This is a genomic window from Methylobacterium haplocladii (assembly GCF_007992175.1).
Lineage (GTDB): Bacteria > Pseudomonadota > Alphaproteobacteria > Rhizobiales > Beijerinckiaceae > Methylobacterium > Methylobacterium haplocladii.
In genome coordinates this window covers 56,822-106,891 of the sequence record NZ_BJZT01000001.1, presented here as the reverse complement: position 1 = coordinate 106,891, position 50,070 = coordinate 56,822, and the positions used below count along the sequence as shown (strand labels likewise).

Annotated in this window: 44 protein-coding genes, 1 tRNA gene, 1 other RNA gene and 1 pseudogene (1 of these 47 running past the window's edge); 30 read left to right on the top strand and 17 right to left on the bottom strand. The window is 66.9% G+C overall.

Annotated features, from left to right (window positions below; genetic code table 11):
• Positions 1-39: 39 nt before the first annotated feature.
• Positions 40-270, bottom strand: a complete 231-nt coding sequence (locus MHA02_RS00490; RefSeq protein WP_147076003.1) for a hypothetical protein — start codon at positions 268-270, stop codon at positions 40-42.
• Between the two features lie 640 nt (positions 271-910).
• On the opposite strand from MHA02_RS00490, the gene MHA02_RS00485 reads away from it, so the two are divergent.
• Together MHA02_RS00485 and MHA02_RS00480 are read left to right on the top strand one after the other, a co-directional pair.
• Entirely contained in the window at positions 911-2,215 is a 1,305-nt protein-coding gene (locus MHA02_RS00485; RefSeq protein WP_147076002.1) for a beta-barrel domain-containing protein, read from the top strand.
• Positions 2,212-4,383 (top strand): peptidase domain-containing ABC transporter, encoded by a 2,172-nt coding sequence (locus MHA02_RS00480; protein ID WP_238180338.1) that lies wholly within the window; start codon positions 2,212-2,214, stop codon positions 4,381-4,383. Before MHA02_RS00485 ends, MHA02_RS00480 begins: the two co-directional genes overlap by 4 nt.
• A 9-nt stretch (positions 4,384-4,392) precedes the next feature.
• Here MHA02_RS00480 and MHA02_RS00475 read toward each other — a convergent pair whose 3' ends face one another.
• From MHA02_RS00475 to ffs, 4 genes and pseudogenes are all read right to left on the bottom strand, one after another.
• On the bottom strand, positions 4,393-4,716 hold the full coding sequence (locus MHA02_RS00475) for a YbaB/EbfC family nucleoid-associated protein (RefSeq protein WP_147076000.1): 324 nt from the start codon (positions 4,714-4,716) through the stop codon (positions 4,393-4,395).
• Positions 4,717-5,181: 465 nt separating this feature from the next.
• Positions 5,182-5,390 (bottom strand): annotated as a pseudogene (locus MHA02_RS21935) (hypothetical protein).
• Positions 5,391-5,430: 40 nt separating this feature from the next.
• On the bottom strand, positions 5,431-7,287 hold the full coding sequence (locus MHA02_RS00465) for a DNA polymerase III subunit gamma/tau (RefSeq protein WP_147075999.1): 1,857 nt from the start codon (positions 7,285-7,287) through the stop codon (positions 5,431-5,433).
• Between the two features lie 59 nt (positions 7,288-7,346).
• An RNA gene (ffs, locus tag MHA02_RS00460) (signal recognition particle sRNA small type) lies at positions 7,347-7,443 on the bottom strand.
• 125 nt (positions 7,444-7,568) lie between these two features.
• On the opposite strand from ffs, the gene MHA02_RS00455 reads away from it, so the two are divergent.
• Complete coding sequence (locus MHA02_RS00455) at positions 7,569-8,045, top strand: DUF5991 domain-containing protein (RefSeq protein WP_147075998.1); 477 nt, start codon at positions 7,569-7,571, stop codon at positions 8,043-8,045.
• A 118-nt stretch (positions 8,046-8,163) separates the two neighbouring features.
• Here MHA02_RS00455 and MHA02_RS00450 read toward each other — a convergent pair whose 3' ends face one another.
• Positions 8,164-8,427: a PepSY domain-containing protein gene (locus tag MHA02_RS00450; RefSeq protein ID WP_147075997.1), complete on the bottom strand. Its 264-nt coding sequence runs from the start codon at positions 8,425-8,427 to the stop codon at positions 8,164-8,166.
• A gap of 151 nt (positions 8,428-8,578) precedes the next feature.
• Here MHA02_RS00450 and MHA02_RS00445 point away from each other — a divergent pair, with 151 nt between their 5' ends.
• Complete coding sequence (locus MHA02_RS00445; RefSeq protein ID WP_147075996.1) at positions 8,579-10,114, top strand: YifB family Mg chelatase-like AAA ATPase; 1,536 nt, start codon at positions 8,579-8,581, stop codon at positions 10,112-10,114.
• Positions 10,115-10,155: 41 nt separating this feature from the next.
• On the opposite strand, the gene MHA02_RS00440 is transcribed toward MHA02_RS00445, so the two are convergent.
• The 4 genes from MHA02_RS00440 to pedF form a co-directional block, all read right to left on the bottom strand.
• Positions 10,156-10,869, bottom strand: a complete 714-nt coding sequence (locus tag MHA02_RS00440) for a response regulator (RefSeq protein ID WP_238180339.1) — start codon at positions 10,867-10,869, stop codon at positions 10,156-10,158.
• A 199-nt stretch (positions 10,870-11,068) separates the two neighbouring features.
• Positions 11,069-12,874 (bottom strand): PQQ-dependent methanol/ethanol family dehydrogenase, encoded by a 1,806-nt coding sequence (locus tag MHA02_RS00435; RefSeq protein ID WP_147075995.1) that lies wholly within the window; start codon positions 12,872-12,874, stop codon positions 11,069-11,071.
• Between the two features lie 245 nt (positions 12,875-13,119).
• Positions 13,120-13,968, bottom strand: a complete 849-nt coding sequence (locus tag MHA02_RS00430; RefSeq protein WP_147076015.1) for a substrate-binding periplasmic protein — start codon at positions 13,966-13,968, stop codon at positions 13,120-13,122.
• 35 nt (positions 13,969-14,003) lie between these two features.
• A complete protein-coding gene (gene pedF, locus MHA02_RS00425; RefSeq protein WP_147075994.1) occupies positions 14,004-14,429 on the bottom strand; it encodes a cytochrome c-550 PedF in 426 nt (141 codons plus the stop codon).
• Positions 14,430-14,721: 292 nt separating this feature from the next.
• Here pedF and pedA1 point away from each other — a divergent pair, with 292 nt between their 5' ends.
• Both pedA1 and MHA02_RS00415 read left to right on the top strand, forming a co-directional pair.
• The gene (gene pedA1 / locus MHA02_RS00420) at positions 14,722-15,984 is read left to right on the top strand and encodes a lanthanide ABC transporter ABC transporter substrate-binding protein PedA1 (RefSeq protein ID WP_238180341.1); all 1,263 of its coding nucleotides are present in this window, start codon (positions 14,722-14,724) and stop codon (positions 15,982-15,984) included.
• Between the two features lies 1 nt (position 15,985).
• Positions 15,986-17,002 carry a YVTN family beta-propeller repeat protein gene (locus MHA02_RS00415; RefSeq protein WP_174804631.1) on the top strand — a complete coding sequence of 339 codons (1,017 nt, stop codon included), beginning with the start codon at positions 15,986-15,988 and terminating at the stop codon, positions 17,000-17,002.
• Positions 17,003-17,082: 80 nt separating this feature from the next.
• Here the strand turns inward: MHA02_RS00415 and MHA02_RS00410 are convergent, their stop codons facing one another.
• Positions 17,083-18,597 (bottom strand): putative bifunctional diguanylate cyclase/phosphodiesterase, encoded by a 1,515-nt coding sequence (locus MHA02_RS00410; protein WP_238180348.1) that lies wholly within the window; start codon positions 18,595-18,597, stop codon positions 17,083-17,085.
• 367 nt (positions 18,598-18,964) lie between these two features.
• Between MHA02_RS00410 and MHA02_RS00405 the strand changes: the two genes are divergently transcribed.
• The 7 genes from MHA02_RS00405 (at position 18,965) to MHA02_RS00375 (ending at position 24,776) form a co-directional block, all read left to right on the top strand.
• On the top strand, positions 18,965-20,134 hold the full coding sequence (locus MHA02_RS00405) for an FIST N-terminal domain-containing protein (protein WP_147075992.1): 1,170 nt from the start codon (positions 18,965-18,967) through the stop codon (positions 20,132-20,134).
• Complete coding sequence (locus MHA02_RS00400; RefSeq protein WP_147075991.1) at positions 20,134-21,501, top strand: ATP-binding response regulator; 1,368 nt, start codon at positions 20,134-20,136, stop codon at positions 21,499-21,501. Before MHA02_RS00405 ends, MHA02_RS00400 begins: the two co-directional genes overlap by 1 nt.
• Positions 21,502-21,604: 103 nt before the next feature.
• Positions 21,605-21,689 (top strand) — tRNA-Leu (locus MHA02_RS00395).
• A 192-nt stretch (positions 21,690-21,881) separates the two neighbouring features.
• The gene (locus tag MHA02_RS00390) at positions 21,882-23,153 is read left to right on the top strand and encodes a Coenzyme F420 hydrogenase/dehydrogenase, beta subunit C-terminal domain (RefSeq protein WP_147075990.1); all 1,272 of its coding nucleotides are present in this window, start codon (positions 21,882-21,884) and stop codon (positions 23,151-23,153) included.
• A gap of 19 nt (positions 23,154-23,172) precedes the next feature.
• Positions 23,173-24,066, top strand: a complete 894-nt coding sequence (gene chlG, locus MHA02_RS00385; RefSeq protein ID WP_238180342.1) for a chlorophyll synthase ChlG — start codon at positions 23,173-23,175, stop codon at positions 24,064-24,066.
• A gap of 79 nt (positions 24,067-24,145) precedes the next feature.
• Positions 24,146-24,457, top strand: coding sequence for an EthD family reductase (locus MHA02_RS00380; RefSeq protein WP_147075988.1), 312 nt, complete (start codon positions 24,146-24,148; stop codon positions 24,455-24,457).
• A 16-nt stretch (positions 24,458-24,473) separates the two neighbouring features.
• Positions 24,474-24,776, top strand: a complete 303-nt coding sequence (locus MHA02_RS00375; protein WP_147075987.1) for a hypothetical protein — start codon at positions 24,474-24,476, stop codon at positions 24,774-24,776.
• 3 nt (positions 24,777-24,779) lie between these two features.
• Here the strand turns inward: MHA02_RS00375 and MHA02_RS00370 are convergent, their stop codons facing one another.
• Both MHA02_RS00370 and MHA02_RS00365 read right to left on the bottom strand, forming a co-directional pair.
• Positions 24,780-28,133 (bottom strand): PAS domain-containing protein, encoded by a 3,354-nt coding sequence (locus tag MHA02_RS00370; RefSeq protein WP_147075986.1) that lies wholly within the window; start codon positions 28,131-28,133, stop codon positions 24,780-24,782.
• 85 nt (positions 28,134-28,218) lie between these two features.
• Positions 28,219-29,511, bottom strand: coding sequence for an O-antigen ligase family protein (locus MHA02_RS00365; RefSeq protein WP_147075985.1), 1,293 nt, complete (start codon positions 29,509-29,511; stop codon positions 28,219-28,221).
• Between the two features lie 210 nt (positions 29,512-29,721).
• On the opposite strand from MHA02_RS00365, the gene MHA02_RS00360 reads away from it, so the two are divergent.
• On the top strand, positions 29,722-29,910 hold the full coding sequence (locus MHA02_RS00360; RefSeq protein ID WP_147075984.1) for a hypothetical protein: 189 nt from the start codon (positions 29,722-29,724) through the stop codon (positions 29,908-29,910).
• 57 nt (positions 29,911-29,967) lie between these two features.
• Here MHA02_RS00360 and MHA02_RS00355 read toward each other — a convergent pair whose 3' ends face one another.
• A complete protein-coding gene (locus MHA02_RS00355; RefSeq protein WP_147075983.1) occupies positions 29,968-30,714 on the bottom strand; it encodes a CDP-diacylglycerol diphosphatase in 747 nt (248 codons plus the stop codon).
• A gap of 138 nt (positions 30,715-30,852) precedes the next feature.
• Here MHA02_RS00355 and MHA02_RS00350 point away from each other — a divergent pair, with 138 nt between their 5' ends.
• Positions 30,853-31,068, top strand: coding sequence for a hypothetical protein (locus MHA02_RS00350; RefSeq protein WP_170248941.1), 216 nt, complete (start codon positions 30,853-30,855; stop codon positions 31,066-31,068).
• 71 nt (positions 31,069-31,139) lie between these two features.
• Here MHA02_RS00350 and MHA02_RS00345 read toward each other — a convergent pair whose 3' ends face one another.
• Complete coding sequence (locus MHA02_RS00345) at positions 31,140-32,123, bottom strand: CobW family GTP-binding protein (protein ID WP_147075981.1); 984 nt, start codon at positions 32,121-32,123, stop codon at positions 31,140-31,142.
• Positions 32,124-32,454: 331 nt separating this feature from the next.
• Between MHA02_RS00345 and MHA02_RS00340 the strand changes: the two genes are divergently transcribed.
• From MHA02_RS00340 to MHA02_RS00330, 3 genes are all read left to right on the top strand, one after another.
• Positions 32,455-33,816 carry an efflux RND transporter periplasmic adaptor subunit gene (locus MHA02_RS00340; protein ID WP_238180343.1) on the top strand — a complete coding sequence of 454 codons (1,362 nt, stop codon included), beginning with the start codon at positions 32,455-32,457 and terminating at the stop codon, positions 33,814-33,816.
• A gap of 21 nt (positions 33,817-33,837) precedes the next feature.
• Positions 33,838-36,990: an efflux RND transporter permease subunit gene (locus tag MHA02_RS00335; RefSeq protein ID WP_147075980.1), complete on the top strand. Its 3,153-nt coding sequence runs from the start codon at positions 33,838-33,840 to the stop codon at positions 36,988-36,990.
• A 133-nt stretch (positions 36,991-37,123) separates the two neighbouring features.
• Entirely contained in the window at positions 37,124-38,665 is a 1,542-nt protein-coding gene (locus MHA02_RS00330) for an efflux transporter outer membrane subunit (RefSeq protein ID WP_147075979.1), read from the top strand.
• Here MHA02_RS00330 and MHA02_RS00325 read toward each other — a convergent pair.
• Positions 38,660-39,232: a TetR/AcrR family transcriptional regulator gene (locus tag MHA02_RS00325; protein WP_147075978.1), complete on the bottom strand. Its 573-nt coding sequence runs from the start codon at positions 39,230-39,232 to the stop codon at positions 38,660-38,662. The two genes, MHA02_RS00330 and MHA02_RS00325, sit on opposite strands and share 6 nt — an antisense overlap.
• 187 nt (positions 39,233-39,419) lie before the next feature.
• Here MHA02_RS00325 and MHA02_RS00320 point away from each other — a divergent pair, with 187 nt between their 5' ends.
• From MHA02_RS00320 to MHA02_RS00265, 12 genes are all read left to right on the top strand, one after another.
• Positions 39,420-40,352 (top strand): quinoprotein relay system zinc metallohydrolase 2, encoded by a 933-nt coding sequence (locus MHA02_RS00320; protein WP_147075977.1) that lies wholly within the window; start codon positions 39,420-39,422, stop codon positions 40,350-40,352.
• A 72-nt stretch (positions 40,353-40,424) separates the two neighbouring features.
• Positions 40,425-41,240, top strand: a complete 816-nt coding sequence (locus MHA02_RS00315) for a quinoprotein dehydrogenase-associated SoxYZ-like carrier (protein WP_147075976.1) — start codon at positions 40,425-40,427, stop codon at positions 41,238-41,240.
• Entirely contained in the window at positions 41,240-41,860 is a 621-nt protein-coding gene (locus tag MHA02_RS00310) for a rhodanese-like domain-containing protein (protein ID WP_147075975.1), read from the top strand. Before MHA02_RS00315 ends, MHA02_RS00310 begins: the two co-directional genes overlap by 1 nt.
• Positions 41,861-41,924: 64 nt before the next feature.
• Positions 41,925-42,266, top strand: coding sequence for a thioredoxin family protein (locus MHA02_RS00305; protein WP_373318372.1), 342 nt, complete (start codon positions 41,925-41,927; stop codon positions 42,264-42,266).
• 361 nt (positions 42,267-42,627) lie between these two features.
• Entirely contained in the window at positions 42,628-43,455 is an 828-nt protein-coding gene (panB, locus tag MHA02_RS00300; RefSeq protein WP_147075973.1) for a 3-methyl-2-oxobutanoate hydroxymethyltransferase, read from the top strand.
• A 132-nt stretch (positions 43,456-43,587) separates the two neighbouring features.
• Positions 43,588-43,755, top strand: coding sequence for a 50S ribosomal protein L33 (rpmG, locus tag MHA02_RS00295; protein WP_147075972.1), 168 nt, complete (start codon positions 43,588-43,590; stop codon positions 43,753-43,755).
• A gap of 412 nt (positions 43,756-44,167) precedes the next feature.
• Positions 44,168-44,779, top strand: a complete 612-nt coding sequence (locus tag MHA02_RS00290; protein ID WP_147075971.1) for a CvpA family protein — start codon at positions 44,168-44,170, stop codon at positions 44,777-44,779.
• A 102-nt stretch (positions 44,780-44,881) separates the two neighbouring features.
• On the top strand, positions 44,882-46,372 hold the full coding sequence (purF, locus tag MHA02_RS00285; RefSeq protein WP_238180344.1) for an amidophosphoribosyltransferase: 1,491 nt from the start codon (positions 44,882-44,884) through the stop codon (positions 46,370-46,372).
• A 157-nt stretch (positions 46,373-46,529) separates the two neighbouring features.
• Positions 46,530-47,282, top strand: coding sequence for an SDR family NAD(P)-dependent oxidoreductase (locus MHA02_RS00280; protein ID WP_147075970.1), 753 nt, complete (start codon positions 46,530-46,532; stop codon positions 47,280-47,282).
• A 206-nt stretch (positions 47,283-47,488) separates the two neighbouring features.
• Positions 47,489-47,896 (top strand): dihydrofolate reductase, encoded by a 408-nt coding sequence (locus MHA02_RS00275; RefSeq protein WP_147075969.1) that lies wholly within the window; start codon positions 47,489-47,491, stop codon positions 47,894-47,896.
• Positions 47,897-47,962: 66 nt separating this feature from the next.
• Positions 47,963-49,087, top strand: a complete 1,125-nt coding sequence (locus MHA02_RS00270) for a carboxylate-amine ligase (protein WP_147075968.1) — start codon at positions 47,963-47,965, stop codon at positions 49,085-49,087.
• Positions 49,088-49,254: 167 nt separating this feature from the next.
• Positions 49,255-49,683 carry a DUF805 domain-containing protein gene (locus MHA02_RS00265; protein ID WP_147075967.1) on the top strand — a complete coding sequence of 143 codons (429 nt, stop codon included), beginning with the start codon at positions 49,255-49,257 and terminating at the stop codon, positions 49,681-49,683.
• Between the two features lie 37 nt (positions 49,684-49,720).
• Here MHA02_RS00265 and der read toward each other — a convergent pair whose 3' ends face one another.
• A protein-coding gene (gene der / locus MHA02_RS00260) for a ribosome biogenesis GTPase Der (RefSeq protein WP_147075966.1) crosses the window boundary here: on the bottom strand, positions 49,721-50,070 show its final stretch. The gene runs 994 nt beyond the window's last position; the window shows 350 of its 1,344 coding nt (coding positions 995-1,344); its start codon lies beyond the right edge, outside the window; the stop codon is at positions 49,721-49,723.

The following is a 50,070-nucleotide window of genomic DNA, read 5'->3' as shown; positions in this document are numbered from 1 at the left end:
GGGCCGACAGCCGGATAATCGGCTGCCGCGGGACTCAGCCTACTTCCCCGTCACGCCGCCGAGCAGGCCGCCGACTGCGCCGAGCAGGCCACCCGCAAGGTTCTCGACCAGCCCGCGCACGTTCGCGACGCCGCCGGCCGGAATCGCGTGAACGGTGTCGATCAACTCGTTCAGGCCGCCAACGCTCACCGAGAGCTCGGACTGGCCTCCGCCGACTTGATCGAGCTCGGTCAGGCTGAGTTCACGAATGGTGTCGAAGTTCTGCGACATAAACATTCTCCAGTTCAATCCGAGTACAGCGAGATAATCTCACGCTTGTGGAAGAAGCGTCGGCTCGTCTTCTTCTCAAAACATTCGAACATGACCTGACGTCCCCTGCAAGCTCGATGATTTCCAGCCATCAGGCACAGATCAATGCTCACGAAACCGTGAGTTTTGGAGAAAAGCTGTCTCTTCGAGCGATGTTTACCGTGTTCAGGGCGCCGGCATACCTGGTCATACGGACCGCGGGGAATGACGATCGCTGCGCCGATACCGTTCGGGGCGCCGACAAGGACGGCGCCAGCCAAAGCACTCGGATCAAACGCTTTTTCCGATAGAATGCGGCAGGGCGCCGCACCGCTTGATCGGACGTGTGGAGCGAAACGTGGCGAGCCGGGAGAATGCTTTTCCAGAAATTGCGGTTACGGCGGCACGTGCGCAAGCAACGTTCTGCCAAGACTTCGGCGCATGGAAGACCGATCTGCATCCAGGCCTTCGGCGCATATCAACATCTCGCCCGGCATGCCTCAATTCACGGGGCCATCGGGACTCGACGCTGGCGCCGCTCCGCTCGGATTGCGCGGTAGGGGCACCTGTGACAAGCGGGCGTCGGGCGCTGGCCCTGTCCGGCGCGTCTTCACAGGTGTCCATGTCCACGCCGTTGTTCCGCAAGGAAGTCGTCGAGGCGCGCCGCAACGCCTGGCTCGGCGAGGCGCAGATCGTGCAGCCGCTTCCGATCCGTCTCGTCGCCTATGTCTGCATCGCCCTGGTCGTCGCGACCCTCTGCTATGCCGTGCTCGGCAGCTATACCCGACGCGTCCATGCCCAGGGCCTGCTGGCGCCGGATGTCGGCCTCATCACCGTGGCGAGCCCGGTCGCCGGCCGGGTCAGCGCCTCAGGCGTCAAGGAAGGTGACCGGGTAGAGCAGGGGCGCCTTCTCTACACGGTGGATGTCGACGCGGTCTCCGCCAGCGGGCCGACGCAGGAGCGCGTGATCGCGCAGCTCGGCCGCCAGAAGGAGAGCATGGAGCAGCAGCGGACGCTCCGCGCCTCAATGGCCGGCACCGAGAAGCGCGCGCTTCAGGAGCAGATCGCCAACCTCGAATCCCAGCGCGAGCAGATCAGGCAGCAGGTCTCGCTTCAGGAGCAGCTGGTGCCACCGCTCAAGGCACGGGCCGACGAGCTCGCCGGCGCCGTCTCGCGCGGCTTCGCCCGCGCCGCCGACTTCCAGAACCAGAACTACCTCTACATGCAGTCGACCTCGCAGCTCGCCCAGTTTCGGCAGGGTGCCCTTCAGATCGAGGGCAAGCTCAGCGACCTGAAGGCGCAATTCGCGTCCTTCGACGAGAAGCTCGCCAAAGACCTCGCCGAGATGGACCGTGCCGCCGCGCAGCTTGAACAGCAGAAAGCCGAGAGCGAGGCCAAGCGCGCCATCGAGATCCGCGCGCCGGAGAGCGGGATCCTCACTTCGATCCGTGCCCAAGCCGGACAGTCCGTGGCGGCCGGCGGCACATTGCTGACGCTGCTGCCGAGCGATGGCCGGCTGCAGGCGAACCTGTTCGTCGATTCCTCGGCGATCGGCTTCATCGAGACCGGCGCCAGCGTGATGCTGCGCTACGCCGCCTTCCCGTTCCAGCGCTTCGGTCTCTACCGCGGGGTCGTCACCGAGGTGACGCGCGCACCGCTGGAGGGCGAGGACGCGCCCGAGGAGATGAAACGAAAGAGCGCCGGCGGCGGGGTCTACCGCATCGTGGTCAAGCCCGACGACGACGGCGTGTTAGCTTATGGCGAAAAGCGCCGCCTGGAAGCCGGCATGCGCGTTGAGGCCGACATCGCCCTCGAACAGCGCGCCCTCTACCGATGGCTGCTCGATCCGCTCTACCACGTGAAGCGCAGCGTCGACCTCGTCACGGATGGTGCTCCGATCCCCGACACGCGCGGATTGGCGAAGTGAGGATCCTCGATAGCCTCACCCATGGCGGGCTGCAGTTCGGCTTCGGCCGGCGCCTGCCGGTCATTCTGCAGGCGGAGGCCGCCGAATGCGGCATGGCCTGCCTCGCCATGGTGCTGGGCCATCACGGCCGCGAGGTCGATCTCGGCTCGATGCGCCGACGTCACGCCCTCTCGCTGAAGGGCATGACGCTACGCAATCTCATCGACCTGTCGGGCACGATGGGCCTTTCGACCCGCGCGCTCCGCATCGAGCTGAAGGATCTCGCCCGGCTGAAGCTGCCCTGCATCTTGCACTGGGGCCTCAACCACTTCGTCGTGCTGGCCGCGATCGAGCGCAAAGGCATCGTCATCCACGACCCGGCCCGCGGCCGGCGCAGGCTGACGCTGGAGGAGGCGTCTCGCGACTTCACCGGCGTGGCGCTGGAGGTGACGCCGAACCAGGGCTTTGTGCGCGAAAAGACCGTGCAGGGCCTCAGCCTCGGCGATCTGTTTCGCAACCTGCGCGGCATCCGCCCGGCGATGCTATCGATCCTCGCGCTCTCGGTCGGCATCGAGCTCGTCAACATCCTGATGCCGATCGCCTCGCAGATCGTCATCGACGAGGTCATCGTCAACGCCGATCTCGACCTGCTGCTCGTCGTCGCCATCGGGCTGGCGCTGCTGCTCCTGATCCAGCTCGCCCTCGGCGTCGCCCGGACCTGGGCGATCATGCTGACGGGGACCAAGCTGAACTACCAGTGGTCGGGCAGCCTGTTCGACCACCTCTCGCGCCTGCCGCTCGACTATTTCGAAAAGCGGCATGTCGGTGACGTGATCTCGCGCTTCGGTTCGCTCGGCACGATTCAGAAGGGACTGACCACCGATCTCGTCCAGGCCGTGCTCGACGGCGTGATGTCGATCGGCATGCTGATCATGCTGTTTCTCTATGGCGGCTGGCTCGCCCTGGTGGCGCTGCTCTCCACCGCCATCGCCGCCTCCCTGCGCATCGCCGCCTACAACGCTTATAAGGAGGGCACCGAGGAGGCGATCGTCGCCGAGGCGCGCCAGCAGACGCACTTCATCGAGACCGTCCGCGGCATGGCCAGCGTTAAGCTGCTGGGCCTGCGCGAGCGCCGCCGCGGCACCTGGATGAACCAGTTCGTCACGTCGCTGAACGCCCGGCTGCGGCTGCAGCGGCTCGATCTCGTCTTCGGCCGCGCCAACGATCTGCTGTTCGGGGCGGACCGGCTGATCCTGCTAGTGCTCGGCGCCCGCGCGGTGATCGACCAGTCGATGTCGCTGGGGATGCTGGTCGCCTTCCTGACCTACCGCGATCAGTTCTCGACCCGGATCGGCAACCTGATCAATTCCGGCTTCCAGCTGCGCATGCTCAACGTGCAGACCGACCGACTCTCAGACATCGTCATGACCGAACCGGAGGAACCGGCCGACGCCAAACCCGTCGCCGCCCCGGCAGTGATCGCTGGCGGCGCATCCCGGGGTTCGATCGTCGCGAACGGCCTGTCGTTGCGCTATGGCGCCGACGAGCACTGGGTGTTTCGCAACCTGAGCTTCACGGTCGCGCCCGGCACCTGCTTCGCCATTATCGGCCCTTCGGGCTGCGGCAAGAGCTCTGTGATGAAGATCCTGATGGGGCTGCTCTCGGCGAGCGAGGGCAACGTCCTGATCGACGGGCGCGACATCAAGACGGTGGGTGCCGCCGCCTATCGCAAGCGCATCGCCGGCGTGATGCAGAGCGACGGCCTCTTCGCCGGTTCGATCGCGGAAAACATCGCCTGCTTCGACGAGCGCCCCGACCCGGCCTGGATCGAGGAATGCGCAGCCCGCGCCGCGATTCTGGAAGACATCCGCAAGACCCCAATGGGCTTCGAGACGCTGGTCGGCGACATGGGCTCGACCTTGTCGGGCGGCCAGAAGCAGCGCGTGATCCTCGCCCGCGCTCTCTACCAGCGCCCCGAGATACTATTTCTCGACGAAGCGACGAGCGCGCTGGACGAACCGACGGAGGCCGCGATCGCGCAGGCGCTCCGCGAATTCAGGATGACCCGCGTCATCGTCGCTCACCGCCCGGCGACGATCGCGCATGCGGATCATGTGCTGGAATTCGAGCGGCTGCTGCAGGGGCCCGGCGCCGAGCCGCGGGCCAGAACGGTCGAACCGGTCGCCTGACCGCCGCCGTTAGAACGGCAGCTTCATGCCGGGCGGCAGGGGAAGACCCTTGGTCAGCTCGGCCATCTTTTCCTGTGCTGTCGCCTCGGCTTTCGACCGCGCATCGTTCACCGCGGCGACGATGAGGTCTTCCAGGATCTCGCGCTCGTCCGGGACGAGGAGCGAGGGGTCGAGCGTGACGCCCTTCAGCTGGCCCTTCGCCGTCATCACCACGCTCACCGCACCGCCACCTGACGCGCCGGTGACTTCGACGTGGTCGAGTTCGCCCTGCAGGGAACTCATTTTCTCCTGCATGGCCTGAGCCTGCTTCATGATGCCCATGAGGTCGCGCATGAGAGATGGTTCCTTCGGATAGATTGAGACGCCACCGACTACCGCGAGCGACAGCTGGCCTATGCCGTCTATGTCGTGGGCGCGGCGCGGAGTCCAAGAGGCGGACTGCGCGATCCCGATGGGGGGCGGCCGATGATGAGCGCCGATGCCGTCTCCTACGAACAGAGGCGTTCACGGAAGCGGTCGTCGCACCGTGTGCCGGATGCCAAGAATGACGCTTTCTTCCACGGCGACGCTGTAAGTCAGCGCATAGAGATAGGGCGACGCCAAAATGCGCCGGACCCCGCGACGAGCGGCAGCACGGCCTGCGAAGGGCTGTAGCGGGAGCAGACCCATCACCCCCCCGAAGGCGCTCCTGCACATGGCGAGCGCCTTGAGGATTATGTTGCTCGATGTCAGCGAGCACGCGATCGAGCTGGCGCGTAGCCGATTGCGTCAGACGCAGCCTCACAGGCCATACTTGGCCTAGATGGCGCGCACCTCGTCATCCGTCGCGAACTCACCACGTGCTGCAGCCGCTTCGGACTCGTCCAACTCCGCTTCTTCCTCGGGCGTGAACCGATACACGGAGGCCTCGTCGCCGACGAAGGCCAGGACCATCCGCGCGACCTCGTCCTGCATCTCTGGGGCAGGCCCCGCGCCGTCGTCATCGCCTTTTCGAGCAGGTCGGTCATCAGGCCGTTCTGCATGGAGAACCGAGTCGGCGGAAGAGGCTCACCCCTCCGCGTCGTCCTCATCCCCAACGCCCGCCGCATCGGGAGGCGTCAGATTCTCGACGGTCGCGGCATCGGCCCCGACCTCCACCGTCTTGTCCCGCACGTCGACGATCTGCGCCCCGGGAAACCGCGCCAGCACCTCGCGCACCAGTGGATGGCTGGCGGCGTCGCGGTGGCGGTTCTCCTTGGTCTCGACGGCGGCGGCAGCGAGTGTCGGGGCGCCGGGCTCCCTAGAGAGGGCGACGAGCCAGCGGCGACCGGTCCAGGCTTCAAGCGCGCGGGACAGGTCCGTGGCGAGGCTGGTGCGGCCGCCCTCGGCAAGGCGAAACTCGATGCGGCCCTCTTCGAACCGCACGAGATGCACGTCGCGCTCGAGTGCCATCTTGAGCGTGATGTCGCGGCGCTCGTCAGCCAGCGCGACGACATCCTCGAGGCGGCCGAGACGGGGGCCGGCGGGCTGCGGCGGGGCCGCGATGACGGGTGGAGGAGGGGTGGGCTGCGGCGATCCTCCCCCAGAGACCGCCGCCAACAGTGGTCGTGGCGGAAGTGGCGGCGGGGATTCGGGCGCGGCGAGGGACGGACGCGGCACGAGCGGGGGCCGCGCGCCGCCCTCCGAGCCGGCGGAGGCCGCCTCGTTCTTGAGCCCGCGCAGGGCTTCGTCCGGCGTCGGCAGGTCGGCGGCGTAGGCCAAGCGCACCAATGCCATCTCCGCCGCAGCAAGCGGACGCGGCGCGGCCTGAACCTCGGGGATGGCTTTCAAGAGGATCTGCCAGGCGCGCGACAGCGCCCGGATCGACAGCCTGCCGGCGAACTCGGCACCGCGCGATCGCTCGACATCGCTGAGCGACGGATCGGCGGCGGCGGCCTCCGGCACCAGCTTGAGGCGCGTCACCAGATGCGTGAAGCCGGCGAGATCCGAGAGAACCACACCGGGATCGGCGCCGGACTCGTATTGCGCCCGCAACTCCGCGAATGTCGCCGGGATGTCGCCGCGCATAGCGGCCTGGAACAGGTCGACGATGCGGCCGCGGTCGGCCAGCCCGAGCATGTCGCGGACCGACGCCCCGCTCACGATGCCGGCGCCATGTGCGATGGCCTGATCGAGCAGCGATAGCGCATCGCGCACCGAGCCTTCGGCGGCCCGCACGATCGCGGCGATGGCTTCGGGCTCGGCCTCGACGGTCTCGGCGGCACAGATCTTTTCGAGATGGGTCGACAGCACGTCGGCCTCGACACGCCGCAGGTCGAACCGCTGGCATCGCGAGAGGATCGTCACCGGCACTTTTCGTATTTCGGTGGTGGCGAAGACGAATTTCGCGTGCGGCGGCGGCTCTTCGAGGGTCTTCAGGAATGCGTTGAAGGCCTTCTCCGACAGCATGTGGACTTCGTCCACGATGTAGACTTTGTAGGGTGCCGAGACCGGCCCGTAACGGATGCCGTCGATGATGCCGCGCACGTCGTCGATGCCGGTATGCGAAGCGGCGTCCATCTCCAGCACGTCGAGATGGCGCGATTCCATGATCGCCTGGCAGTGCAGGCCGAGTTCCGGCATCGTGACGGTCGGGCCGGTATCGGGCTGGCCGGGCCGGACATAGTTCAGGCCGCGGGCCAGGATGCGGGCGGTGGTCGTCTTGCCGACGCCGCGCACGCCGGTGAGCATCCAGGCCTGCGGAATCCGGTTCGCCTCGAAGGCGTTGGCCAGCGTGCGCACCATGGCGCCCTGGCCGATCAGGTCGTCGAAGGTCTGGGGGCGGTACTTGCGGGCGAGCACGCGGTAGGGCGTCGCTGCCGGCGCGGGCGCCGGCATGCCGGGCAGACCCGGCTCGTCGATCAGCGTGCCGAGGGTGTCGTCCATGCCGCTTCGGATGTCGGTGGGTGGGCCCTCGGAGGGCGCCGCTCTCGCCGGGAGGCGAGGGTGGGAGGCTGGACAAAGACCCGCTCGGTCTCGTTAGGGCTGCTTCCTTCCGGACCTGACCCGGTTGGCGAGTGAAACGTCCCTCGCCAACCTCCCGCGCCGTATATGGCCGGGGCGCGCGGGCGATGCAAGCCGATCCAAGCGGCTTCCCGGCCGAGGTTGCCTCACGATGACAGCCCGTCCATCGTTATCGCCGATGCCGGCGGACAGAGCGGTGCGGAATGCGATCCAACAGAGTCGGATCAGTCGTCATCGCCCTTGCTGCGCTCGTCGGTTTTGCGCCGCAGGCCGGTGCACAAAACGGCGCCCCGCCGAGCTGGAAGGGAGGCTATCGCTATGCCTTCGATGGCGGCAAGACGGCCGGCGGCTCGGCCATCGCCGTCACCTGCGATCTCGTGATCGTGCCGGGTGCCGCCCGCGGCGGGTGTCTGCTGTCGGTGAGCGGCTTTCAGAGCGACAAGCGCATCGTCTGCCACGCGACCGGCGACGCCAGGTCTGTCGACGTCGCCTTCCACGGCTACGAAGACGGCAAAATCGTCAACAGGTACGGCGTCGCCGTCTACAAGCCAGGGCAGACGTTGCTTACGCTGAAGCGCGACGAGAATGGCGAGTTGCAGACGAAGTGGGACGGTTTTCGCCCGGATCTACCTGCCGACGCGGCCAACCCGGGCCGCTACTTCCGATTGGTCGAAAAGTAGTCGGCCGGTCTGTGCCGGTCCACGCGGGCAAGAGCTGTAGTGAAGGGGAGAGGGCTACCGCCGGAGCTTGGCCCACTCCCCTCGATACCTCGCCGCGAGGACGAGGAAAGCGCGAGTGCTACTCAGCCTTGCGCTTCACGATTTCAAGCGTCTTGGGATCGAGCTTCAAGTCGGACTTCTTGCCGTCGGCGCCGATGGCGTCGTCGACTTCGATGAAGCCGTCGTCGAGCTCGATCTCCTTCCACTTGGTGAAACCCTCCTTCTTGAGGATGTCCTCGACTTTGGCCTGCTGATCGGCCGGCAGCTTCTCGTCGGCCAAAGCGGGGGCCGCGAAGGCGAGCGAGAGGGCGAGGGCGGACAGGCCGAGCGTGCGAACCAGCATGGGAGGTCTCCGAAAGGAAATGGGAACGGCGTTCGAACGGTCCGGCGCCCCGAGGGTTCCAGCGTCCGGCTCGGTATGCCGACAGCCTTCATTGTCATGGCGGGACGCCACGCCTAAGCTTACGGCCCGGGGCAGGGGGTAGCATTTCGCCATGGTCACGCGCGTCGCCACCGTGGCCTTCGAGGGGATCGAGGCGCGGGCCGTCGACGTTCAGGTGCAGATCGCGGCCGGGATCGTCGCCTTCAACGTCGTCGGGCTGGCGGATAAGGCGGTGGCCGAATCACGCGAGCGGGTGCGCTCGGCGCTGATCGCCTCGGGTCTGGCGCTGCCGGCCAAGCGCATCACCGTAAACCTCGCCCCGGCCGACTTGCCAAAGGAAGGCTCGCATTACGATCTGCCGATCGCGCTCGCCGTGATGGGTGCCATCGGCGCCCTGCCAGCGGACGCGCTTGCCGGGTATTGCGTCCTCGGCGAATTGGCGCTCGACGGCACCATCACGCCGGTCGCCGGAGTTTTGCCGGCGGCGATGGCCGCGAACGAACGCGGGCTCGGATTGATCTGCCCCGCTGCCTGCGGGCCGGAGGCGGCCTGGGCCGCGGGCGACATGGACGTCCTGGCGCCACGCTCGCTCATCCAACTCGCAAACCACTTCAAGGGCAGCCAAGTGATGGCACGTCCGCAACCGGCCATCGCCGCCGCCGGCGGCCCGCTTCCGGACCTGCGCGATATCAAGGGCCAGGAAGGTGCCAAGCGCGCTCTGGAGATCGCGGCGGCAGGAGGTCACAACCTGCTCATGAACGGTCCGCCCGGGGCCGGAAAATCGATGCTCGCCGCACGACTTCCGTCGATCCTGCCGGCTCTCAGCCCGCGCGAGCTCCTCGAAGTCTCGATGATCCAGTCGGTGGCCGGGCAGATCAAGGGCGGCGCGCTCTCGAACCGCCGGCCGTTCCGCCAGCCGCACCACTCGGCCTCCATGGCCGCGCTCGTCGGCGGCGGGCTTAACGCGCGGCCGGGCGAGATCTCGCTCGCCCATGGCGGCGTATTGTTTCTCGACGAGCTCCCCGAATTCGTGCCGCAGGTGCTCGATTCGCTTCGCCAGCCGATGGAGACCGGCGAGGTCATGATCGCCCGCGCCAACCATCGCGTGACGTATCCGGCCCGCTTCCAGCTCGTCGCCGCGATGAACCCCTGCCGCTGCGGGCAGGCGCTGGAGCCGGGCTATGCCTGCCGGCGCGGGCCGAACGAGCGCTGCATGGCACAATACGGGGCCCGCATCTCCGGCCCACTGCTCGACCGGATCGACCTGCGCATCGAGGTCGGAGCGGTCACCGCCGCCGACCTGATCCTGCCGCCACCCGCGGAAGGCTCACGAGAAGCCGCCACCCGCGTCGCCGCCGCTCGCGAGCGCCAGACCGCCCGCTACGCCGAGCGCGACCTCGGTTCCGCCATGACCAACGCCACCTGCCCGGCGACGGTGATCGAGGAGGTCGCCGCGCCTGATGCCGAGGGTACCACCCTGATCCGCAACGCGGCCGAGACGATGCGCCTGTCGGCACGTGGCTTCCACCGCACGTTGCGGGTGGCGCGCACTTTGGCCGATCTCGACGGCGAAGCGACGGTGCGGCGCCTGCATCTGGCGGAGGCACTGTCCTATCGGGCGCGGGCGAGCAAGCCGGCCGCCACGTAGCGGCTCCGTTGCTTCGCAGCGTGCGCCACAGCGGCGGAGGCTCACCCCGCTACGAACGACCCGTTGCTCTGGTCGAAATCCAGATACGCCGTCTCGATCACGATTTGCGTCCGGCTGATCACCTCCAGCTTGCGCAGGATCTCGGAGACGTGGGCCTTCACGGTCGAGTCGCCGACCTGGAGTTCGTGGGCGATCTGCTTGTTGAGCTTTCCCTGACGGATCATCATCAGGACGCGCATCTGCTGCGGCGTAAGCAGGGCGATCCGATCGGCGAGGGGCGTCTTCCTGGCGCGTGCCGGGGTCGTCTCCGGGATGCCGGCGAGGTTCGGTGGCATGAACAGGGCGCCGTTCATCACTTCGGAAATTGCACGGGTCAGCGTCGCCTTGTCGACTGCCTTCGGCACGAAGCCGGCGGCGCCGTGGTGCAGCGCCTCGCGCATGATGCGCGGCTCCTCGAGCCCCGAGACGATCAGGATCGGGATGCGCGGAAATCGGGTGCGGATGGTAACGAGGCCGTCGAAGCCGGTGACGCCCTGCATCGAGAGGTCGAGCAGCGTCAGGTCGATCGCAGGCGTCCTGGCCAGCACGTCGCAGGCCGCGCGGATGCCGTCGGCTTCGAGCAGGTTGGCGTGCGGGAAGGCGAGATGGATCGCGCTCGCGAGCGCTTCCCGGAACAGCGGGTGATCGTCGACAATGAGAAGCTGCAAGGCGACGCCCTCCGGCCGGGCGTCGATACCCTCGCCCGTGGGCAGCATATCCCCGTGTGACGCAGACATCATCTCGTTCGCGCGGGCGGTCTGCATGATCGACGGCACGCCCACCTGGAGATTCGTCGGAAAGCCGGTTCGGAAAAGACCTCGGCCGTACGGCGGGCGGCTACCTTGCCGAGGTCGTCGTGCGTAGTCGGAGCGTGACGAGGCCCAGGGCCTCGTCACGCAGTTTCGAAGGAGCGCGTTAGCGCGTGGCGACCTTCTTGGGCAGCTTGAAGGCCCAGAAGCTGCCGCCCTGGTTGATGCCGGCGGTGGACTTGGCCACCTCGCCACCCCAGAGCGGCACCGCGCCGCCCCAGCCGGCGGTGACGCCGACCCACTGCTCGCCGTCCTGCTCCCAGGTGATCGGGGAGGAGACGACGCCGGTGCCGGTCTGGAACTTCCAGACTTCCTCGCCGGTCTTGGCGTCGAAGGCCTTGAGGAAGCCCTCGGGCGTACCGGTGAAGACGAGGTTGCCGCCCGTGGTCAGGACGCCGCCCCAGAGCGGAGCCTTGTTCTTGTAGTTCCACACCACCTTGCCGGTGGTCGGGTCGATCGCCTTCAGCGAACCGATATGGTCGTCGAAGACCGGCTTGATGGTGAAGCCGGCACCCAGATAGGCCGCGCCCTTCTTGTACGAGACGGCCTCGTTCCAGATGTCCATGCCCCACTCGTTGGAGGGTACGTAGAACAGCTTGGTCTCGGGGCTGTAGCCGATCGGCATCCAGTTCTTGCCGCCGAGGAAGCTCGGCACCGCGAACACGGACTTGCCCTTCTTCTCGTCGCCCTCGGCCTTGGCCGGGTCGCCGGGACGGAAGGCCGGATCGTAGTCCGGACGGCCGTCGTCGTTGATCTTCTTCGCCCAGGTGATCTTTTCGACGAACGGGCTCGCCGAGATGAACTTCCCGTTGGTGCGGTCGAGGACGTAGAAGAAGCCGTTGCGGTCGGCGGTGGCGCCGGCCTTGATGGTCTTGCCGCCCTTGTTGAGGTCGAACGGCACGAACTCGTTCACGCCGTCGAAGTCCCAGCCGTCATGCGGGGTGGTCTGGAAGCCCCAGACGATCTCGCCGTTCTCGGGGTTGAGCGCGATGCGCGAGGCGGTCCACTTGTTGTCGCCCGGACGCAGCCAGGAGTTCCACGGACCCGGGTTGCCGGTGCCGAAATAGATCAGGTTGGTCTCGGGATCGTAGGTGCCGCCGAGCCACGTCGCGCCGCCGCCGTACTTCCACATGTCGCCCGGCCAGGTCTCGTTGACCTTGCCGGTCATCGTGGATTCCTTGCCGTTCAGCGTGCCCATGTGGCCTTCGATGACCGGGCGCTGCCAGACGAGTTCGCCGGTCTCGGCGTTGCGGGCCTCGACGCGGCCGACGATGCCGAACTCACCGCCGGACACGCCGGTGATGACCATGCCCTTCACGATGAGCGGCGCGGCGGTGTAGCTGTAGCCACCCTTGAAATCGTCGATGTCCTTCTTCCAGACGACCTTGCCGGTCTTCTGGTCGAGGGCGACGAGCTTGGCGTCGAGCGTGCCGAAGATGACCATGTTCTTGTAGAGCGCGGCGCCGCGGTTCACGACGTCGCAGCAGGGCAGGATACCCTCGGGCAGACGGGCTTCGTACTGCCAGAGCTTCTCGCCGGTGCGCGAGTCGATGGCGTAGAGGCGCGAGTAGGAGCCGGTCACGTAGAGGACGCCGTCCTTCACGAGGGCCTGGCTCTCCTGGCCGCGCTGCTTTTCGCCGCCGAACGAGAACGAATAGGCCGGCACGAGACCCTTGATGGTCTCCTTGTTGATGGCCTTGAGCGGGCTGTAGCGCTGGGCCTGCGGGCCGAGGCCGTAGGAGACGACGTCGTCAACGGTCTTGGCGTCGTTCAGGATGTCCTGATCGCTGACGCCGCCGGACGCTGCGGCCGCCTTCTCGGGCTCCTTGGCTTGCGGGGCGGACAAGGCCGCCGCGCCGACGAGCAGGGCGAAGGCCCCGGCCGCCGTCAGAAACTGGTCACGCAATCTCATGACATCTCCTCCTCTGGATCATCTGGCTGCCGGGGAGCTGAAACTCCTCGTTGGTCGAACGGCATGCCTCGCGCTGGACGTTAGTCAGAGTCGGCAATACAGGTTATTGGCCATAAGTATAAGATGAGAGTTATTAAGCTCGTACCCGAGCAATAAACGCAAAAAAAACGAAGTCTTCTCGCAGCCGACGCCGGCAGCGAAAGTCTTCGTCCGTTTTTTTTGCTTGGTCCTGCGAGGTGGGTTGTTCAGTATCCCTTCGGCGCCGAGAACTCGACGCCATGTTTGTCGAAGATCGCCTTCAGAGTGCCGTTCTCGGTCATCGCGGTGATTGCGTCGCCGACGGCATAGGCGAGGTCGCGCGAATCGCTTTTCACGGCGCCGCCAAGGTCCCAGGTCAGCTTCACGGGGCCGCCGAGCCGGAGTTCGCGGATGCCGATCTCGTCTTTCGAGGACTTGGCTGCGAACAAGGCGGACTCGATGCCGGCACGCGATCCGGCAAGGATCGGGGCGTCACCGGCGAGGAACGCCTTCGCAGCCTCGTCGAAGCTCTTGAAGTGCTTGAGGTTCGGCCGGAGCTGTCCGCCCTGGGCGGTGAGCAGCATCGCGTCCGAGGCGCTGTTGCCCTCCACGTCGATCGCGGCGGTGCCGATGTCGCCGACCGTCTCGAAGTTCTCGACGGCGCTCTTGCGCACGGCGAAGGCGAGCCTCTGGTCATAGTAGGGCCGCGTCATGAAGATCTGCTCGTTGCGGATCGCGAGCAGCTTGTCGACCGGCACGTGCAGCATCAGGTCGCCGAGCTGCGATCCGGCGAGATCGCCCTTCCAGAGGTTCAACCGAAAGTCACCGTCGACGTTCTCGCCCGCATCGACGAGGCGGATCTCGGCCTTGACCTTCAGGGCCGCGGCCAGCGCCTCGGCCAGGTCGACCTCGATTCCGTAGGGCTTGCCGTCCTTCAGATCGGAGAAGGGAGCATTCTGTTCGTAGAGCACCACCCGCAGCGTGCCATCGCTAGCGACCTCGTCGAGAGGGCGCGCCGCGACGGGCGCCGTCGCAAGGGCGACGGCTGCGACAGAGAACAGGAACCCGCGGACCATGGACCGTGTGCTGTGAGCCATCACCCTCGAGCCGCTCACTGTTCCTCGTGCTTCGATTCGAGGTAGCTGCGGATCGCCCAGAGGCCCTCCTGCGACAGCACCCCGGCGAAGACCGGCATCTTGGTGACGCCGTTGATGATCGCGCCGTGGGTCACGCGCTCCTTGAACCACTCGTCGCCCTCCTTGCCCTTCTCCAGATAGCGCAGGTCGGGGGCGAGGCCGCCGGAAATGACTTCGAGGCCGTGGCAGCGGGCGCAGTTCTGGTTGTAGCCCGAGGCACCGATCTTGATGGCCTGCGCGTTGCCGCGATACGGGTTCTCGTTCTTCCACTCGTCGCCGAGCTTCTCCAGGCCGTCCGTCTTGATCTCCTGGGGCTGGACGTCGCCGTGACTGAAGACGGCGCCACTCGACACGATGAGCGTGGCCAGCACGCCTCCGACGAGCGCAAGCTTCTTGGTCATCTGCGATGTCTCTCCCTTGACGGCATCTCGGACGGCTCTGAGTCCGTTCACGCCGTGAACATGGTGCGTCCTTCACCCTCGCGGGCCGTCGCACTTTCGATTGCTTCCACGGTAGCAAGCACAGCGGGGCGAACCCATTGTGCTTTGGTACTAGCCAGCAGGCTCATCTGCCGTTCGATCCTGGGACAACTGCCGATCGGTCCCCGCACCTTGGTCCAATGTCGCATCGTCGACCCGCGCCGTATCGTCGTCGCCAAATGATGAAGACGGGGCGGGAACGAGATCTGCCGAGATGCAGGCGGGCGTTATGCTGATGGCCGGCCGACGGACCCGCGCCAGCGCGCCCGGGCGCCGCATCGTGCCCGGCGCCCTTTGGATCTTTGCCCTCGTCGCCATTCTCGGTGTCCTGGCCGCGCCGGACGCGCAGGCGCTTTCGCCGACGGGCGAGCCCCTGGCGATCCAATACATCGAACGCCGCATCGAGCGGCCGTCGCCGCTCAACAACGAGGACCCGGTCCCCGACGACGAGGGCCTCAAGGGGGCCGAACTCGGAATCAGGGATTCGAATGCCACAGGGCGTTTCGTCGGGCTCGGCTTCGCGCTGAAGACCACCGTGGTCGAGCCGGGCGCCGACATCCGCGCCGCCTTCGCCGAGATCGCCAAAGCCGGCCCGCCGCGCTTCGTCGTGGTCAACGCCCCGGCCGACGATGTGTTGGCTCTGACGGATTCCGAGGAGGGGCGGGACACCGTATTCCTCAACATCGGTGCCACCGACACCCGCCTGCGCGACGGCGATTGCCGGGCACGGCTTCTCCACGTCATCCCGTCGCGCGACATGCTCGCCGACGCGCTGGTGCAGCTTCTCGTGTTCAAGCGCTGGACGCGGATGCTGCTCGTCTCCGGCCCGAATCCCGGCGACGGCCTGTACGCCGAGGCCCTGCGGCGAAGCGCCAGAAAATTCGGCGCGAAAGTCGTGGCCGAGTCGCGCTTCGACGCCCACGGCGCGGACATCCGCGACAGCGCGTTGCGCGAATTCGCCCTGGTGACGCGCGGCCCGGAGCACGATGTCGTCGCGGTAGCCGACGAACTCGGCGAATTCGGCACGAACCTCGTGTTCAACACCGCCTCTCCGCGTCCGGTGGTCGGCACGCAGGGCCTGACGCCGGCGGCCTGGGGCCGCGCCGTCGAGGCTTGGGCCGCGGTGCAGTTGCGGGAGCGCTTCAAGAAGCTCGCCGGCCGCAGCATGCTCCCCGTCGACTGGGCCGGCTGGATGGCCGTGCATGCGGTGGGCGAGGCGGCCGTTCAGCTGAAATCCGGCGATCCGGCCGCGATCAAGGCATTGATGCTCGGCCCGAAATTCGAGGTCGGCGGCTTCAAGGGCCGGTCGCTCAGCTTCCGGTCCTGGAACGGCCAACTGCGCCAGCCGCTCTACCTGCTCTGGCCCGGCGCCGTCGTCGCGGCCGCCCCGGTCGAGGGTTTTCTGCACCGGCGCACCGAACTCGACACCCTCGGCCTCGACCAGCCCGAGAGCGCCTGCAAGGCCATGGGAGGATAGGATGATCCGCCGCACAGTTGCGGGCCTGCTGGCAGTCGGCATCCTCGCGCCGCCGGCCCTCGCCCACGAGATCTACGTCACCAACGAGCGCGACAACTCCGTCTCGGTGATCGATACGACCACCTACGAGGTGACCCGCACTTTCCCCGTGGGCCGTCGCCCTCGCGGTATCGTCTTTTCGAAGGATGGCAGTCGGCTCTTCGTGTGCGCCAGCGATTCCGACGCCGTGCAGGTGCTCGATCCGGCGACCGGCAAGCTGCTGCACAACCTGCCCTCCGGCGAGGACCCGGAGCAGTTTTCCCTGGCGCCGGACGGCAGGACTCTCTTCATCGCGAACGAGAACAACGCCACCACCACCGTCGTCGACGCCGATTCGCGCAAGGTGCTGGCGCAGATCGACGTGGGCATCGAGCCCGAAGGCATGGCTGTCAGCCCCGATGGCACGATCGCCGTGACGACCTCCGAGACCACGAACATGGTTCATTGGATCGACGCCAAGACCTTGCAGGCGGTCGACGCGACGCAGGTCGAGCAGCGCCCGCGCCACGCCGAGTTCAGCAAGGACGGCACGCGGCTCTGGGTGTCGTCCGAGATCGGCGGCACCGTCGCCGTGATCGACGTCGCTACCCGCAAGGTGATCGAAACGATCCGCTTCGAGGTGAAGGGCGTTTCGGCCGACCGTATCCAGCCCGTCGGGATCAGCCTCACCGAGGACGGCCGCTACGCGTTCGTGGCCCTCGGCCCATCCGACCGCATCGCGGTCATCGACGCCAAGACCTACAAGGTCGTGAACTACATCCTCGTCGGCCGCCGCGTCTGGCACACCGTGCTGACGCCCGAACAGGACCGGCTGCTTACCACCAACGGCGTCTCCGGCGACGTTACCGTGATCGACGTGGGAGCCCTGAAGGCGATCAAGAGCATCAAGGTCGGCCGATTCCCGTGGGGGGCGGCGGTGCGGCCTGCTGCAGGTGAACCGGCGGCCGGGGACAAGAAGTCGGCCGGCGCGGCGGAGTAGCAAGGCGTCCGGAGCGACGCGCGCGTCGATGAACTCGACGCGACCCGATCGATCTGGTCCGATTCAGCTTAACCGTCAGGTCACGCCGCGATCTGCTGCCGCGCCGCCGTCTCGGCGGGGCCGTTCTCGACATACCGGTCGGTCTCTGCCTTCGACATCGGCTTGCCGAACAGGTAGCCCTGGCCGAAGTCGCAGCCCTGGCCTTCCAGCCAGTCGAGGCTGCCGGAGCACTCGATGCCCTCGGCGGTGGTCACGAGCCCAAGACTCGACCCGAGCTTGATGATCGCATCCACCAGCTTGGCGCGCTCCTCGCTCATGGTGATGGTGTTCACGTAGCTGCGGTCGATCTTGAGCTTGTCGAACTTGAGCTCGCGCAGGTGGTAGAGACTCGAATAGCCGGTCCCGAAATCGTCGAGTGCGACGCGCACGCCGAGATTCTGCAGTGAGGTCAGGGTCGCGCGCGTGGCTTCGAGATCCTGGATCAGCGCGCTCTCGGTGATCTCCACCTCCAGGCGGTTCGCCGGGAAGCCGGTCTCGTTGAGGATGGCCAGAATCTGCTCGGCGAGCCAGCGGTCCTGGAACTGCTGCGGCGCGATGTTGATGGCGAGCTGGAGGTGCGAGGGCCAGTTCGCCGCATCGCGGCAGGCCCGGCGCAGCAGGTCGTAGCAGAGATCGCCGATCATGCCGGTCTCCTCGGCGACCGAGATGAACTCGCTCGGCGGCAGCACGCCGCGCTCGGGATGCCGCCAGCGGGCGAGCACCTCGAAGCCGGTCAGTTCGCGGCCGGGCAGCGCCACGACGGGCTGATAGAACGGTTCGATGCGCCCCTCGTTGATTGCCTCGCGCAGGTCGCGTTCCAGCAGGGCACGGGCCCGCAACTCCTCGTCCATCGCGCTCTCGAAGAAGCGGTACGTCCCGCGGCCGTCTTTCTTGCCCTGGTACATGGCGAGATCGGCCGCGTGCAGCGCGGATTCGGCGTCGCCGACCGCACCGCCAGCCAGCGCGATGCCGATGGTCGCGCCGACCTTCAGCTCCGAACTCTGCCAGGAAATCGGGGCGGAGAGGGTCGTGATCACGGCCTGCGCGAGCCGGGCGATCGCCTCGCTGCCGATCGATGACGGCAGCAGCGCGGCGAACTCGTCGCCCCCGAGCCGCGCCGCGATGCTGCCGGGCGGAAGGACCTGTTCCAGGCGCTCGGCGACGGTGCAGAGGACCACGTTGCCGGCGGCATGGCCGTAGAGGTCGTTGATCGGCTTGAAGCGATCGAGGTCGATCAGCAGTACGGCGGCGGTCGCGCCTTCCGGACCGTGCCGGAACGCCGTGTCCACGCCTTCGACGAAGCGGCGCCGATTGGCGAGGCCGGTGAGAGAATCGTGACGCGCCACCGACGAGGCCTTCGCTTCGGCGAGGTCCCGCTCGACTATCGCCTTGCGCAGTCTCAGCGACTTGTGGACGCTCGCCACGAAGGCGGCGATCCCGACGAAGAAGCCGAGCATCACGATGTCGGACAGGCCCTTGTCGATCATTACTTCATCGAGCAGCCGGAACGCGCCGAGCTGGATTCCAACGACCCAGCCGCAGACGCCGATCATCATCAGGCAGAGAAGCTCGTAGAACTCCGTTTCGCCCCAGCTCGCTCGCTTCGCCACGCGGTGTCTCCCTGCTTGATTTGAAGGAACGGCCGGCGCGATTAACATAGGTCTAACGCGCCGCTCGTCGGAGGCCGAGCCGGTCGCTCCGGGGCGTCGAACTGTCTAAATGGTGACTGAAGGCTCAACGGCCGGCACCGCATCCGCTCGCCTTCGCACGGAGACTTGAGCTTTCGGGACCGGTCGACCATCCCCAGGTGCCTCGATGCTTCTCTCACTGCCGACCGGGCGCTGCGATTGCCAGATTTTGGCGATACGGACATATAGTTCGCAGGAGAGGGTCGCCGGACGGCCCCCGCGCGGGAGCGAGACAGTGGTGCAGGGAACGCAGATGCGCGCGCATCTGTGCGGGATCCAGACGGCCTGGACGGATGCCTCCGACGCGCGGGAGGCCGTCTGCGCCGTCGCAGCCATTCTCGATCGCACGGCGATCGGACATCTGCTCGTCTTCTTCGCGCCCGCTTACGCCACCGCTGACCTCACCGCGGCGATCGCCGAGCAGTTTCCCGGCGTCGGCCTCGCCGGCTGCAGCACCTCCGGCGGCATCTGCCCCGCCGGCGCCATCGATCGCGGCTTCGTCGTCATCGCCTTCCCGCACGAGGGATTCCGCATCGTCTCAGACGTCCTGACCGAAATCGACCGACTCGACGTCGAGACCACCGCATCGTCCGTCAGAGCGCTGCGCCGCACCCTCGACCAGAACCGGCCCGACCGCGATCCCGGCCCGCGCTTCGCGCTCTCGCTCATCGACGCCCTGGCGAATGCCGAGGAAACGGTCGTGTCCGCCGTCGCCTGGGCGCTCGACGGCATTCCCCTCGTCGGCGGTTCGGCTGGCGACGACCTCGCCTTCGCCGGCACCGTGCTGATCCACAACGGCGCGATCCACACCAACGCAGCCGTGCTGATCCTCGTCGAGACCGATTTCCCGATCCGGATCTTCAAGAGCGACAACTTCGAGCCGACCTCGCAAAAATTCGTCGTGACGGCCGCATCCGAAGAAAATCGTCGGGTCCACGAACTGAATGCCGAGCCCGCCGCGCGCGAATACGCCATGGCGGTCGGACTCGACCCCGAGCACCTGACGCCGATGAGCTTTGCGGCCTACCCGCTCGCCGTGAAGATCGGCGGCGAGTACTATTGCCGTTCGATCAGCCGCCTCGACGAAGACGGCTCGCTGACCTTCTTCTGCGCGATCAGCGAGGGCGCGGTGCTGACGCTGGCCCAGCCACGCGACATCGTCGAGGCGACCCGTGCCGAACTGGCAAGCCTCGATACGGCGCTCGGCGGCATCGACGTGGTGATCGGGTTCGACTGCGTGTTGCGACGTCTCGATGCGGAAAGCCGGCAGGTGCACCACAAGATCTCCGATCTCTACCGCCACTACGGTGTCGTCGGCTTCGAGACCTACGGTGAGCAGTACCGCTCGATGCACCTCAACCAGACCTTCACCGGGATCGCGATCGGCCGCGGCCGCTCCGCCTGATGTCGGCCAGAGATGCCATCGCGACGGCCGAGCAGCCCGAGACCGTCGCGGCGCTGGGCCGACGCGTGTACAAGCTCGAACGGATCAACGCCTCTCTGATGGCCCATGTCGAGCGGGCCATGGACCAGCAGGGGGGCGCCTACTCGCTGTTCCAGACGGCGATTACGCTGGAGGGTCGGGTCCGCTCCCGTACCGAGGAGCTGACCGCCCTGATGCACAGCCTGGAGCGCTCGAACGAGGCGCTTCAGGCGGCCAAGGAAGAGGCCGAGACCGCCAACCGCTCGAAGACCCGCTTCCTCGCCGCCGCGAGCCACGACCTTCTGCAGCCGCTCAACGCCGCCCGCCTCTCGCTCTCGGCGCTGACCGACCTCGCACCGAGCCCCGAGGCGCAGACCGTCGCCGGACAGGTCGAGCGCGGGCTGCAGACCATCGAAGACCTGATCAAGACGCTGATCGATATCTCGAAGCTCGATGCCGGCGTGGTGCGGCCTGTCTTGAAGTCCGTACGGCTCGCCGACCTCGTCGCCAACATCGAGGCGAGTTTTCGCCCGTTCGCCGCGCGCAAGGATCTGCGCCTCGTCACGCGCTGCCGCGACGTGGTGGTCGAGACAGATATCTTGCTGCTGCAGCGCATCCTGCAGAACCTCGTCTCCAACGCCGTCCGCTACACCGAGACCGGGGGCGTTCTGATCGCCGTGCGGCGCCGGGGCAAGCAGTGCCGCATCGACGTGGTCGATACCGGCCGCGGGATTCCGGCCGCTGAGCAGTCTCTGGTGTTCGAGGAATTCTATCGCGGCAGCAAGGATACCGACGACGCCGATGTCGGCTTGGGCCTCGGCCTCGGCCTGTCGATCGTACAGCGCATGGCCTCGGCGCTCGGCCACACGATCACGCTGCATTCGCGGGTCGGCCACGGCACCCGGATCACCATCGACCTGCCCTGCGGCAAGGCCCGGCCCGACGCGCAAGTCCGCATCGCACCCGTGGCCACCACGCTAACGGGGGCCCGCGTCCTCATCGTCGAGAACGACGCCTCCACCGCCGAGGCGCTGGAGCGGCTGCTGACCAATTGGGACGCCCAGGTGCGCACCCACCGCGACCTCGCCGGCGTCGCCGAGGCGCTACGCGCCGGCATGAAGCGGCCCGACGTGATGATCATCGACTACCACCTCGACGACGGCGGCTGCGGCCTCGACGTGGTGGCCTACCTCCGCCGCACGCAGGGGTGGGTGACGCCGGTCATCGTCACCACGGCCGATTACAGCGGCGAGATCGAGCGGCAGGTCATCGAAACGGGCGCCGAGTTCGTTCACAAGCCGATCAAGCCGGCGCAACTGCGCTCGCTGCTCGCCTACATGCTCGCCTGAGCGGCAACCGCGCTCTGGACGAAATCGGGTGGCCTGTGCCATTCAGCACTGACGGCACGTCCGAGCCTCTCGACCGTTTTGCGAGGTGACGGCGCTGCCGAATGCGGGCGTGGTGGAACTGGTAGACGCGCCGGATTCAAAATCCGGTTCCGCAAGGAGTGTCGGTTCGATTCCGACCGCCCGCACCACTTCTTTTCTGATGTATTTCTCACCATCCCACGCCGGCCGATCACCGGATTTGGCGGTCGACCTGTCAACGGCGCTTTACATCGCCCGCGCGCGGCGGTTGGATGCGTCTTGAGAACGGCTGGACGATGACGCCAGCGGCTTCGGAGTGACCCAGGCGTGTCCGGGACGGTTGTGCGATCGGGCGAAGCATCGTGACCGCGGGTCTCGCTGGGGCTGCCACCGCCACCGTCCCGCCCGTCTGGGCGCCCCCCGTCGGCGAGGCGGTGGCGCGGGATTTGTGCACCGATTGCGGCATCTCCCGGACGGACGACCCAAAACGCTGCGGCCGGGCCTGTCAGTTCATCAGGCCGGATTACGCGGCGCTGGAAAGCCGAGTCCACGGCCGGCCTCGTGATCCGGAGCGGATCGACGAGCGCTTTTTCGGCCCGTTCCGACGGATGCTGCGGGCGAGCCTCGTGCGGCCTGTCGCGGGCGCGCAGTGGACCGGGATCGCGACACGCCTCGCCGAGCGCCTGTTGGAGACCGGGGCGGTCGATGCCGTGCTGACGATGGCGCCGGATCCGGACGATCGCTGGCGGCCGGTGCCGGTGCTGGTCACCAAGGCCGAAGGCTTGGCCTCGTGTCGCGGCATGCGGATGGGCTACGCGCCGCTGCTGGCACTGCTCGAACCGGCGCGCGAACAGGGCTACCGCCGGCTCGCGATCATCGGCATCCCTTGCCAAGTCTACGCTTTGCGGGCGTTGGAAGCGGAACTCGGCTTAGAACGGCTCTACGTCATCGGCACACCCTGCTCGGACAACACCACCACCGAACGGTTCCATGACTTTCTCGCGCTGCTCAGCGAAGCGCCCGAGACGATCGTCTATCTCGAATTCCGGGCCGATTATCACGTCGAACTGCGCTTCGCGGACGGCCGCGTGAAGGAGATCCCCTTCCTGCAATTGCCGATCTCGCGATTGCCGCCGGACTTCTTCCCGCTGACCTGCCGGACCTGCGTCGACTACACCAACGTCCTGGCCGACATCACCGTCGGCTACATGGCCGGCCAGGGCGAGCAATGGCTCATCGTGCGGAACGCGCGTGGCGAGGAGCTGCTCGACCTGCTCGGCGACGAGGTTCGCACGCAGGCGCCCGGCAGCGCCGGCAAGCGCCAGGGGGCCGTGAAGGGCTTCATGGCCAATGTGGAGCGGGCCGCCGGCGGACTGCCGCTGCGGCGCATGCCGGATTGGGTCCGGCCCATCGTCGGCTGGATGATGCCGCGGTTCGGGCCGCGCGGGCTCGAATTTGCCCGCACCCGCGTCGAGATGAAAGCGGTCGAGACGGTGCTGCACCTGCGCCGCGAGCTTCCCCGGCGCCTGCGCCACATGGTGCCGCCGCACGTCTGGGCGCTGGTCGAACCCTATGGGCTGACGCCGGATGCGGACGAGTTGCCCCGCGGCGATGGGCGTCTCGGCAAATCGTGAGGTTTCGGAGATGCAGGGCATGACCACGACGGCCCGGACCTATCCGGCTCCCTCGGCCGTGCTGGAGCTTCTCAAACCTGTGACGTGGTTCCCGCCGATGTGGGCTTTCGGCTGCGGCGTGGTCGCGTCGGGCGTACCGCTCGCCGGCCATTGGGGCATCGCCTTTGTCGGCATCCTGCTCGCCGGGCCGCTCGTCTGTGCCACAAGCCAGGCAGTGAACGACTGGTACGACCGCGAGGTCGACGCCATCAACGAGCCGGACCGGCCGATCCCGTCCGGGCGCATCCCCGGAACTTGGGGTTTTTCGATCGCGGTGGCGTGGACGGGGCTTTCGCTTCTCGTCGCGGCGAGCCTCGGGCTGTGGGTCTTCGTGGCGGCGATCGTCGGGCTGGCGCTAGCCTGGGCCTACAGCGCGCCGCCGCTGCGGCTGAAGCGGAACGGGTGGTGGGGCAACGCCGCCTGCGGGCTCTGCTACGAAGGCCTCGCCTGGGTCACCGGCGCGGCGGTGATGATCGGCGGCGCCCTGCCGCCGGCCCCGACGCTGATCCTCGCGTTGCTCTACAGCGCGGGTGCCCACGGCATCATGACGCTCAACGACTTCAAGTCGGTCCGGGGCGACCTGCAGATGGGCATCCGCTCGCTGCCGGCGATGCTCGGGCCGGAACGCGCGGCACGCGTCGCCTGCTGGGTCATGGCCGTGCCGCAGGTGGTGGTGATCGGGCTCCTGCTCGCCTGGGACCGGCCGATCCAGGCGGGAATCGTCATCGCCTTCCTGATCGGACAGATCGTCCTGATGCGGCGCTTCCTGAAGGCGCCGACGGAGCGGGCGATCTGGTACAGCGGCTTCGGCGTGCCGCTCTACGTCTTCGGCATGCTGGCAAGCGCTTTCGCGGTTCGCGGGATGGTGCCGTAGCGCGGCATCGTCCGTTGCTTCCCCGACGACGAATGATCTATCTCCCCGCGACACCGACAAGAAATCAGGAGAGAACGCCATGGTCCTCATCAGCGTGATGTATCCAGCCGGAGCCGGAACCCGCTTCGACATGGATTACTATCTGAAGACGCACATGCCGCTGGTCAGCGAGCGCTGGTCCTCCCAGGGCCTGCATGGCTACGAAGTGATCAAGGGCGTCGCCACCCCGGACGGCACCCCGCCGCCCTTCCAGGTGATCGCGCTGCTGCGTTTCGAATCGGCCGAGGCTTTCAAGGCGGCCGCCGAGGCGAACGGCCCGGAGATCTTCGGCGACATCCCGAACTTCACCGACACCCAGGCCGCCGTCCAGATCAACGACTTCGCCGAGTAGCGCGGACCTTCAACCGATGATCGACATCATCCAGCAGGTCCGGGGGAGCAATCCGGCGCTCCCCACGACCATCATCGTGCTGCGCGCGGATTCCCGTGCGCTGGCCGATCCCGAAAACCTGACGCCCGAGGCGCAGGCCTGGGTCGACGAGAAGACCCCGGGCGCCCGGCTCTCGCGGGAATCGGTCCTGCTCGCACCCTATCCCGGAGCGATGCCGACCGAGCGCAAGGTCACGGTGCTCGCGTTCTCGGATGCGCGCCACCTCGCGGCGTTCGCGACCGCCTGGACGGCCGATCCGATCCCGGAGGGCGAGGAATGACCCTCAGGCCGCGCGCAGCGCCTGGATCGTTCGGATCGTGCCCCGGCGCAGCTCCGTGAGACGGTAGATCAGGGGGCCGAGATTGTCGCCGGAGTGGCAGGCGGTCTCGACCTCGCGGCACAGGGCCGAGAGGCCAGCGAAGCCGAGGATGCCGGCTGCCGAGATCATGGCGTGGGCGTCATGCGCGAGCTGGCCCCGGTCGACGATCGCGTTCTGCCGCAGGTCCATCGCGTCGAAGCGTGTCCGCAACTCGGTTTCGAGCAGCATCAGCAGCGACTGCGTACGCTCCGGCCCCATCCGATCGCGGATGTTGGCGAAGGCGTCGGCGTCGAGGATCGTCTCGCCGCGATCGATCTCCGCGGAAGGGGAGGCGTGTTCGCGGCGGCGGGCGCGCTCGCGGTCGACCCAGAGATCGATGGCCGCGTAGAGCTCCGGCCGCTTGAACGGCTTGCCGACATGGTCGTTCATGCCGGCATCCTGCAGGTCGTCGACCTGCCGCGGCAGCACGTTGGCCGTCATCGCGACGATCGGCACCTGTCCGGCATGGCCGGGCATGGCGCGGATCAGGCGGGTCGCGGTCAATCCGTCCATACCGGGCATCTGCACGTCCATCAGGACGAGATCGTAAGGCGTCGGCCCATCGGCCGTCGCCTGAACCCTGGCGACAGCATCTGCGCCGTCCTCCACGATGTCGACCCGGTAACCCCTGATCTCCAGAACCGCACGCGCGAGTTCCTGGTTGATTCGCACGTCCTCGACGAGGAGCAGGCGCACCGGCGCCTCGCCATCCTCGAGTTCCGACGCAGCCTGCGCCGCGGCGACGGGGGCGGGCACGGCCCTGGGCGATAGGTCCGGCACGCTCTCGCGGCGCGGCAGGGCCAGGGTGAACCAGAAGGTCGAGCCGATGCCGGCCTCGCTCTCGACGCCGATCTCGCCGCCCATCATCGTCAGCAGATGTCGGCAGATGGCGAGGCCGAGCCCCGAGCCGCCGAAGCGCCGGCTGATCGAGCCGTCCACCTGGCTGAAGCGCTTGAACAGCCGCTCCAGCTGTTCCGGTGCGATGCCGATGCCGGTATCGGTGACCGTGAAACGCATGGCTTCGGCGGTCTCGCCATTCGGCAGGGCGCGCTGGCCCTCGTGCGTGACCGCGAGCGTCACCGAGCCGGCCGGCGTGAACTTCACGGCGTTGTTCAGGAGGTTGAGCAGCACCTGCCGCAGGCGGCTCGCATCGCCGAACACGAAGTCGGGCAGGCTCGGATCGACGCTGCATGCGATGGCCAGCGGGCTCTTGAGGGCGCTGCCACGCACGATCGAAACCGTGTTGTCCACGAGGACGTGGAGCGGGAAGGCGATCGGGTCGAGTTCGAACTGGCCCGCTTCGATCTTGGAAAAGTCGAGGATGTCGTTGACGACCGTCAGCAGCGCCGCGCCGGAGCCCTGGATCAGTTCCAGCCGGTGCCGGTCCTCCGGACTGTGCCGCCGCCCTTCGAGGAGGAGGTCCGCGTAGCCGAGGATGCCGTTCAGCGGCGTGCGGATCTCATGGCTCATCGCCGCGAGGAAATCGCTCTTGGCCTCACTGGCCCGCTCGGCCTCGACGCGGGCCGCTTCCGCTGCCGCGGTCGCCGCCTGGAGCGCGGCTTCCGCGTGCTTGCGTTCGGTCACGTCGAAGCTAAGGCCGACCATGCGGATCGGCCGGCCGGCGTCGTCGTAGAGCGCGCGGCCGCAGACATGCATCCAGCGCTCGGACGCACCGGCGATGATCCGGTACTCGGTGACGTAATCCTCCCGCAGCTCGACGGCCCGGCGGATCGCATCCCAGACGATGCTCCGGTCGTCGGGATGGACCATGCCCGTCCAGGCCGAGGACGGAATTGCCAGGGGACCGTCGTCGGGCAGGCCGTAGAGCCGCTGGTGTTCGCGATCGAGGGCGACGACGCCCGTCTCCATGTCGTAGTCCCATGCGCCCGCGTCGGCGGCTTCCTGGGCGAGGCGCAGGAGATTGCCCGTCTCTTCGAGCCGCTTCTGCGTCGTGATGATGTCGTCGACGTCCAGCGCCGTACCGAGCCATTCCGCAGCCGCCCCGTCCCGAGCGGGCGCGATCGGGATCATCACGATCCGGTGCCAGCGATACACCCCATCGTGCCGGCGCAGCCGTACCTCGACGTTGAACGGCGTGTCGGCGATCCGCGCCTCCCGCCATGCCGCGTCCAGGAGGCTGGCATCGTCGGGATGGGCCCGATCGCGGCGGTCGGCCCGCTCGTGACCGATCGGCCCGTAATAGGTGTTGAAGCAGGTGTTGGCGTAGGTCGCCCTGCCATCCTCGGTACGCGCCGCCCAGACAAGAAGCGGGAGCGCCTCGGCCAGGATCCGATACCGGGCCTCGCTGCGGGCGAGGGCGGCTTCCGCGGCTTTCCGCTCGGTGATGTCCAGAACGGTGCCGAACAGGCCCATGACATGGCCGCCGGGGCCGGTCTCGCAGATCCCGCTGACCGTCACGTCGCGGATCTCGCCCCCGGGCCGGAGGACCCGCGCCTCGTAGGCGTAGCCGGTGCCGTTGCGTATGGAGTCCTGTACGATGGCTGAGACCCGCTCGCGGTCGTCGGGATGGTAGATCTCGCTCAGCGCGCTGCCGAGCAACGGGATCGGTGCGCCGGGCTCGAGACCGAGGATGCCATAGGTGCCGTCGGACCAGACCGGCTTGCCGTCGGCCAGCGCGACGCGCCAATGTCCGACATGCGCCATGCTTTCGGCCAGCGTCAGGAGGCGGTTCGCGTCGCCCAGGGCCGCTTCCCGCATACGCAGCTGCGCCGCCTGGGCCTCGATCACCTGCTCGCGGGCCATGCGGGCCGTTGCCTCGCGCTCACGCGAGCTGTTGGCCTCGTGCAGGCGCAGATGGGCGACGACGATCTCGGCGAGGTCGCGCAGGGCTGCGACGTCATCTCCGGAGAAATCTCGCGGCCTCGTATCGATGAGACAGAGCGCTCCGATCCTGATGCCGGAGCGCAGGATCAGCGGCGCGCCGGCGTAGAAGCGGACATTGGCCTCGCCGGCGACCAGTGCGTTGGCGGCGAACTGCGGATCCAGACTGGCGTCGGTGACGACGAGGACGTCATCGCTGCGGATGGTGTGGTCGCAGAAGGTTGCGGCCCGCGGCAGGTTCTGCGGGATAAGATCGCACGGCGTCTTCAGCCACTGCCGTTCGGCATCGACGAGCGACACGAAAGCCGACGGCACGGCGAACATCCGCTGCGCCGTTCGGCAGACGGCCTCGAAATGTTCTTGTGAGGGGGTGTCCAGGATCTGCAGGGCATAGAGCGCGGCGAGACGTTCCGCTTCGCCGGACGGGCACGTGCTCACCTGACAAGTCCCCCGGCATGCCGCATCGGGTACGCGCTCTGGTATTTTTCGCGCCACCGTTGGCGTGATCGATAATTAACGATGATTAAGCAGCCGTTAACGGCCGCGGTTCGGCTCGTGGAGTGTGTTGCCTCCGCGCGAGCCATTGCAATCGCGCCGCCTCCAACCCCCAGACCATGCCGAGCAACATGTAGACGTGGCGCCACTTTTCGATGTCGATCTGCATGGCCTGCAGGAAGAACATCAGCAACGCCGGCCACACCACCTGTGCCTGCGCCCGCAGCGGCGTATCGCGCAGCGTCAGCCGGAAGCCGATGAACGCCGTCGCCAGCACGAGCACGATGAACACCGCACCACCGAGCCAGCCGCCATTGGCAAAGCTTCCGATATAGGAGTTGTGCGGCTCCAGCTGAAAGATCAGCCGCCAGTGCATCGGTCCCATGCCGAAGGGAAGCTCGAGCAGCATGACGATGCCGCGAAGCTGGTTTCCGAAGCGCCCGGTCTCGCCTTCGTCATAGTCCTGCGTCACCGCGGCACGGCTCTCGAACATCTTGGCGATGTGGTCGACCGAGAGCAGCCCGATCACCGCGACGATCCCGATGGCGATGGTGACGAGCGACAGGGTGACGATGCGCCGACGCAGGGGACCCGAGTCGCTGGTGCGGTAGACCGAGAGGATCATCAGCCCGGTCGCGATCACCGTTCCGCCCCAGGAGCCGCGGGAGAACGACAGGAAGATGCCGGCGAGGATGATCAGCAGCCCGGCGAACGACAGCAACGGCCGCCGCGCCGTGCCCGTGAGCAGCGCATGCATCAAGTAGAGCGCGCCGAGCGTGAGGAACGAGCCGAACACGTTCGGGTCCTGAAACGTGCCCGACGCGCGGCCGTATTTGTAGAAGAGATCCTCGATGCCGAGAACCTGCATGTAGCCGACGATGCCGAGGCAAGCTGAAAACACGCAGCTCGCGGTGTAGGCCTTGAGCGCCAGTTCCATCCGGTTCTCGGTGTCGTCCGAGAATAGCATCGCGAAAAAGATGCCGGTGATCACGAGATAGATGAGCTGGATCGTCCAGGTTACTGGGAAGGGCTCGGCCAGATACGGCATCAGGCTGGTGCCGATCGCCATGAGATAGAGCAGCAGCAGGCCGACGAGCGGCATCACGCCACGGTGCAGCCGGATGCCGAGGGCAAGCCAGAGCGCCATCGTCGGGAAAGCAATGACGTCGTAGGGCGCGACGTCGGAAAATGCGAAACAGGCGAAGAAGATGAAAGCCGCGAGCAGCACCTTCGCCAGCCCCATGAGGGCCGCGACGATCGGGATCTCGGCCCAGGCGCCCGCGCTTCCACGCGAGGACAGGGTGGCGGCCGTGGACGGCATGGCTCGACGCGCTCCGCGGACCGCCCGACGCAACATCCGGAACAGCACCCCGCATCGGGCGCCGTCCCGCTCACACGCGGTCCCGTACAGGCTTCGATGACAGCATCGAATGGTTGAGATTCACGAAATATCGGACATGGTCGCGCCCTTGCCGGTCTGTGTTGGGGCCGTTCCGCCACCGCAAGCGTTACCTCCTCTTTAGGAGGCCGCATGAAGAACCCCGTGATGAGCTTCTGGCTCTCGTCCGCCAACCAGGCCGCCGGATGGTGGATGGGCCACGCCGCCAATGCCGTTCGGGCGCAGCAGCGTGCGGCGGTCAACGAGATGACGAAGGCCGTGACCGGCGCCAAGCCGAAGCGGAAGAGGCGGGTGAAGCGGAAGGCAGCAGCCCGGCGGTAAATCCGATCCGGCCAAGCCGCTTCCCGACGGGCCGGCTTCGTTCCGTCGAACGGAGACCTATCGCGCTGCCGTCTTGGCTGCCAGCGCGCAGTCATGGTCGAGCAGACGTTCGGCGTGACTGTCGGCAGCACGGTAGGCGAGCAGGTAGGCGCCCCGGACCGGATCGTCTGCCGACGTTTCGATCAGCGCGAAACTCGTTCTGCGCAGGTCGTGCGACCCTGGCAGATGGGCGAGAGCCGCGAACGGGTTGAGGTCCTCCAGAGCCGTTTCCGGGATCATCCTCCCGTAGTAGCGCTCGTGTTCGAGCGGAAAGGGCAGAAGACTCCATTCGCGCGTGAAGGCGCCGGCATGGGATCGAAGGATTGCACGGACTGCGGGCTGAACGCAGTCGAGATGGATGTGCAGTTGGTCCTGCGAACGACCGCCCCGCGAGTTCACAGCCATCCCCACGTTGCGGAGGTCGAGACGGCCGTTCAGGGAGTCCGTGACGTAGTGCCGGGACCCCATCGTGGCCCGCCAGTACGCCGCGCCTGCGGCGGAGCGCAGGGACATGTCCTCCAGGCCGACGATTTTGGCTATCGGCATCACCACCACCTCCGTCTTCAGAAGCGGGGCCTTCAGCACTGCGAAGCCGGGCGTGGCGGCATTCCCGAGGTCGACCCGGAGACACGGAAAGGGCTTTCCGAAGGTGGACTGGGCTGCGACGCAGGTTCGTGTGACCACCCATAGCGTGTCGCGCGTCACCTCGGCCGCGGCGGCACCGGCGACGACGAGCAGAGCGAGCGAGGCGAGGGCGGCGCGCATGAGACCCTGTAGCATCGTGCCGGTTACGAAATCAGAGTATCGCCGACAGGTGCGGCCCAGGCAGGCAGCGGCCCAAGAGCCGTCTCACGAAACCAATCGCCACGCCCGCCGTTCGCCACTCTGGAAACGGAGAGCATGATGGACCGGGAACGCGACCGCGACGCGGCGACGAGTTTGATTGAGGAGCACGACGAGAAAGTCGGCAACGACACCCGGGAGCGAGAACGTCCGGGGCAGGGCGACCCAGCGAGTAAACCCATCGATGGCCAGAAGCCGCCGCCGACGACCAAGAAAAAGTCCGGCGGGGACGAGGCACAGCCGAGTTCGGATCCGGGGCCATTCGCACCCCGCTGACGATCCGGCCTCATAGAAGGAGCCGTCGCGCACGGAGTGCGACGGCTTCGATAATCAGTGAGGGAACGGCTCTACACGCCGCACGACAAAAACCCCGCACGAATCGCCTCCGGGTCGAGCTTGCGCCCGATGAAGACCGCCCGCGACACGCGGGCCTCGTCATCCTTCCACGGACCCTGAAGGTCGCCGTCGAGGATCTGGTGGACGCCCTGGAAGACGAAGCGCTGCGGCTCGTCGGGGAAGGCGACGATGCCCTTGCAGCGCAGGATGTCCGGCCCCTGGACCTGGGTCAGGGTCGAGATCCACGGCATGAATTTTTCGGGGTCGACCGGGCCGTCGATCTTGGCCGAGACCGATTGCATGTCGTCGTCGTGGTGATGGTGATGGCCCTCTTCGAGGAAGTCCGGTTCGATGTCGAGGATGCGGGATAGGTCGAAGGCGTTGCGGTCGAGCACCTGATCGAGGGCCACGTCGCAGCGGCTGGTGCGGTGGACCTTCGCGTATGGATTGATCGACCGGATCAAGCCCTCGACGCGGTCGAGGTCGGCCGGCTCGACGAGATCGGCCTTGTTCAGCAGGATCACGTCGGCGAAGGCGATCTGGTTCTTGGCCTCGGGCGCGTCCTTGAGGCGGTCCGCGAGCCAATTCGCATCGGCCACCGTCACGACGGCGTCCAGACGGGCGGCGCTGCCGACGTCCTCGTCGATGAAGAAGGTCTGCGCGACGGGGGCGGGGTCGGCGAGCCCGGTGGTCTCGACGATGATCGCGTCGAACTTGCCGCGCCGCTTCACCAGCCCGTCCATGATCCGGATCAGGTCGCCGCGCACCGTGCAGCAGACGCAGCCGTTGTTCATCTCGAACACTTCCTCGTCGGCGCCGATGACGAGGTCGTTGTCGATGCCGATCTCGCCGAACTCGTTGACGATCACGGCGTAGCGCTTGCCGTGGTTCTCGGTGAGGATGCGGTTCAGGAGCGTCGTCTTGCCCGCACCGAGATAGCCGGTAAGCACCGTGACGGGGATCTTTTCCGAGGTGGGACGCGCGGTATCGGACATGAGGACTCGTCGGGCTGTGGCAGACAGTGGATGACGTAGCGAACCGTCATATTGTGTCATCGGGCGCCGGATAGAAGGCATCCCGCAGCGGGCGCATACGGCGTCCGCCGTTATTTCCAGCCATGCCCGAGCTGCACTTGCCAGCACAGCCCAAGCTTGGCAGTGCGAGGCGGCGTAACACGGCTTTCGTCAGGCCTTCGAACGACGCCGAGCAGCCTGCCTTATAGAAGCCGAAACAAGCGGTTCTGTGATTCGCAGGCGCCGCTTCGTTTCGCTGATTCGCACCCGATCGACGACACCCGCGGCATCGCGACCTTGAGCCCGAGACCGAATGGACGCGCGCACACCCGTTGAGCCCGAGGCGGATTCCGCCCGCGCGTATTTCGAGGCGACGCGCGAGCGGCCCCGCCGCGCGTCGATGCTCACGCTCGGCCTCCTGCTGTCGGTGGTCGTCGCGCTCGTCGCCGCCGTCGCCATCTGGCCGCAGCCGGTGCGCGATCTCGCCGAGAAGTCCCTCGCGCTTGCGCAGGACATGATGCCGGGAAAGAGCGAGCCCAAGGACGACGAGGGCGCAAGATCCGCCAAGAGGAATGCCGCCGCGGGCGAGCGCGTCTTCCGGCCGACGAAGGAACAGCGGACGGCCTTGGAGATCAAGCCGGTCGCATTCGTGACCTTCCGGCCGGAATACTCGGCGGAGGGCCGTATCGCGGTCAACGAGGACGACAACGTGCCCGTCACTTCGCCCTATTCGGGCCGCGTGACCAAAGTGCTGGCCCGCGCCGGCGACGACGTGAAGGCGGGCCAGGTCCTCCTGACCATCGAAGCCAGCGACATGGTTCAGGCTCAGAACGACTACCAGGGCGCGCTCAACGGCCTGGACAAGGCCAGGGCGCTCTACAAGCTCGAACAGAACATCGCCGTGCGCCAGCAGGAGTTGTTTCAGGCCCGCGCCACAGCGCTGAAGGACTACGAATCGGCGCAGAACGACGTCATCGCAGCACAGAGCGACCTCAAGACCGCCGAGGCGACGCTTCAGGCCGGCCGCAACAAGCTCAGGCTGCTCGGCAAGACCGACGAGGAGATCTCGGCCTTCGAGAAGGCCGGCCGGATGAGCGCCGAGACCGAGGTGCGCGCGCCGATCGCCGGCACCATCGTCCAGCGCAAGGTCGGCGTCGGGCAGTACATCTCGTCCTCCGGCGACCCGCTCTTCGTGATCGGGGATCTCTCGACGGTGTGGCTCATCGCCAACGTCCGCGAGAGCGAGGTGCCGAAGGTGCGCATCGGCCAGGAGATCGACGCCCGCGTCGTCGGCTTCCCGCGCACGATCTTCCGGGCCAAGATCAGCTACATCGCCACCAGCCTCGACCCGGCGACGCGCCGGCTCGGCGTGCGCAGCGAGCTCGACAATCCCGACCGCTCGCTCAAGCCCGAGATGTTCGCGAACTTCACCATCGTCACCGGCGGCGACCGGTTCTCGCCGAGCGTGCCGAGCGCGGCCGTCGTCTACGAGGGCGACAAGGCGCATGTCTGGGTGTCGCGACCCGACGGCGCCATCGAAGCGCGCGATGTGAAACTCGGTCTGACCAACGGCGACAACGTCCAGGTGGTCGAGGGCCTCAAGACGGGCGAGGAGGTCGTGACGCGCGGCGCCATCTTCATCGACCGTGCGGCGACCGGCAGCAACGCGTCCTGACGATCGGACTGAGGGCGCACCATGAACAGTCTGATCGTCTTCTCCCTCAAGCAGCGCGTACTGGTCTTCCTGCTGTTCCTGATGACCCTCGGGATCGGTTACGCAAGCTATCTGCAGCTCAACATCGAGGCCTATCCGGATCCGGTGCCGCCGCTCGTCGACGTCATCACGCAGTTGCCGGGGCAGTCGGCCGACGAGATCGAGCGCTACATCACGATTCCGCTGGAGGTGCAGCTCGCCGGCATCCCGAACGCAACGGTCGTCCGCACGATCTCGCTGTTCGGCCTCTCCGACGTGAAGGTGCAGTTCAACTACGAGTTCACCTACCAGGAGGCGCTGCAGCGGGTGCTCAACCGCCTGTCGCAACTTCCGCCGTTGCCGAACAACGCCCAGCCGCAGATCTCGCCGACGAGCCCCGTGGGCGAGATCATGCGCTACAAGATCACCGGCCCCGCGGGTTACACGCCGACGGACCTCAAGACGCTTCAGGACTGGGTGCTGCAGCGCCGCTTCAAGGCGATCCCCGGCGTCGTCGACGTCACCGCCTTCGGCGGCAAGGCCAAAGAATACGAGATCGCCGTCGACCTCAACCGGCTCCAGGCCTTTGGCCTGACGCTGGTCCAGGTGATCACCGCGCTCAACAATTCGAGCATCAACGTCGGCGGCCAGACGCTGAATGTCGGCGAGCAATCGGCCGTCGTGCGCGGCGTCGGCCTGATCCGCGACATGGACGACATCCGCGAGACCATGCTGACGCAGGTCAAGGGCGTTCCTGTTCTGGTCCGTCACGTTGCGGAGGTTCGCGTGTCGAGCGCGCCGCGCCTCGGCATCGTCGGCCATGACGGCGCGAGCGACATCGTCGAGGGCATCGTCCTGATGAGCCGCGGCGGCGAGAGCCTGCCGACCCTGCGCCGGGTCGAGGCCGAGATCGAGCGGATCAATGCGTCCACGATCCTGCCACCGGGCGTGAAGATCGAGCGCATCTACGACCGCAGCGGGCTCATCGAGACCACGACGCACACCGTGATGCACAACCTCGTATTCGGCGTGGTGCTCGTGTTCGTGGTGCAGTGGCTGTTTCTCGGCTCGCTCCGCAGCGCGATCATCGTGGCGGCGACGATTCCGTTCGCGCTGGGCTTCGCCATCGCGATCCTGGTGATCCGCGGCGATTCCGCGAACCTGCTATCCCTCGGCGCCATCGATTTCGGGCTGATCGTCGATGCGACCGTGATCATGGTCGAGAACGTATTCCGGCACGTCGCAGAGCCCGAACACAGCGAGGGCCAGACACCGCCGGGCGGCCTGACCGGGCGGCTCGGCATCATCGGCATCGCCGGGGCCGAGGTGAACCGGGCGATCTTCTTCTCGGCGACGATCATCATCGTCGGCTTCCTGCCGCTCTTCACGCTGACCGGCGTCGAGGGCCACATCTTCGGGCCGATGGCGAAGACCTACGCCTACGCGCTGATCGGCGGCCTGCTCGCGACCTTCACGGTCTCGCCGGCACTGGCGGCGCTGATCCTGCCCAATCACGTCGAGGAGCGCGACACGCTCATCGTGCGGGCCATGCGCTTCGGGCACGTCATCGTCCTGCGCCTCGCCCTGAACCACAAGGTGATCGCCCTCGGCCTGATCGTCGCGGTGCTCGCCGCCGCCGGCATCGCCAGCAAGACCCTCGGCCTGGAATTCCTGCCGAAGCTGGAAGAGGGCAACCTTTATATCCGAGGCACCATGCCCGGCTCGATCTCGCTGGAGGCCGGCAATTCCTATGTCGAGAAGATCCGCGGCATCGTGCGCGAGGTGCCGGAGGTCGTCACCGTGCTCTCGCACCAAGGCCGTCCGAGCGACGGCACCGACGCGACCGGCTTCTTCAACGTGGAGATCCTGGCGCCGCTGAAGCCCATCGACGAATGGCGCAAAGGCGTCACCAAGGAAGAGATCATCGCCGATCTCCAGAAGAAGTTTGCGGCTGATTTTCCGGGGATCGAGTTCAACTTCTCCCAGTACATCGAAGACAACGTCCAGGAGGCAGCCTCGGGCGTGAAGGGCGAGAACTCGGTCAAGATCTACGGCAGCGACCTCGAAGAGATCACCAAGGCCGCGAACAAGATCAAGTCGGTGCTCGCCACCGTCGCCGGCGTCGAGGATCTCGCGGTCTTCACCTCCCTGGGTCAGCCGACGGTGCGGATCGACGTCGATCGTCGCAAGGCGGCGCGCTTCGGGCTGTCGCCCGGCGACGTGAACACCACCGTTCAGGCCGCCATCGGCGGACAGGCGGCGGGCGATCTCTACGAATACGGCTCGGACCGGCACTTCCCGATGCGTGTGCGCCTCGCGCCGGAGTATCGCCGCTCGCTCGAGACGATCCGCAACATCACCATCGGCGCGCAGCAGGGTGACACCGTGGTGCAGGTGCCCCTCTCCGAGATCGCCAGCGTCGACCTCGTCTCCGGCGCGGCCTTCATCTACCGCGAGGACCAGGAGCGCTACATCCCGGTGAAATTCTCGGTACGCGGGCGCGATCTCGGCAGTGCGGTGATCGAGGCGCAGGAGCGCGTTGCACGGGAGGTCGAGCTCCCGGCCGGCTACCACCTCGAATGGGTCGGGCAGTTCACCAACCTGCAGGACGCCGTCGCGCGCCTGTCGGTGGTGGTTCCGATCACGCTCGCGCTCATCGCCCTGCTGCTCTACGTCAACTTCGCCTCCGTCGTGGACATGCTGCTGACCCTCAGCGTGATCCCGATGGCGATGATCGGCGGCATCTTCGCCCTGGTGTTCACGGGCACGCCGTTCTCGATCTCGGCGGCGATCGGCTTCATCGCGCTGTTCGGCATCTCGACGATGGAGGGCGTGATCCTGCTCGCCTACTACAACCAGCTCATCGACGAGGGGCAGGCGCGGCGGGACGCCGTCTGGAACGCCGCCAACATCCGCATGCGGCCGGTGATGATGACCTGCGTCGCGGCCTGCGTCGGCCTGCTTCCGGCCGCGGTCTCCACCGGTATCGGCTCGCAGGTACAGAAGCCGCTGGCCCTGGTGGTGGTCGGCGGCATCACCCTGGCGCCAAACCTCATCCTCGTCGTGGTGCCCGTCCTGATCTCCCTATTTTCCCGTCGCCCCCCCCAAAGGGCAGCCGAGGGGCAGGGCGCTCACCGGCATGCGGCTGCGGCCTGATCGGGCGCGTCCCGTGATGCACCGGCAACAGGCCGCCGAAAGGCTTCGGCGCGCGCGAAGCTTCGCGTTGACTCCGCTCTGCCGTGAGCGCCTGTGCAGTGCGACGACACGGTGCGGATCGCCGGACGAGGGCATGACGGCAGCCACGCAGACATCGAAGCGCCTGCGCTCGACCGTGGCCGTTCTGGCGCTGGCAGCCAGCCTCGGCGGCTGCGCCGTCGGCCCAGATTTCATGGCGCCCGCCGATCCTCCGGTGTCCGGCTATACCAAGGAACCCCTGCGCGATCCCCGTGCCGCCAGCGGCGTGAAGACGAGCCAGGGCGGCTCGGCCGATCAGGACTTCGTGAAGGGCGCGGACATCCCTGGGCAATGGTGGACGCTGTTTCGTTCCCCGGCCCTGAACCGGCTCGTCACCGAAGCGCTCGCCAACAACCCGTCCCTCGATGCGGCCCAGGCCTCGCTCCGGATGGCCCGGCTGAACACCGAGGCGCAGCGCGGCACCCTGTTTCCGCAGGTCGGCTTCAACGGGCTCGCGTCGCAGCAGAAGGCGCCCGGCGGCGAGCTGCAGGGCCCGCTGAACGATCAGCGCCAGCTCACCTACAGCCTGTTCACGCCTCAGGTTCAGGTCGCCTTCGTGCCGGACGTTTTCGGCGGCAACCGCCGGCAGGTCGAAGCGCTCGAGGCTCAGGCCGAAAACCAGCGCTTCCAGCTGGAAGCCGCCTACCTGACCTTGACCACCAACGTCGTGCTGGCCGCGATCCAAGAGGCGTCGCTGCGCGCCCAGATCGACGCCACCAAGAAGGTGATCGCGGCGCAGACCGAAGTCCTCAACCTCTACAACAAGCAGCTTTCCCTCGGGCAGATCGCCGGAGCCGACGTGCTGCAGCAGCAGGCCCAGCTCTCCGTCTCGCAGCAGCTTCTGCCGCCGCTCGAAAAGGCGCTGGCGCAGCAACGCAACTTGCTGACGGCGCTGGTCGGGCGCCTCCCGAGCGAAGAGGTCTCGGAGACTTTTACGCTCAGCGCGCTCCGCCTGCCGACGAAGCTCCCCGTCAGCCTGCCATCCATGCTGGTGCAGCAGCGGCCGGACGTGAAGGCCGCCGAGGCTCAGGTGGAGCAGGCGAGCGCCGGCGTGGGGGTCGCGGTCGCGAACCGGCTGCCCCAGTTCAACATCACCGCCGCCGGCGGCTCGAGCGCCGTACGGATCGCCCAACTCGCGAGCTCGGCGGCGTTCTTCTACAGCGTCGTCGGCACCGTCGCCCAGCCGCTGTTCGATGCCGGCACCCTCTTCCGGCGACAGCAGGCCGCGGAAGAGGGACTCAACCTCGCTCAGGCCCAGTACCGTCAGGTCGTGCTTACCGCCTTCCAGAACGTCGCCGACGTGCTGCGTGCCCTGCAATCCGACGCCGATGCCGTCGCCGCCGCCACAGCCGCCGAGAAGGCCACGGGCGAGAGCGTCGGCCTCATCCGCAAGCAGTTCGAGGCCGGTGCGATCAACAGCGCCCAGTTGCTGATCGGCCAGCAGGCCTACCTCTCGGCGCTGGTGACCTCGGCCACAGCGCGGGCGAACCAGTATTCGGACACGGTCGCCCTGTTCCAGGCTCTCGGCGGCGGCTGGTGGAACCGCGTGGACGTGAAGCCGCCCCGCCGGGACAACGATCCGGCGCCGTTTCTATGAACCGGTTGGTCTGAGGCTCTCCGCCAGCGCCGTCAGCGTATTCCCGAACCCCACCGGCCCCGCCAGCAACCGCTCCAACAGCAACGCCCCCTCCAGCGTCGCCACGACCATGCGTGCGGACGCAGCCGGGTCGACGCTCGCGCGCACGCTGCCGTCGGCCACGCCTTGACTGAGGATCTGCTCCAGCCACGCGATGTGCTTGTCGAAGAAGCGGGCGATGTCCGCGCGCAAGGCCTCGGGCAGCGTGTCGAGTTCCACTGCAAGCGCGGCGCAGAGGCACCCCAGCCCCTTCTCGACGCCGGTCAGGTAAAGCCGGCCATAGGCTTCGATCCGCGAGACGCCGTCGGCGGTCTCGTCGAGGATCGCCGCCAGGGCTTCGTCGTAGCGTGCGTCGTAGGCAGCGACGAGTGCTAAGGCCAAGTCTTCCTTGGTGCGGAAATGATGGTGAATGCTCGCCTTGCGGATACCCACGGCGTCCGCCAGATCGGCATAGCTGAAGCCGGAATAGCCGCGACCCCGCACCAGGATCTCGGCCTGCATCAGCAATTCGCTGCGTGTGTCCCTCATCGTTCGCTGTCTATGTTCATCACGCGCGCTTGATCGTTGATCATGCCTAGCACTGTCTCTCGGCTCTTGACCAGAACTCTGGCTACCTACTAAATGGTAGAAAGACAAGACGGAGGAAATGGCAGATGGTCGCGCCCGCTTTCGGCGGTACGCTGGTCCGTGCCCAATACGCCCGAGGATCGGCACGATGAAGGGATTCGCGAGCCGCCGCGAGGCGTTGTTCGGTGGATTCTGCCTGTGCTGTCTGCCGACGCTCGGCCGTTCGGCCGAGGGCTTCGCGCTCGACGAGGTGGGGCCGGGCATCTTTATCCGGCGCGGTCCCGACGCCGAGGCCAGCCCCGAGAACAACGACGCTATCGCCAATATCGGCTTCATCGTCGGCCGCGATTCGGTACTGGTGACCGAGTCGGGCGGCAGCCGAGCCGACGGTGCCTGGCTGCGCGGCGAGATCCGCAGGCGCACGGAGAAGCCGATCAGCCACGTGGTTCTGACTCACGTCCATCCGGATCACTGCTTCGGCGCCTCGGCCTTCAGCGAGGACAAACCGGTCTTCGTCGGCCATCACGTCCTTCGGAGCGCCCTCGATTCACGTGGTGAATTCTATCGCAAGCGGCTCGAAGACCTCCTCGGGCCCGAGAAGGCCGGCAGCGTGGTCTATCCGACCCTGGAGGTGAAGGATGGCGCCGAGATCGATATCGGCGGCCGTAAGCTCGTCTTCACCGCTCACGGTACGGCCCACACCAATTGCGACCTCTCCATGCGCGATTCGGAGAGCGGCCTGCTGTTCCCGGCCGACCTGCTGTTCGTCGGCCGCATCCCCTCCCTCGACGGCAATTTGGTCGGCTGGCTGAAGGAGATCGAGCGTCTGAGGGGTTTTGGCGCTACCCATGCCGTACCGGGCCACGGCCCGACGCGGGTCGAACTTGCCCCCGCTCTCGCCGACCTCTCCCGCTACCTCACGGCCCTGCGTGACCAGACCCGAAAGGCCGTCTCGTCCGACGTCTCCATCGAGAAGGCCTCCAAGACCGTCGCCCACGAGGAACGGGACAACTGGGCGCTGTTCGAAACCTACAATCCGCGGAACGTTACGCAGGCCTACAAGGAACTGGAGTGGGAGTGACCCGTACGGCGACGTGCCGACATCCCAGCCATCGAAAACTGCACTAGATTCGTCAGCACTCAGGAGGACGCCATGAAAGCCTTGATCCTAGCACTCAGCCTTTCGCTGTCGGCGACGGCGCTCGTCGCGGGCACGGCTCACGCCGCCGGTGCGTCGGACACCGACCAGGAGCGCGCCGAGCGCTGGAACGATCTCAAGAAGGAGCTCTTCGCCGGCAAGACGATCGAGCCGAGCGAGACGATGGTGAAGATCGATGCGCCCAAGCGCGCCGAGGACGCCGCGCTGGTGCCGATCACCCTGACCATGCCCGAGAAGGACAAGGTGAAGAGCCTCTCGCTCGTGATCGACGACAACCCGACGCCGTATGCCGCCCACTTCACCTTCGGGCCGGCCGCCGATCCGGGCGAGGTCAAGCTGCGCGTGCGCATCAACAACTACACCAACGTCCACGCCGTCACCGAGACGACGGATGGCAAGTTCTATGAGTCGGTCGGCTTCGTGAAAGCCTCCGGCGGTTGTTCGGCCCCGATGGGCATGAGCGACGAGGAGGCCATGAAGGGCATGGGCGACATGCGCATGAAGTTCGGCGAGGCCACCCCCGGCAAGCCGGCCGAAGCGACGCTGATGATCCGCCACCCGAACTTTTCAGGGATGCAGATGAATCAGGTCAGCCGCGACTACACCCCGGCCCGCTATATCCAGAAGCTCGACGTGTCCTACGGTGACAAGCTGATCTTCCACATGGACGGCGACATCTCCATCGCCTCGAACCCGGTGATCCATTTCGGCTTCAAGCCCGAGGGCAAGGGTCCGATCAAGGTCGTCGCCTCCGACAACCAGGACGGCCGGTGGGAGAAGAGCTTCGAAGCACCGTCGCCGAGCAACTGATGTCCGCTCTGCATCGGCCTCGCGTTCTTCGGCCCCTCGCGGTCGCTGCATTCGCCGCCCTGCTCGGGGCGGCGGGTCCGGCGGACTCGCCGGTGAACGTGCCGGAACCGACAGGGCTCTACGACGGGCCGCAGCACGGCTACACGCCGCCGACGCTCAAGGGCGCGACGGTGGTCGACCTTGCCGCCCTCGCCGCGCTGATCGCCGACGACAAGCCGGTGCTCCTCGACGTGGTGCTCGCCGATCGCAAGCCCCAGGGCCTGCCGCCGGGCACGCCGTGGCTGCCATCGCATCGCTCGATCCCCGGCGCGGTCTGGCTGCCGGGCGCAGGCGTCGTGCCGCTGACGCCCGAGCAGGAAGCGGAGTTCTTCAGGCGCATCGCGGAGCTGACCGGCGGCGACAAGGCCAAGCCCATCGTCACCTTCTGCCGTCCGGAATGCTGGGGCAGCTGGAACGCCGGCAAGCGCTTGGTCGCGGCTGGCTACAGTCGCGTCCACTGGTGGCCGCTCGGCGTCGAGGGTTGGCAGGACACGTACGACACTGCGGTGGTGAAGGCCGACAAGACGTGGACATACATCGCCGACGAGAAGGCGACGCCGCCTGCCGAGCCGCAGCGCTGACGGTTAAGGAATTGGACCGATGCTTACGCGCCGATCGCTCATCGTTACTGCTTTGTTGTCATCGATGGCGACCTCCGCCTTCGGAGCCGCCCCGATCCCATTCGATCAGGCCGCCTTCGACGCCGCACAGGCGGCGGGCCAACCGGTACTGGTTGCGATCACGGCGCCATGGTGCCCTATTTGCAAGGCGCAGAAGCCGATCCTGGCCAAGCTCGGCACCGGTGCCCGCTTCGGCAGTCTCGCGATCTTCGAGATCGACTTCGATACGCAGAAGGCCTTGGTCCGTCGTTTCGATGCGCGGAGCCAGAGCACGCTGATCGCCTTCAAGGGTCGAGACGAGGTCGGGCGTTCCGTCGGCGAAACGCAGGCGGAATGGATCGAATCTTTCCTCGAGAAAACCCTCTAGCCTCCGCGGTCGGAGGCGCTCGTCCCAATGCCCGTCCGATCGTAGGCCTGCGCCTAAAAATTCAGCGAATTCAAAACCATCGCCGCGAATATGGCTGTTGACACCTGCCGACTTGTGGCGGAAAAAAGGCCGCCCGGAGACGGCCCGAAGTCTAGGGAGGAAACGCCCGAACAAGGGCAAGCGGGACGGTTCGCCGTACCACGCATGTGATGCAGGCCTCTCCGGGCTGCTTCCCACATCGACAGTCTTCGTTGCAGCCGATGCGCGGTGCCGCCATGGCGGTGGAACCCGTGTATAATACTGTCCCGCAGGCAACGGCGTCGCAACCGAGTGGGCTGCGAGGCAGGCGAGGCAGGAGAGCATGTCGCAATTGGTTCAATCCCGGCGTGTCAGGCCGGCCGATCTCGACCGGCACAAGGCCGAAGGCCGCAAGATCATCGCCCTCACCGCCTATCACGCGCACACGGCGGGCATCCTCGACGCCTATTGCGACTTCATTCTCGTCGGCGATTCCCTCGGCATGGTGATGCACGGCATGGAATCGACCCTGCCGGTTACCGTCGACATGATGATCGTGCAGGCCCAGGCGGTGATGCGCGGCACCAGCCGGGCGCTGATCGTCGTCGACCTGCCATTCGGTTCCTACGAAGCGAGCAAGGAACAGGCCTTCCACACCGCCGCCCGCGTCATCAAGGAGACCGGCGCCGGCGCGATCAAGATGGAGGGTGGCGCCAAGTTCGCCGAGACGGTGTCGTTCCTGGTCGATCGCGGCGTGCCGGTGATGGGCCATATCGGCCTCACCCCCCAATCCGTGAACACCATGGGCGGCTTCAAGGTCCAGGGCCACACGCCCGAGAGCCAAGAGTCGCTGATGGACGACGCCGTCGCGATCAGCCGGGCCGGGGCCTTCGCCATGGTGATGGAGGGCATCGTCGAACCGGTGGCGCGCACCATCGCCGCGTCGCCGGAGGTGACAGCGCTGACGATCGGCATCGGCGCCAGCGCCCAGTGCGACGGCCAGATCCTCGTGCTCGAAGATATGCTCGGCCTCTCCGACCGCGCCCCGAAATTCGTGAAGAGCTACGGTGCCCTGCGCGGGCATATCGAAGATGCGGTAAAGGGCTACGCCGAGGACGTGCGCGGCGGCCGCTTCCCCGCCATCGAGCACACCTATCCGCCACGGAGCTGAATCGACCGCCGCCTTGACGGGCGAGGGCCGATCGGGCATTCACCCACCCGAATTCCGGCCGGGTTCCAACCCGGCCTTTTGCGTTTCGCCCGAGCGGAATGCGTTCACCCACCGCTTCAGGGGCACAGCGCCATGGCCAAGGCCGTCACCGTCAAGATCAAGCTCATCTCGACCGCCGACACGGGTTTCTTCTACGTCACCAAGAAGAACTCCCGCACGCAGACCGAGAAGCTGACGATGCGAAAGTACGACCCGGTCGTGCGCAAGCATGTCGATTTCAAAGAGACGAAGATCAAGTAATTTTGGCTGCAGAGCCGCTGATCTGTCAAAGCCGCCCCTTCGCAGGGCGGCTTTTTCGTTCGTTCGACGCAGCGGGAATGTGCCATCGGCCGTTAAAGGCTGCATCGACAGGCTTCGTTCGCAATGACGAAGCGGCGTCCACACTCTCGCGAATGAGCGTCCGCCCCGATCCGGAACACGACCAGCTCCGCGACGGAAATCACCGAGACCGGCGCGAATGTCGATCGGAGTTCGGGTTGTGGCCCAAGGGCCGTTACGAACCGCGAATCGGCGGGCTCGTCCGGCCGGCGGGTGACGGCCGAGGTTCGGCGGGGTATATTCGGTAACCAAGAGACGAGGGCGCGCGGTTCGGGGGGAACCGGTGCGGTCGTTCCCGTCATGCGTTTCTCCGCCCCCACGATTGCCGACAGCGATGCCGTTCTCGATCCTCGATCTCGTGGTGCTCGGCATCGTCGTGATCTCCGCGCTCCTCGCAGCGGTGCGCGGCGTGACGCGCGAGGTGCTGGCCATCGTCGCTTGGGTGGTGGCCGGCGCCGTCGCCTGGACATTGCATCCCATGCTGTTGCCGACGGTGAAGCAGCACGTCACCAGCGACACCGTGGCGCTCGTCGCCTCGATCGCCGCGATCTTCCTTGGCACCCTCATCGTCGTCTCGATCATCACGGTGAAGATCTCCGACATCGTGCTGGACTCGCGCATCGGCGCGGTCGACCGCTCCCTCGGCTTCCTGTTCGGAGCCGGACGCGGCTTCCTGATCTGCGTGATCGGTTGGGTGTTTCTGGCCTGGCTCGTCCAGGGCAAGATGCCCGAATGGGCGGCCCAGGCGAAAAGCCGCCCGTTTCTGGAGAAGTCCGGCGACGCCCTGGTGGCCCAGTTGCCGGCCAACCCCGAGGGCTTCCTGAAGAACCTGCGCAAGCCGAAGGGCGACGGCACCGGCGAGCCTGCCGAGCCGCCGGCCGAGACCGAGACCGGCGGGCAGCGCCGGAGCGACGCGGCGCCTGCCACGCCGGCACCGGGACGCTGATCTGCGTGCAACCGTTCTTGGTTACGACTGCAAGGCCGACTAAGTAGCGCTTCTTCAGTTCAGCCCGGAGCCCGGTTCCGGCAACGAGGATTCGGTATCGGCATGCCTGCACACGGCGCGAGCGTCCCCGATGCCGAGATCGACCGCGATCCGCTCGGCGAGTACGGCGATACGCTGCGCGAGGAGTGCGGCGTCTTCGGCATCTTCGGCCATGACGACGCCTCGGCCGTCACCGCGCTCGGGCTCCATGCCCTGCAGCATCGCGGCCAGGAGGCGGCCGGCATCGTCTCGTTCGATGGAAAGGTATTCCACTCGGAGCGCCGCCAGGGCCTCGTCGGCGACAACTTTTCCGATCGCGGCACCATCGAACGCCTGCGCGGGCGGGCCGCCATCGGTCACGTCCGGTATTCGACCACCGGCGGCACGATCCTGCGCAACGTCCAGCCGCTCTTCGCCGAACTGGCGAGCGGGGGGCTCGCGGTTGCACATAACGGCAACCTCACCAACGCCCTCTCGATCCGCCGCGATCTCGTCCGCGACGGCGCCATCACGCAGTCCACCTCCGACACCGAGGTGGTTCTGCACTTGGCCGCCCGCAGCCGAAAGCCGCGTATCGTCGAGCGCTTCGTCGAGGCGCTTCAACAGATCGAGGGCGCCTACGCGATCGTAGCGCTCACCAACAAGAAGCTCATCGGCGCCCGCGACCCTCTTGGCATCCGTCCGCTGGTGCTCGGCGAACTCGACGGCCGCTACATCCTGGCCTCCGAATCCTGCGCGCTCGACATCATCGGCGCGCGCTTCGTGCGCGACGTCGAGAACGGCGAGGTGGTGGTGATTTCGGAAGAGGGGGTCGAATCGATCCGCTTCGCCGAGCGGCAGCCGATGCGCCCCTGCATCTTCGAATACATCTACTTTGCTCGGCCGGATTCGGTGGTGAACGGCAAGAGCGTCTACGGCATCCGCAAGAGCATCGGCCACGAACTCGCCCGCGAGGCCCCGGCGGACGCCGACATCGTCATTCCGGTGCCGGATTCCGGCGTACCGGCGGCGCTCGGCTTCGCGCAGGAGGCGAGGCTGCCCTTCGAGATCGGCATCATCCGCAACCACTATGTCGGGCGCACTTTCATCCAGCCGACACAGACTGTGCGCGAACTCGGGGTGCGCATGAAGCATTCGGCCAATCGTGCGGCCGTCGAGGGCAAGCGCATCATACTCGTCGACGACAGCCTCGTGCGCGGCACCACCTCGATCAAGATCGTGCGCATGATGCGCGAGGCCGGCGCCCGTGAGGTCCACTTCCGCATCGCCTCGCCGCCGATCACACACCCGGACTTCTACGGGATCGACACACCCGAGCGCGAAAAGCTCCTGGCTGCAACCTACGATCTGGAGGGCATGCGCGACTATATCGGCGCCGATTCCCTCGCCTTCCTTTCGATTCCCGGCCTCTACCGTGCCATGGGCGAGGAGGGCCGCGACGCAACTTGCCCGCAATATACCGACCATTGCTTCACCGGCGATTACCCCACCGGCCTCACCGACCTGCAGATTGCTGGCCCGAAGCGGTTCGCGATGCTGGCGGAAGCGGATTAGTGGTGCTGCCATCCCGTCATTCCGGGGCGTCGACGGCGAACCCGGAATCTACCCGAGATGCTGCGCTCAGTCATGGATTGCACGCCTCCGGCGCGCCCCTTCGGGTCCGGGTTCCGCTTCGCGGCCCCGGAATGACTGTGAGAGCTTGATCCCTCCGATGATCGAAACCTCCAAAGAACCGCTTGCCGGCCGTGTCGCCGTCGTCACCGGCGCCTCGCGCGGGATCGGCCGCGCGGCCGCGCTGGCTTTGGCCAAGGCTGGCGCGCACATCATCGCCGTGGCGCGGACGCAGGGTGCGCTGGAAGAACTCGACGACGCCATTCAGGCCGTCGGGTCCAGCGCCACGCTCGTCCCGCTCGACCTCACCGATTACGACGCCATCGACCGCCTGGGCGCCGCCATCGACGCGCGCTGGCAGAAGCTCGACATCGTCGTCGGCAATGCCGGCATCCTCGGCGCGCTGATGCCGCTCGGGCACATCACGCCAAAGGTCTGGCAGCAGACGATCGACGTTAACGTCACCGCCAACTGGCGTCTGATCCGCTCGCTGGACCCGCTGCTGCGCCGCTCCGACGCCGGTCGCGCGATCTTCGTGACGTCGGGTGCGGCCCACAAGTGCAAGGCCTATTGGGGGCCATACTCGATCTCCAAGGCGGCGCTCGACGCCATGGTTCGCACGTACGCGGCCGAGACCGAGACCACGCCGATCCGCGCGATGCTCCTCAGCCCCGGCCCGCTCCGCACCGCCATGCGCCGCTCGGCCATGCCGGGCGAGGATCCGGAGACGCTGAAGACGCCGGAGGATCTGGCGTCCAGTTTTGTAATCCTGGCCTCGCCAGCTTGGACGGAATCCGGAAAGATCTTCGATTTCCCGACCGGGCGGCTTTTTGGATTTCGGCCGCCCGAGTGACGTAAGCGCGCGAAAGCTGGGCTGCCAGCCTCCTTCCGACCATCCCCCTTCATCCAAAGATGCTGCCGTGAAACGTTAGCCTCGAAGGAGGGCTCCAGCCGAGACTGTGGGTCTTGGAGGTCTCATTCGCGGCCACTACGTGGCGCCTCGAGATGAGTGGGTCTGGTTGGATCGCCGGTGCGTAGCCGAACCTTTGAGGACCCATCATGATCGACGTCCGCTGCATCTGCGCCATCGGCCAGCGGGGCCAGCTCGGCCTCAACGGCCAGCTCCCTTGGGAGGGCAACACCGATCCGCTCTTCGTCGAGGACGTGACGCGATTCTTCGCGCTGACCATGGGCCACGTCCTGATCGCTGGCCCCAAGACCATCGGCTCGGTACCTGAATTCGCCTTTAAGGACCGCACCATCGACGTGATCCGCTCGCACGAGGACCCCGAGCATGTGCTCGCGCGCTACCCCGGCCGCCGCATCTTCGTCGGTGGCGGTATCTCCGTCTGGAACGTCTACGCGAAGTATATCCAGCACTGGGACGTCACCCGTCTCCCCTACGACGGCGAGGCCGACCGCTGGTTCGATCCGGCCTGGATGGTGGGCGGTCCGCTACGCTCCTGAACCGAACCTTCTCCGCGCACGTTCCCCGAGCCCGGCTGAAGCCGGTCGTCCAGGGGAGGGCGTGTGATGGCCGGCCACAGCTACCGCTTCGGCATCGAAGAGGAGTACTTCCTCGCCGATGCCGAGACCCGCGGCACGCCGAGGCGCTCGGTGAAGCCGTTCCATGTCGAGGCGGCGGAGCGGCTGCCCGAGATCGGGCGCGAACTGCTGCAGTGCCAGGTCGAGGTCTGCACGCCACCCTCGACCGAGTTCGGCCCGGCCCACGACGTCCTGCACCGGCAGAGGCGGCAACTCGGCGAGATCGGGCGCGAGCACGGGCTCATGGTCTTCGCTGCCGGGACGCATCCGGTGGCGGACTGGGCACGGCAGCTGCCGACCAAGGGTGACCGCTATCGCGGCATCCTGCGGGACGTCGGCCTCGCCGGGCGGCGCAGCTTGATCTGCGGCATGCACGTTCATGTCGAGGTCGAGAATCCCGAACACCGCGTCGGCCTGATGAATCGGCTGCTGCCGTTCCAGCCGCTGCTCTTCGCCCTCTCGGCCTCCTCGCCGTTCTGGCAAGGCAAGCCCACGGGCCTCGCAGCCTACCGCCTCAGCGCCTTCGGCGAGCTGCCGCGCACCGGACTGCCGGACCTGATCGCCACCGAGGAGGACTATGCCCGCTACGTGCGCATCATGGTCAATGCAGGCTCGATCCAGGATGCGAGCTTCCTCTGGTATTCCCTTCGCCCGTCGATCAAGTTCCCGACGCTGGAGCTGCGCATCGCCGACAGCTGTACCCGGCTCGACGACGCCCTCACCATAGCCGCGCTTTTCCGCTGCCTCGTGCGCTGCGTCGAGCGGAGGCCGGATCTCAATGCGGGCCTCACCGGCGTCTCGCGGGCGCTGGCGCAGGAGAACCTGTGGCGGGCGCAGCGCAGCGGCATCGAGGCCGAGCTGATCGACGAGGCCTCGGAGCAGGCGTTCGCCTTCGCCGACATGCTCGATACGGTGCTGTCGCTCATCGCCGACGATGCCGAGGCGCTCGGCTGCCGCGACACGGTAGAGGGCGCGCACCGCATCTTGCGGGACGGCACCAGCGCCGACCGCCAGATCGCTACGTTCGAATCAGCGCGCGGTGTGGAGACCAGCAACCGGCAAGCTCTCGACGCCGTCGTGGACTGGCTCGCGGAGACGACGCAGGGCGCGTAATCCGTTTTCATCCACAGCCCGATCGGCCGGCCGATGCCGATCTCTTGTCCCAACGTCCCAAACGCCAGCTTGGCCGTTGAGATCGGGTGCACCGAACCTTAGCAACGAAGAACGGCCCGACCTCCGTCCAGGCGAAGGCCGGACGCAACGCGTGCTTCGGGGCTATCATGAAGAAACTTCTGTTTTCGGCCGAAGGCCGGATTGGCCGCGGCCAGTTCTGGAAGGCCACCATCTTGCTGACGCTGGCCATCCTGGTCGTCGGGCTCGCGGCGAACCTGGGTATTGCCCAGCTGGTTCCCAATCAGGCCGACGAGGCCGGCAACTACTCGGTGGACGGCGCTGCCGCGGTCCCGTTCATCCTGATCAACCTGGGCCTGTTCATCGTTCCCCTCTGGGCCGGCATCTGCCTCGGCATCAAGCGGTATCACGACCGCGGCAAGCCGGGGATCTGGCTGCTGATCATGTTCGTGCCGTTCATCGGCGGCCTCTGGTATTTCATCGAGACCGGCTTTCTGCGTGGCACCATCGGTCCGAACCAGTTCGGTCCCGATCCGGTCCCCAATGCCGGTGCCGGCACCCCGGTCGCCTACGCCTGAGCCGAAGCCTCGGCCGGCCGGAATGCACTTCGGCCGGTCAACCCTTGTCGAACGGATTTTTCGTCGTCCGCAAGCTCAGCCGGATCGGCGTGCCGGGCAGCTCGAAGGCCTCGCGGATCTCGTTGACGAGATAGCGCGTGTAGGATTTCGGCAGGGCGTCGAGCTGGTTGCCGAACAGCGCGAAATGCGGCGGCCGGGCCTTCACCTGGGTGGCGTAGCGGATCTTGATGCGCCGGCCCGAGACTGCCGGGGGCGGATTGCGCCCGGTGGCACTGCTGAGCCAGTCGTTGATCTTCGAGGTCGAGATGCGACGGCTCCAGACTTCGGCCGCCGACGTCACCGCCTGCATCAGCTTGTCGAGACCTTCGCCGGCAAGCCCGGAGAGCG

Coding starts and splice junctions, on each gene's coding strand:
- MHA02_RS00290 (WP_147075971.1), top strand. CDS start 44,168: ATGCCGTTCTCGATCCTCGATCTCGTGGTGCTCGGCATCGTCGTGATC.
- MHA02_RS00265 (WP_147075967.1), top strand. CDS start 49,255: ATGAAGAAACTTCTGTTTTCGGCCGAAGGCCGGATTGGCCGCGGCCAG.
- MHA02_RS00445 (WP_147075996.1), top strand. CDS start 8,579: ATGGTCACGCGCGTCGCCACCGTGGCCTTCGAGGGGATCGAGGCGCGG.
- MHA02_RS00485 (WP_147076002.1), top strand. CDS start 911: ATGTCCACGCCGTTGTTCCGCAAGGAAGTCGTCGAGGCGCGCCGCAAC.
- purF (WP_238180344.1), top strand. CDS start 44,882: ATGCCTGCACACGGCGCGAGCGTCCCCGATGCCGAGATCGACCGCGAT.
- MHA02_RS00400 (WP_147075991.1), top strand. CDS start 20,134: ATGTCGGCCAGAGATGCCATCGCGACGGCCGAGCAGCCCGAGACCGTC.
- MHA02_RS00475 (WP_147076000.1), bottom strand. CDS start 4,716: ATGCGCGACCTCATGGGCATCATGAAGCAGGCTCAGGCCATGCAGGAG.
- chlG (WP_238180342.1), top strand. CDS start 23,173: ATGACCACGACGGCCCGGACCTATCCGGCTCCCTCGGCCGTGCTGGAG.
- MHA02_RS00310 (WP_147075975.1), top strand. CDS start 41,240: ATGTCCGCTCTGCATCGGCCTCGCGTTCTTCGGCCCCTCGCGGTCGCT.
- pedA1 (WP_238180341.1), top strand. CDS start 14,722: ATGCAGGCGGGCGTTATGCTGATGGCCGGCCGACGGACCCGCGCCAGC.
- panB (WP_147075973.1), top strand. CDS start 42,628: ATGTCGCAATTGGTTCAATCCCGGCGTGTCAGGCCGGCCGATCTCGAC.
- MHA02_RS00490 (WP_147076003.1), bottom strand. CDS start 270: ATGTCGCAGAACTTCGACACCATTCGTGAACTCAGCCTGACCGAGCTC.
- MHA02_RS00430 (WP_147076015.1), bottom strand. CDS start 13,968: ATGGTCCGCGGGTTCCTGTTCTCTGTCGCAGCCGTCGCCCTTGCGACG.
- MHA02_RS00440 (WP_238180339.1), bottom strand. CDS start 10,869: ATGCTGCCCACGGGCGAGGGTATCGACGCCCGGCCGGAGGGCGTCGCC.
- MHA02_RS00270 (WP_147075968.1), top strand. CDS start 47,963: ATGGCCGGCCACAGCTACCGCTTCGGCATCGAAGAGGAGTACTTCCTC.
- MHA02_RS00415 (WP_174804631.1), top strand. CDS start 15,986: ATGATCCGCCGCACAGTTGCGGGCCTGCTGGCAGTCGGCATCCTCGCG.
- MHA02_RS00410 (WP_238180348.1), bottom strand. CDS start 18,597: ATGATGATCGGCGTCTGCGGCTGGGTCGTTGGAATCCAGCTCGGCGCG.
- MHA02_RS00380 (WP_147075988.1), top strand. CDS start 24,146: ATGGTCCTCATCAGCGTGATGTATCCAGCCGGAGCCGGAACCCGCTTC.
- MHA02_RS00455 (WP_147075998.1), top strand. CDS start 7,569: ATGCGATCCAACAGAGTCGGATCAGTCGTCATCGCCCTTGCTGCGCTC.
- MHA02_RS00335 (WP_147075980.1), top strand. CDS start 33,838: ATGAACAGTCTGATCGTCTTCTCCCTCAAGCAGCGCGTACTGGTCTTC.
- pedF (WP_147075994.1), bottom strand. CDS start 14,429: ATGACCAAGAAGCTTGCGCTCGTCGGAGGCGTGCTGGCCACGCTCATC.
- MHA02_RS00275 (WP_147075969.1), top strand. CDS start 47,489: ATGATCGACGTCCGCTGCATCTGCGCCATCGGCCAGCGGGGCCAGCTC.
- rpmG (WP_147075972.1), top strand. CDS start 43,588: ATGGCCAAGGCCGTCACCGTCAAGATCAAGCTCATCTCGACCGCCGAC.
- MHA02_RS00315 (WP_147075976.1), top strand. CDS start 40,425: ATGAAAGCCTTGATCCTAGCACTCAGCCTTTCGCTGTCGGCGACGGCG.
- MHA02_RS00355 (WP_147075983.1), bottom strand. CDS start 30,714: ATGCGCGCCGCCCTCGCCTCGCTCGCTCTGCTCGTCGTCGCCGGTGCC.
- MHA02_RS00345 (WP_147075981.1), bottom strand. CDS start 32,123: ATGTCCGATACCGCGCGTCCCACCTCGGAAAAGATCCCCGTCACGGTG.
- MHA02_RS00365 (WP_147075985.1), bottom strand. CDS start 29,511: ATGCCGTCCACGGCCGCCACCCTGTCCTCGCGTGGAAGCGCGGGCGCC.
- MHA02_RS00360 (WP_147075984.1), top strand. CDS start 29,722: ATGAAGAACCCCGTGATGAGCTTCTGGCTCTCGTCCGCCAACCAGGCC.
- MHA02_RS00435 (WP_147075995.1), bottom strand. CDS start 12,874: ATGAGATTGCGTGACCAGTTTCTGACGGCGGCCGGGGCCTTCGCCCTG.
- MHA02_RS00320 (WP_147075977.1), top strand. CDS start 39,420: ATGAAGGGATTCGCGAGCCGCCGCGAGGCGTTGTTCGGTGGATTCTGC.
- MHA02_RS00330 (WP_147075979.1), top strand. CDS start 37,124: ATGACGGCAGCCACGCAGACATCGAAGCGCCTGCGCTCGACCGTGGCC.
- MHA02_RS00305 (WP_373318372.1), top strand. CDS start 41,925: ATGGCGACCTCCGCCTTCGGAGCCGCCCCGATCCCATTCGATCAGGCC.
- MHA02_RS00375 (WP_147075987.1), top strand. CDS start 24,474: ATGATCGACATCATCCAGCAGGTCCGGGGGAGCAATCCGGCGCTCCCC.
- MHA02_RS00350 (WP_170248941.1), top strand. CDS start 30,853: ATGGACCGGGAACGCGACCGCGACGCGGCGACGAGTTTGATTGAGGAG.
- MHA02_RS00450 (WP_147075997.1), bottom strand. CDS start 8,427: ATGCTGGTTCGCACGCTCGGCCTGTCCGCCCTCGCCCTCTCGCTCGCC.
- MHA02_RS00465 (WP_147075999.1), bottom strand. CDS start 7,287: ATGGACGACACCCTCGGCACGCTGATCGACGAGCCGGGTCTGCCCGGC.
- MHA02_RS00340 (WP_238180343.1), top strand. CDS start 32,455: ATGGACGCGCGCACACCCGTTGAGCCCGAGGCGGATTCCGCCCGCGCG.
- MHA02_RS00325 (WP_147075978.1), bottom strand. CDS start 39,232: ATGAGGGACACACGCAGCGAATTGCTGATGCAGGCCGAGATCCTGGTG.
- MHA02_RS00280 (WP_147075970.1), top strand. CDS start 46,530: ATGATCGAAACCTCCAAAGAACCGCTTGCCGGCCGTGTCGCCGTCGTC.